The organism is Mobiluncus sp. (assembly GCF_985070215.1).
On sequence record NZ_CFKZQR010000010.1, the window covers coordinates 1 to 57,671 of the forward strand.

Below are 57,671 nucleotides of genomic sequence, written 5' to 3' on the forward strand. Positions count from 1 at the left end.
CCCGCCGCCAGGACCGAACAGCCCCCCAGGGGGGCGTAAAAATAGTCACGAATAAAGGGCCCCAGGACGGTCAACCCGCCCCAGCCGTAAACCACGGAAGGGATACCGAGGAACAGTTCCACCGCGGGACGGAACAAGCGCTCACCCGCGCGCGGAGCGATTTCCGTGATGAACACGGCGGCTCCCACCGCGAAAGGCGTGGCGATGGCCAGACCCAGGAAACAGGTCATCAGCGAGCCCAGAATAAAGATAAGTGCGCCGACACTACCGCGCAGAGTCAAATCCGGGCTGTCCTGCGGATTCCAGTCCGGGGAAAACAGGAATTCCCCCACGGTGTGCTGGAAAGCGGTAAAGGTGAAAGAACCCTTGTACAGCAGGAACAGGCCAATAACGACCGTTAACACGATGAGGGAAACACCCGCAATCGCCACAATGGTCCCGCCGATTTTGTTTGCCAAACGGAAACGTTTATCCGCCCCGTTCGAGTCGAACCGCGGCCGAGCCGGAGATGAACCCGCCGCGGAATTACGCGCCTGCGGGAGCGCTGAATCTGTGGAGTTGAGACGAGTGGACACGTTAGGTTCAGTCATCTGCATTTCCGTCGATTCAGGCTCCCGCACCGAAGAAGCTGTGGTAGCCATTAGTTCAGTTGCGCCTGAGCCTCTTTAGGCCGCGGGGTCAGGGTGAGAAGCGGTGGCTTCCGCGGACATCTTGGAGGACACACCGTAGCCCATCTTTTCCAGGTCGCCAGCGAACTTGTCGCCCATCATGTAGTCAAGGAACGCCTTGGTTACTTCATCAGGCTCACCCTTGGTGTACATGTGCTCGAAGCCCCACACCTTGTATTTGCCGTTGTAGGTATTTTCCAAGGTCGGTTCCACGCCGTCGATAGCGACGGGCTGAACTTCGTCCTTGCCAGCCAGGTAGGACAGCGCCACGTAGCCGATAGCGCCCTTGTTCTGGGTCACGGTCTGGAGCAGAGTACCGGAGTCGTCGGTCTCGAGGGACTGGTTGGAGGCTTCCTCGGCACCACCCAGCGCCCAGGTCTTAAACAGGGCGCGAGTACCGGAGGAGGACGGGCGGGTGACCAACACAATCTTTTCGTCCGGGCCACCAACTTCCTTCCAGTTCGTGGTCTTGCCGGTAAAGATGTCGGTCAACTGGGCGGTGGTGAGGTCCGTGACCCCCAAATCCTTGTTGACCACCGGAGCCATCGTGATGGTGCAGACCTTGTGGTCGACCAAGTCGGCGGCTTGGGTCGCATCGAGCTTCTCGGAAGCGAAGACGTCAGAGTTACCGATGTTTACGGAACCAGCCGCAACCTGCTTGAGACCCTCACCGGAACCGCCGCCGTTCATCGTGACGGTCACATCGGGGTTTTCCTGCATGAAAGCATCGGCCGCGGCTTTTGCCAGGGGCAGCAGCGCGGAGGAGCCGGAACCGGTGACGGTACCGCTCAGGGTCGAGGTCGGTTCACTGGACTCGGTATCGCTACCGGAGGCGGCCTGATCGCCACCGCCCCCACAGCCGGTCAACATAGACATGGAAAGCAAGCCAGCGCCAAAAATCGCGCCAATACGAGAGATTTTCATGGTGTTCCTTTCATACATCGAACTTTTACTCCCAAGTCAGATAGTAAGAAAGGATTGTTAAGGCTAGCGCGGGGCCAATGTTAAGATTGTGTAAAACAATTTTACTTTACGGTAATTGCCCTATTGCTTTACGATTACATGGATTTTTGGTTAATCTTGGCGAGTGACTTTGGAGATAATCCGGGTCGGAGCCACCACCATGACCCGGTCGTCAGGGGACAGTATGGTCTGGGCGTGAGCGGTTTCCCAAGTGCCGGTGGGCGATTCAATCGCCACGATAGAGAATCCATCGCGGCGGCGCACATCAAGCTCACCGAGGGTTTTCCCGCAGTAGCGCGGCCCCAAACTGGTGATGACCAGGGCAAACCCGTGCCCCAGGTCGATGTAGTTCTCGAAAGACTGCGCGACCTGGTGGGCAGCGCGCAAACCCATCTCGGATTCCGGATAGAACACGCGAGTGATGCCCATCTGGTTGAGAATCTCGCCCTGTTCCACGCTGGAGGCTTTCGCCCACACTTGGGGACAGTGCAGGGTCAGCAGGGCGGAGGCGCTCAGGATTGAGGCGGCGAGGTCGGTGCCAATCGTGACCACCCCGCAGGCGTACTCCTCGACCGCCAGCTGGGTCAGCGCTTCCTTGTCGGTGGCGTCAGCCCGCACCACGTGCCGCAGGAGCGCCGACGCACGTTGTACGACTTCTGGGTTACAGTCGATACCCAGTACTTCCACCCCGCTGGCCTCCAACTCGGTCGCCATGCTCAGGCCGAAGCGTCCCAAGCCGATGACGACGGCGCTTTGCGGGTTGCCGGCCGGATGGGCCGGGGAGTTTGGGGTGGAGTTGTGATTAAACATATTCATTTGCGTTGTCCTAACCGATAAGGGGATGGTCACGAGGAAGTTCGTAGGCTACCGGTCGTTTCCGGGTCGCGAGAGCCGCCGCCAAAGTCAGCGGTCCGACACGTCCCAGAATCATAAAGATTATGACCATGAACTGAGCCGCAACAGGCAACATGGGAGTGATTCCGGTACTCAGACCCACGGTGCCCAGGGCGGAACAGATTTCAAACAGGCACTGGTTGAGGTTGAAAGGTGTAAAGAGCATCAGCAGGAAAGTTCCCACCGCGACCAGGCCGGAAAACAGCGAAAACACCGCCAAGGCTTGACGTTGAGCCGAACGGGCCAAGCGCCAACCCAGGATATTGATGGCGTGAGCCCCCCGAATTTCACCCCAGAGGGTCGCCATCACCACGGTCACCGTAGTGATTTTCATACCTCCCGCGGTACCGGCCGGACCCCCACCAATCAGCATCAGCCCATCGGTGATGAGCCAGGTCTCCGGGTACTGTTGGGAAATGTCAAGGGAGTTGAAACCCGCGGTGCGTGGGGAAACGGAGGAGAACAGCCCGTTGAGGAAACGCTGCGGAACCGGCATCGCCCCTAAAGTATCGGGATTGCGCCATTCCAGAGCCGTGATGGCGACCCAGCCGAACACAATCGCCACCGCGGTTCCCAGCAGCATAATACGAGTGGTCATGCCCCATTTCCACCAGTGCAGGCCGTTGTGGTAGAGCGCCAGCCAGACAGGAAAGCCCAAGCCTCCTATCACGATGAGCGCGGCCAAGCTCAACAGCAGGAAGGGGTCGGCGCTGAAACTCATCAAGGAATCTACGTAAGGGGCGAAACCGGCGTTGTTGAAAGCGGAACCCGTGAGGAAAACCCCGTGCGCCACCGCCTGCAGCGGTGAGGTGGCGTGCCCGGAAAACCACAGATAGAGGCTGTTGAATAAAGAAAAAATCAGTTGCAGCAGGAACGAGGCGACCACGATCTGCCCCACGGAATGACGGACTTCACGCGGTGTCAAGCCGAACCACACTTTGGCGATGGCACGATCCTCGAAAGTGGCGCGTTTCCGCAGAGCCGAGGCGAGCAGGGTGACCATGGTCATGGTGCCGATACCCCCCAACTCAATGAGGGCAAAGATGACAGCTTGACCGAAAGCGGACCAGTAGCTCCCCGTGTCGACCACGATTAGCCCCGTCACGCTGGTGGCGGAAGCAGCGGTGAACAGCGCAATCGACAGGGGAGCACCGTCCGCTAATGCTGGCCCACAGACGGGGACGCCGGCGGGGATAGTTAGGGGGGTGACGATGTCGAAAGTCATGGCAACCGCAGTGCCGCTCCGGGACGCCGGAAGCATCAGCAATACCGTTCCCACCAGGATAGTTATCAGGAATGCCGCCGAGATTCTGCGGCCGGGATTAAACTCGGAGATGCGAGCCACCGGATAAGTATAGACCCAGCGGTGCGCAACGCAACTTATTTGAGAACCGCCCCGGATTACCAGTAAGGTAAAAAGGTGATTTCCCCCGATGATTTTCAGCCCCTGATTGAGAAACTGCGCGCGTCTTTCGCGACGATTTCGGCGGTGATAGATCCCGAACTGCTGGCGCAAAAGATTGCTGATTTGACGAAACAAGCCGCCGCCCCGGACTTGTGGGACGACCAAGAAAACGCCCAGAAAGTCACGCAATCACTCTCGGTGGCGCAATCCGATTTGCAGCGTCTACGAGCGATGCAGGCGCGGATTGATGATTTGGAGGCCCTGGTCGAGCTGGGGGCGGAAGAAAGCGGGGAGGACCGCGACGCGATTCTCACCGATGCGGAGCAAACCTATGAAACCTTGAAACGGGACCTGGATGCGATGGAGGTGAAAACCCTGCTGAACGGGGAATATGACGAACGTTTCGCGGTCGTCACGATTCGTTCCGGAGCGGGCGGGGTAGACGCCGCCGACTTCGCCCAGATGCTGCTGCGGATGTATCTGCGGTATTGCGAGCGACACAACTATGCCACCAAGGTGCTGGATACGTCCTATGCGGAAGAAGCGGGGATTAAGTCCGTGACGTTCCAGGTCGATGCCCCTTATGCGTACGGGATGTTGTCAGTAGAAGCCGGGACGCACCGGCTGGCGCGAGTCAGTCCGTTTAATGCGGCGGGCAAACGCCAGACTTCTTTTGCGGCAGTGGAGGTCATTCCCTTGATTGAGACGACCGACCACATCGAAGTGCCCGAGAGCGACATCAAGATTGACGTGTTCCGTTCCTCCGGGCCGGGCGGCCAGTCCGTGAACACGACCGATTCGGCGGTGCGCCTGACCCACTTGCCCACCGGTATCGTCATCTCGATGCAGGACGAAAAATCGCAGATTCAAAACCGGGCCGCCGCGATGCGCGTGCTGCAGTCACGCCTGTTGATGCTGCGCCACCAGCAAGAACACGATAAGAAAAAGGAGCTGGCGGGGGACGTCAAAGCCTCCTGGGGCGACCAGATGCGCTCCTATTTCCTCTATGGCCAGCAATTGGTCAAAGACCTCAGAACCGGCTACGAATCGGGCAACCCGGACAGCGTTTTTGACGGCGACCTGGACGGTTTTATTGACGCGGCGATTCGCTGGCGCAAACATCAAGAAAAGCACGACCAGTAGGGGAAACAGGCGGGAAAGACTCACCCCGCGAACGCCCTTTGGCGCGGTAATAATCGCGGATTTCCCCTGCGATTGCACTTCTGCGGGTGTCACTCCGTTTTTATCGTTTTGTTATAAATAGACTTAGAAGCGTACCTGAAACTGAACTGGGGAGCGGAAAAGGTTGATTACCTTCGACAACGTCACCAAAATTTACAAGCGGGGAGCGCGCCCGGCACTGGACCACGTGAGTCTCACGATTGACCGGGGAGAGTTCGTGTTCCTGGTCGGGACTTCCGGATCGGGAAAGTCCACGTTTCTCTCGCTGGTTCTGGGCGAAGAAAGCGCCACGGAGGGAAAGATTCTGGTCCTGGGCAAGGACCTGGGGCGACTGTCCCGGTGGAAAGTGCCGGGGTTGCGCCGCCAAGTCGGCGTGGTGTTCCAAGACTTTCGCCTGTTAGAAAACAAGAACGTCTATGACAACGTGGCGATTGCCCTGCAAGTTATCGGCAAGCCACGCCGGGTCATTCGCCGGGTCGTCCCCGAAGTACTCCAGATGGTTGGTTTAGGCGGCAAAGACAAGCGTTTTCCCCACGAGCTCAGCGGTGGCGAGCAGCAGCGCGTGGCGATTGCTCGCGCCATGGTGAACCGCCCGCCCATTCTGCTCGCGGACGAGCCGACCGGAAACCTGGACCCCTCTACGTCCTTGGGCATTATGCGTCTGCTGGACCGGATTAACCGGGCGGGCACCACCGTGGTGATGGCTACCCACGATGAAGAAATCGTGAACCAGATGCGCAAACGCGTCATCGAACTGGACGAAGGCCGGGTCGTGCGCGACCAGGCTCGCGGCATCTACGGAGCCTCAGCCCCGAAAGGATCCGCCGACGGTACCGACCGCACTTCTGAAGGCGCAAGGGCGTTAGCGAAACCGAAAGGTGCGGGGGCGGCGCGGAAAGGAGGCCGTAAATAATGCGACTAACTTTCGTATTATCCCAGGTAGGCCAGGGTTTGCGGCGCAATTTGGCGATGACGGTCGCGGTCATTATCGTGACCTGTGTCTCGCTGTTGTTTGTTGGCTCGGCGGTGCTGGCGGAAATGCAGATTAATAACCTGCGCGATACCTGGTACGGAAAAATTGAGATTTCCGTGTCGATGTGTACCAAAGACGATGTGTCTCCCAACTGCAACGGTCAAGAAGCCACCGAGGCCCAGATCGCGGCGATTGACGAACAGTTGAAATCCGAGCGGCTCAGCAAGTACATCGACAATGTGTATTTTGAGACGAAGGAAGAAGCCTTCGAGAGTTTCAAAAAGCTGGCTGGAACCGAACAGTATTATCAATATGTCCAAGCGGATATGATGCCCGCATCGTTTAGAATCAAGCTAAAGAACCCGGAACAGTACCGGGTGGTCGTTGAGGAACTGCAGGGACGTGACGGGGTCGCCCAAGTTATTGACCAAAAGCAGATTCTGGAGAAACTCTTGACCGGGTTGCATCAGGCAACCTACCTGGCCATCGGGCTGGCCGTGGCCATGATTATTGCCGCGGTCCTGTTGATTACCACCACTATCCGGCTGTCTGCGATGAGTCGGGAACGTGAAACATCCATTATGCGCCTGGTCGGAGCCTCGAACCTGTTTGTGCAGCTGCCGTTCATGGTGGAGGGTGCTATCGCGGCGACAATCGGTGCCCTAGGTTCGGTGGTGATTCTGTGGGCTAGCGTAAAGTTCCTGGTCGGGTCCTGGTTGTCGGGACTTTCCGGGGTTGTCGAGCTCATTTCGACTAACGATGTGTTGCTCATCGCGCCGTTCCTGGTGCTGGCGGCTATTTTGCTGGCAATCGTGGCTTCGGCGGCCTCCCTGAACCGCTACACCAGAGTTTAGGGTTCTGTTGGCTATGTTTCGGACCGGGAAAGTCGCGGCATTTCGCTAAACTTTTAAGCACGGCGCGTTGTTGGGGAAAGCTGGAAAAGGAGGTGAGCACGTGCGAAGCAAATTGACCGCCCTGGTGGGGGCGCTGGCGGCACTCGGGATTGCCTCGATGTCCACAGTTTCGCTCAGTTATGCTAACGCGGCGCTCACCCCCGCGAACGCTAGCGCGGCGAGCGCGAGCGCGACCGGCCTGGTGCGGGCTGATAAGAATTCGGACGAACGCAAGAAACTCGAGGCGCAACAGGCCGCCTCGAAAAAGAAACAAGCGGAACTCGCAGCCCAGTTAGAAGGGGTTAACGCGAATCTGGTCCAGCTGGCTGTAGCTCTGGAACAAACGAAAGCGGCCATTCCCGTGGCACAAACTGAAGTCGCCAATGCACAGGCGAAACTGGCTGATGCGCAGGCTAAACACCAACAGATTCAAAGCCGGTTAGAGATTGCGAATCGCCAAAAACAGGAACTGCGCGAACAGATTGCCCAGGGCGAGCAAACCATTGAAAAAACGCAAGTCGCTATCGGTCAGATGGCGCGTATGGCTTACCGCGGGGCGATGCTGGAAACTTCGCCGCTTTCCCTGCTGCTGGATTCCCAGTCCCTAGATGAACTCACGCTGCGGGCGCAGGTGGCAGCCACGGCGACCAAGTCGCAAAATCGTGCCATCGTGGAAGCTCAAGAGGCCAACGCGGCTAACAACAACGCCCGGGCTCGCCAGGAAGCCGTGACCGTCCGCATTGGGGAACTGGAGACCCAGGCTCAGCAGGCGGTGCAAGCCGCTGATGAAGCCCGCGTCGAACAGCAACGAAAACTGGGCGAATTTCAAGAGTTGCAACAAAAACAGGTCGCCCAGCAGGGGCAGCTGAACAATCAGCGGGCGGCGTTTGAGAAACAGATCGCGGACGAAAAGGCCACGCAGGCGGCCGCGGCGGCGCGAATTGCCGCGCTCAATCAACAGCCGGACGCTATGCCGGCTCGCTCCATTTCGGGGGGAATTTTTGGCGCGCCCCTCTCGTCGCTGTCGGTGACTTCGCCTTACGGATACCGGGTTCACCCCATCACGAAAACGCGACGGCTCCATGCCGGCACGGACTTCGGGATAGGTTGCGGAACTCCGATTTATGCCTCGCAGTCCGGAACCGTGACCTTCGCCGGCTGGGAGGGGACCGGCGGCAAATCGACTTATATCAACCACGGCACCATCAACGGTTCCAAGTGGCAGACGACCTACCGCCACCAGTCCCAGTTCAAAGTTTCGGTCGGCGCTTCCGTGCAAAAGGGCCAGGTCATCGGCTTGGTCGGTTCGACCGGCGGTTCTACCGGGTGCCACCTGCACTTTGAAGTGTGGCAAAACGGGAAAACTATCAACCCGCTGGGGGTGTTGTAGGCGGTCGCCTCACGCGGGCGGCGTCACCAGACCGGGTTCGCGAGGGGACGGCCTTGTGCAGTGTCAGTGACGAGTCCGTGACCAATCGGTGACTAATCGGTGACGAAACCGTAATGGGCTGGCGGCCACCCGGCCTTGTGACGTCCGAGGGCGCCGCGGGGAAAAGTTGGCAGGCCGCGCTTTTGCGCTAAAATTGCACTCTATGGGTAAAAAAGCTGCTAAGGGGGCGGGTCAGCCAGGGAAGTTGACCCCCTCACAGCGTGCCAAAGCGGAGTCGGATGCCAAGAAAGTCATCGCCCGGAACAAGAAAGCCGCGCACGATTATTTCTTGGAGGACCGCTACGAGGCGGGATTGTCGCTGACCGGCACCGAAGTCAAGGCTTTGCGGATGGGACGGGCTTCGCTCGCGGAAGCCTGGGTTGAAGTTGACCGCGGGGAAGCGTGGCTGCAAGGGGCGAATATCCCGGAATATTTTTACGGGTCCTGGACGAATCACGCTCCGAAACGGAAGCGCAAACTGCTGTTGCATAAGCGCGAAATCGCGAAACTCGAGGGGGCTGTCACTGCGAAAGGCTACACGATTGTGCCGGTAGAGCTATATTTTGTGGGCGGACGCGCGAAAGTGGAGATTGCAGTGGCGAAAGGCAAGCAAGAGTGGGATAAGCGTCAAACTATCCGCCAGCGCGAGGACGACCGCGAGGCGCAGCGGGCTTTGCGGGAGGCGAACCGGCGCTCCCGGTAATCGCTGTGGGAGGCCGGGGCTGGCGCAGCCTGGTGCGGACGACCTGGCCGGAGCACCGCGAGCACAGTGCCATACCGGATAAGGTTCGGCGGGCTGGCGAGGTTCGGTAAAAGCTGGCGTGCCGCCGCTTTTACCGCGGGCGGCGGGGTTAGTCTGTCGGAGCTGACTTGAGGTACTGATGCTCGGCGCGGATGGCTTTGACCAGTTCAGCGTGGGCATTGGCGCCATATTTCGCTGAGAATTCCTGCCATTCCTGGACCGCTTGCGGATCTAAGTGCATCATGGCCTGGAGGTTGCCCGCGCTGTCGCTGGCGGTGATGGCCTCGCCGTCCTCCGAGCCAGCCCATTCGCGAAACACCCGGTAGCCCTCGGCGCGGAACGCCTCTGTGTAGGCCGCGGCCGCCGCGTTGCGATCGGCACGATACGAGGCGACTTCTTCATCAGGAATCCAATAGGCATCGACCAAGGTCATGCCGTTGCGGTGGGTTTTCGTGTCTCCCGGCGCCAACTCGAAGTCGTCGGGAGGCCAGGAGTCGTCCTCCGGTTCGGTGCGGGCGATTTCGGCTTGAAACAGTTCCAGCGCGTCAGAGGAAAACAGGACGAAATACACGTTGTCTATTGGGGATTCTGCGTTTTGGGAGGGGCTTTGAGCTGCGGAATCGCCGGTCGGGTCGGTGTCACGAGAGGGGTGGGTACCGGCGGCCCACTCGCGTACGGCTGCCACGCCGATGCGCGCGACTTCGGCCATGTCCCAGCCGTAGACTCCGCCGGATATGGCGGGAAACGCCACGTCGCGGGCGCCCACTCGAGCGGCTTCACTCAAGGAGTTCGCAAAAGCGTTGTGCAGCAGCTGCGGGTCGGTTTGTCCGGCGTGACGGTTGGGCCCGACGGTGTGAATGACCCACCGCGCCTCCAGGTTGAACCCCCTGGTGGCGACCGCTTCGCCCACCGGCAGGCCGTCGGGAAAACGAGTCTCGCGCAGCTTGCGACAGGCCGCAAGCAGCTCCGGACCGGCAGCTCGGTGAATCGCTCCATCGACACCGCCGCCCCCCAATAGTGAGGAGTTCGCGGCGTTGACAATCGCGTCCACATTCATCTCGGTGAGGTCTCCGCCAATCGCGTGTATCTGCATTTTTGTTCCCTTTCGGCTAGGTTTTCAGTCTAGCGTGAAGCGAGATAAACGTCGCGGGGAGATGCGGATTTTCGCGTCAACAGTGCCCTGTGCGGGGGAACCTGCGACTAAGCATTCAGACAGGGCAGAGTGGACATGAATCCCGTGATGGGAATCCTCTCAAATTGAGAGCCATACATGGTGTCATATATGGTGTCGAGTTTAATATGGGGTTTAAGTCGCGTATATGCGCAGTTCAAGTGCCCTGTGTGGGGCTTGAACCCACGACCAACGGATTATGAGTCCGCTGCTCTGACCGACTGAGCTAACAGGGCGTAAACATCCTAACAAGTTACCGAGCTCAGGTGGTATTTCTGGACGCCGCGAATTTGCATTTTCGGTGTTGCCGCCGGGAAGCGTGGAAATGCCCGCGAGGGAAGGTAGCCCACTGAGATACAGTGGAGTTCATGAGCCTGAGGAAAAGCAAAATCCCCGCGGAGCTGAAACCACTGCTGCCCCGCGGCGGACGCAACTGTGCACCGCTGTACTTTGCGGACCAAGACTTGTGGCTGTTCGCCGACCCCAGCGGCTTAATCAGGCGAGACAGCGAGGTAACCCGCTGGGAGTGGCATGAGGTGCAGCAAATTGGGTGGGACCGCGATACCGATACTCTGAGTGTGACCTGGCCCGACCCGGGCAAAGCGCCGCTGCTGCTGAAGAACCCGGATTCGGCCATGCTTAAGGCCTTCGGGGACTACGCGCGGATTTACCTGCAAAAGTCCCAAATCTATACCCAGTTTTCGACGCTGCCCTCCGGGACGACAGTGCGGATTGCGGTGCGGGCCAAGGCTGATGGGAGCCGCTTTTCCGAAGTCGTGGCCTTCGGGGCGCTGGCGCCGGGCGACCTCTCCGCACTGTCCAGTTTGGAATCCCAGGTGCGCGACATGGCGGGTTTACCGGCTTGATACCGGCAACCTCGCAGCGAGTGGACATTCGCGAAAAGGTTCTGTTAGAATCTTATCCGCAATCCCGCGTAGCTCAACGGCAGAGCGTCCGACTGTTAATCGGCAGGTTGCTGGTTCGAATCCAGCCGCGGGAGCTTTTTTGTATCCGGTATTTCGGGGTTTTCCGAGCCGTTTTTCGCTGATCCGCCGTTGGGATTTTGGGCTTTTTTCAGGTCGGTACGCGCTCCGCGCCCCGGGCGATTAGCCAGCCAATGGTCGATAGTGTCGGTGGACCAGCCGTTGGCTGTAACCTTTTCGCCCGTGCCTATCTCAACATCGGGCGCGGGCATATAGCCGCGCTGAGAATACGCCTTTAGCGTATTTTCGGAAAGACCGGTGTAAGCAGCGACGCCGCGCAGTGAAAGAAACATGGTAGCCCCTTGCATTTTGGGGAAACCCCGCCCCCTCACAGGGGCGGGGCGATTTCCTAACTATCCTTCGGCTTCTGCACCTTCTCACGGATGAGAATCAGTGCTAGAATTGCCTCAGGAAGGGAAATCAGAATCTCGATGACGGTAATCATCTTGATATCCTTTCCCCAAAGCCCCGGGGCCATCCGGGGCTTTACTGTTGTTAGAGCAGATGCCCTAACACCTCTAACTATACGCATAGATAGGCGTAGCGCCAAGCGTGGGCGTTAGAAATCGGGGATTAAATCGGGGTAGGTGGTTATATAGACCAGCAACCCCGATTTAAACGCAAATTTGCGTCGGGGGACGCGGTTGGGTCGCTCAAAAAAGCCTATCTACGCTTTAAAATGAGGCTGTGAAAGGAACCCCGGCGCCGCCGCACGGACCAGCTCAGATCCCGCCCAAAGCCAGCAAGACCAAGAAGCTGCTGGTGGGAGCGGGGATACTGTGCGCCGTGGTGGCATGCGGCAACGCGCTGGGGAGCAAAGCCAGCGATTCTGAGCCTACTGTCTCTGCTAGCCCAACCGTTTCCACCAAGGCGCCGCGCGTCACCGTGGAACCCACCCCCACGCCTTCTGACACTTCCCCCACGCAGACCCCAGAAAACACTGTGGAACCCAGTCCCACCGCCTCCACGCCGGAAGCGACCGGGGACGCCGCGACTGTGCTGGCGACCTTGCCGGTGAAAGGGCGGGCGCCGAAAACCGGGTATCGGCGTGCGGAGTTCGGCCAGAGGTGGCGCGATATCGACCGGAACGGCTGCGACACCCGCAACGACATCTTGAACCGCGATTTGACCAATAAAACCTGGCGCGCGAACACACGCGGATGCGTGGTGTTGAGCGGGATCCTGGCGGAGCCGTATTCCGGTGAAACCAGGTATTTTGATAAGTCACAAGCCTCGGCCATCCAGATTGACCACGTGGTCGCCCTGTCCGACGCGTGGCAGAAAGGCGCCCAAGCCTTGACCGCTGCGCAGCGCGAAACCCTGGCGAACGATCCGTTGAACCTGTTGGCAGTGGACGGCCGGCTCAACCAGCAAAAGTCAGACGGTGACGCGGCGACGTGGCTGCCGCCGCATAAGGACTTCCGGTGCGCCTATGTTTCGCGCCAGATTGCGGTCAAAGCGAAGTATCGGCTGTGGGTGACTGAAGCTGAACGTGACGCGATGGTACGTATCTTGAGTAATTGCCCAGGTCAGGCACTGCCTGCCGACAGTGGGGTGGTCGTACCCTCGGGGACTGTGCCGGCTTCTGTGCCGACAGAACCGCCGCCCCCGCCGCAGGACGCGGCCCCTCCCGCGGTAGACCCTGCACCACATCCCAATCAGCCGGCGAATCCCGGAGCTAGCTATGCCAACTGCCGGGAAGTCTGGGCAATCCTGGGCCGGCCCATCACCCCGCAGGATCCGGGATTCCGGGATAAATTTGACGGGGATCACGACGGGATAGGTTGCGAGTCCCGCCCCCGCTAGGGTCCGCAGTCTCGCCGGATTCCCCCTGGATTTCAGCCGAAAATCCCGACTGCGGGTAGACTGGGGGAATGGAAAAAATGCGTGTCGACGTGTGGTTGTGGGCGGTGCGACAGGTGAAGTCACGCTCTCTGGCCACCGCGGCGGCGCGCGCCGGGCACGTGAAAATCAACGGGGTCAGTGCGAAGGCCTCCAGCGCGGTACGAGTGGGGGATGAAGTACGGCTGCGGGTCGCGGGTTTCGACCGCGTCCTCAAGGTAAAAGCCTTGATTCCCAAGCGCGTGGGGGCGCCTGAAGCCGTGAAATGTTACGAGGACGTCACCCCACAACGCTTGACGAATCCCGCTAATGCGGCCGTCATTTATCGACCGCGCGGCACCGGACGTCCCACCAAAAAGGAACGCCGTCAGCTTGACGCCTTGCGCGGGCGGACGTGCTTTTGAAGTCAGTCACAGCGCCCGGCGACGCCCGGACCCGCCTGATGAGGGTTGCAAGCTCACGCAGGTTTCCCCGCAGGGTTTAGCGCACCAGGGTCTTGGCCGCATCAATCGCCTGGTCAGGAACGACCGCGGTCCCGCCAACTGCCAAGATACGCAGACCGGCACCGTGGGAGGCATAGAGGTCACGCAGCGCCAAAGTCGTGGCTTGGGGCAAACTGTTCCCGTTAACCATCAGGACCACCCCGTTCTTGAGCGACCCGGCGACGGCAGCATCGGCCAGGGCCGTGCCATTGACCAGGTAGATGTGTTGAATCGGGGACTTGTTGTAGCCCAAGGTTTTCTTGGAACGGGCTTGGGCCAGCAGGCGAGCCGTCTCGAAGCGATCCGCTCCGCCAATCCGCTTGATATTGGTCGGGTCGCTCTGAGCGGGCGTGGCTGCGGGAACCCCCGCCGAGTTCAACCAGGCTTGAATTTTCGGAATCGCGGCGCGGTATTGGGGCAGGCGCTCTTGCCAGAACGTCTGGTAGCGCTCAAACACCAGCGGAGCCAAGCCCAGCGGCCACTTTTGATAGTCATAAGTCCCGTTGATGACCGAACCGGCCATGGTCCACGACCCGGGAGTGATACCACGATGCAGGTAAGTGTCGATTTCCAACTTGAAAGATTCCCGCAGGTCGGACAGGAACGTATCATCTAGCCAAGAGTAATTGACCCCGAAATATTTGCCGTACTGTGTGACGACTTCCTCAAAAGTCGCCAGGTTGTGCGGTAGGGAGATGTCGGCTCCGTAGTAGCCGGAGCGCACCACGGAGGACAAGAACTGGTCGGCGCTGTCTTTGTTGGCTTTATAGAGTTTGGCAACTGAATCGTAGTTGGAATAATTGGCTCCAAACAAGAAATTCGACCAATTATCCTCAATGGTTTCGCGGGTATATTTCTCAGCTTCTGCACCAAACTTAATCCACTGCGAGGAGGCCGAAATCTTTTGAGCAATCTCTCCGTTTGGTTTGGACAGTTCCGTGTAATTTTGCAGGGTCTTTTGCCAGCGGGCGATGTTTTCCGCGGTCTTGGGGGTGTCGGCCGAGGGGACTTCCACCGGTCCGGAGTTGCCGTCAGAAGTTTTAGTGGTCGGCGGGGTCGGGGTGCCTCCCGAAACGAATTTGCTCAGCTGCTGGGTGGTGGCCACGGGTATGGCGCCTGTTCCTCCCAGCACGGTAATCTGAGTAATTCCGCCTTGTTGCAGACGCTTCAGAGTCGCGGCGGGAATGGTTCCGTCAGGTTGCACCAGCAGAATGGGAGTGTCCAAAGCTCCGGCCGCCAACGCGTCAACCATAGAGCCGCCGTTAGCGATCAATACCGAAATGTTGCGCGGATGGTGATTGAGCTCAACCCAACGGTCATAGAGTAGAGCCGCGGTTTCATAGCGATCCGCGCCTTGAATCTGGGCCGCTTCGACATGGTAATCGGGCGGGTAAGCGGCGTTGAGCCCTGCCGGGGTGCCACCCCACAGACCGGGGCCGCCGAGATAAGCCAGCCGATGAGTATCCATCTGGCGCAGAAAGTTGACTCGGCCAAACGTATCACCACCCCAAGGGTCGCCATAGACGATACGTCCCGGCAAAGCTCCGGCGGTGATAGCATCTGGAATTCCGTTCGGCGCCGCCAAGTACACCGTGTTGGCTTCACCATAGGCGGATGCCGCCAGAGAAGTGGCCACTCGGTCGGGACCGGCCAGACGGTCCTCGGGATTCGCCCCGTTGGCTGCCGGAACACCCATTCCGGCGAGGAGCGCCGCCCCGGCCAGACCACAAAGGAACTTTCGCTGGGAACTAACAGTCATTTTTGCACCGCACTTTCCGTAAAATAACCTGCTTATGAGGGAATTTTACCTCGACCGGCATCCCGAGAAGGCCGTTTTTGTGGCCAAAACTCGCGGCTTTAGTCCGTTTTAGTCCCAGTCGCCCAGGAAATGGCTGCGTTTGGGGAACTGGGCGCGGTAGTCGTCAGCGCGCCGACCCAGGAAGTATCCCGGCACGCATAGCACCAGGAACGCCGCGCCGAACACGAAACCGGGGGCGACGTGCATTCCCGCCACGACGAAGGCCGCCACCGACAGCACCGCACCCAGACCAGCCCCGATGGCCCACAACACTTTTGCGCCAATCGAAAACGCCAGGTGAACCAGGCCCACGGTGGCAGCCAGCACACAAGACCCGGCAATCATCAGCATGACGGTCGCTCCGGTGGTCAGCGAGTTCGGTTGTTCATAGGCGGAACCGGCATAGGTTAGGAAGTACGCCGCCAGCGCGCACCCGAAAGACCCCACTACGAACGGCCACACGTCAGCGGTGGAGCGCCACAGGGATTGTTTCGATGCCGGGGCTTTTCCGGATTTGTCGCGAGGATTGTTGCCCGCACGAGGTTCTCCCTCCGGTTTTGCGTTTGTGGGGGACTGATCGGGGTCGCCGGGTTTTTCCTGTTTGCCAAGGTTGTGCTGGGACATGACTCCTAGTCTAGTAAGATTGGGTAACTATGACTGATTTGAAACCTGTTGCGTGTCCGCTGCCAGCGCTGCCTGCAGGTGCTCCCGGGGCGGATGTGGCCCTGGAGGACGGGGTCATCCGTCGCACGATTTTGCCCGGAGGAACGCGGGTTATCACCGAGCATATGCTGGGCACCCGTGCCGCTACCGTGGCACTGTGGGTCGCACGCGGCTCTCGTGACGAAGTCGAAGGGGCGTGGGGCTCCACGCACTTCTTGGAACACCTTTTATTTAAAGGAACCCCGCGGCGCACCGCTCACCAGATAGCGATGGAATTTGACGCGGTGGGAGGTGATTCCAACGCCGCTACCGGCCGGGAATGCACCCACTACTATGCCGAAGTTTTGGGCGAGGACGTTCCCATGGCCATTGATGTTTTGATGGATATGCTGTGCGCGCCCTTGCTCAATGCCGCCGATTTTGAGATGGAACGCGGCATCATCCTCGACGAGCTGACGATGGCGCTGGATAACCCCAGCGAACAGGCTTTTGACGAATTTACCCGCCGGGTTTTTCCGGCGCATCCGCTGGGGCGTCCCATTGGCGGCACGATTGAATCGGTAAAAGCCGACACCCTGGAGGCAATAGTGGCTCACTACCAGGCCGGATATGCCCCGGATCGCCTGGTGGTGGCGGCCGCGGGAGACGTCAGCCATGACCAGGTGTGTGAACTGGTGGCGGAGTCTTTGCGCCGTCCCGATTCACCGTGGCCGCAATGGCAATCCGCACCCGACCCGGCCCAGCCCGCTTTAGACTTCAACACTGTGGCAGCCGTCCCGCTGGGCAGCCCCGCCGACCGTTGCGGGAACAGTCTCAACGCGGCTGGTCAGGGCGCATGGAAACCGGAATCCGGGGTGTTCCGAATCGCAGGAAAATTTGAACAAAGCCGCATCATTATTGGCGGACCAGGACCGGGGGTAGCGGACGCGAATATGCCCGTCATGAATGTGCTGAACACCGTGCTGGGCGGAGGAATGAGCTCGCGTCTGTTCCAAAATATCCGGGAAAAACGCGGTCTGGCCTACACCACTTACGCGTTCAACTCGTCGCATCGGGACGCGGGCAGTTTCGGGGTGACCGCGACCTGCAATCCGGCGAATGTGGATGAGGTAGCGGCGCTGCTGCGTGCCGAGCTGGAGGAAATCGCCACCAACCCAATCCCCGCGGACGAGCTAGCCCGAGCCAAAGGGCAACTGCGCGGAGCCACCTTGCTGAGTTTGGAGGATAACACTGTGCGTGCCAATCGCCTGGCTCATGCCGAAATCTTGCGCGGGGCCTATATCCCGCTGGCCACGAAGCTGGACCAGATGCAGGCCGTCACCGCTGCACAAGTGCGGGATTGGGCGGCTGAACTGGCGAAACGTGCCACCATCGAGGTGCGATTGGGGCCGGGGGAATAAAACTGTCCCCGGCGGTTCCGCCAAACCCCGCGTCCACATGGCGGACGGAGCTTCCATCATGTGAACAAAGCGCTTAAGATGACTGCATGAGTACTTTTGGGCGTTTTTCAGTAGCAATGGTGACTCCTTTCCACGCGGATGGTTCAGTGGATTACGAATCCGCCGCTCGCTTGGCGAAGCACCTGGTGGACACCGGCTGCGACGCCATCTTGGTTTCCGGCACCACGGGGGAAGCCCCCGCCACGCACTTAGACGAAAAAGCCCAGCTGTTGCAAACTGTACGGCGTGCGGTAGGCCCAGACATCAAAGTCATCGCCGGGGTCAGTTCCAACGATACGGCTCACACGGTCGCGATGGTGCGGTCGGCCGCTCAGAACGGCGCCGACGGATTGCTGGTGACCGCACCCTACTACAATCGGCCCTCCCAAGACGGCATTGTCGCTCACTTCCAGGCGGTTCACGAAGAAAGTGACCTGCCCATTCTGGTCTATGACATTCCGGGTCGCACCGGGGTACGCATTGCCCCCGAAACGATGGACCGGCTGGCCCGGCTGGAGCGCGTGCGGGGCGTGAAAGACGCGACCGGCAACGTGAGCGCTGGTATCCAGGCTATGCGGCGCACCGGACTGGAATGGTACAGCGGCGACGACGGGTTAAATTTTTACTTTATGGCAGGCGGCGCTTCCGGGGTCATTTCGGTAGTGGGACACGTGGAAGGCAAACGGATTTCAGCCCTGCTGGATGCCGTTGCTGCCGGCGACCTGGCCCGTGCGCGGGAATTGGACGCACAGCTGGAACCCTCGAATCGCGCCATTATGCGCGCTGGTCAGGGGGCGACTTACGCAAAACAGGCCGTTTACGCCCTGGGGCTGATTGAGTCCCCGCGTCCGCGCCTGCCGCTGGTGGAACCGAGCGAGACCGAAATCGCCGATATCTGTCGGGCTCTGGTGAGCCAAGGACTGCTGCAAAAATAACCGGCGCGGCCTGACGCCACGCCACGAAAAGGGAGGAAGCGGAAATGCTGAAAGTCGCGGTAATCGGGGCCAAAGGTCGCATGGGCAGCCAAGTCTGCGCTGCGGTCAGCGCCGCGCCGGATATGGAACTGGTCGCCCAACTGGACCGTGACGATGACATCACCGCTGGTTTGCGCCGTGCCCATGCCACCCACGCGGTCGACTTCACTATTCCGGCCAGCGCGGAAGCCAACGTGATGGCGGCCCTGCAAGCCGAAACGCACGTGGTGGTGGGCACGACCGGCTGGAGCGAGGACGCCTACCAGCGGGTTCGCCAAGCCGCCCAGGCCGCCGGGCGTTCCGTGCTGATTGCCCCCAATTTTGCCATTTCCGCCGTGCTGGCCATGAAGTTTGCGGCCGCGGCAGCCCCGTACTTTGAATCCGTGGAAATCCTCGAAATGCACCATCCTGACAAACTCGATGCCCCTTCCGGCACCGCCATCGCCACCGCGAAAGGCATAGCCGCGGCGCGCGAGGCTGCCGGTGCCCCCGCCTTCCCGGATCACACCGAATCGGATCCGCAAGGGACGCGCGGCGGAAAAATCGCGGGCGTGCCGGTTCACGCCGTGCGTTTGCGCGGCCTGTACGCTCATGAGGAAATCCTTTTCGGTAACCCCGGCGAGCAGCTGGTGGTGCGCACTGATTGCTTTGACCGCGTGTCCTTTATGCCCGGAGTGCTGCTGGGGCTACGCAAAGTCGCCACTTTCCCCGGACTCACTATCGGCTTGGAGCCGCTGCTGGGGCTCTAGGCGCGGCGTTCCTCTTTCCCGTTCCTATTCCCGTTTCCTCCCACCCATCACAAGGGCCGAGCCGGATTTTTGTTCCTGCGGCGTGCGTTCCCGGGCGGGTGGGCACGCCTGGGGGAGGGGCAAACCGCTAAGATAGGGGGGTGAGTGAAGATATTTTTCAGCTGCCACAGCCCGGCCCGGCCCAACCCGATGTCTTGCGAGTGGTGCCCTTGGGCGGCCTGGGCGAAGTCGGCCGCAACATGACCGTTTTGGAAACCGAAGGCAAAATCCTGATTGTGGATTGCGGGGTGCTGTTTCCCGAAGAGATTCAGCCCGGGGTGGACCTGATTCTGCCGGATTTCACCTATATTCAAGACCGGATGGAAGACGTGGTGGGCGTGGTGCTGACCCACGGACACGAGGATCACATCGGAGCGGTGCCCTACCTGTTGAAACTGCGCGAGGATATTCCCGTCTACGGTTCGCACCTGACGATAGCGCTCGTAGAACCGAAACTTTTGGAACACCGCTTGTCAACCACGAACCTGCGGGTCAAAGCAGAGGGCGAGCGGCTCGACTTGGGACCGTTCCACCTGGAGTTTTGCGCTGTAAACCACTCGATTCCCGACGCCTTGGCGGTCATGGTGCGTACAAAAGCCGGCTCCGCGCTGATTACCGGGGACTTTAAGATGGACCAGCTGCCCCTGGACGGGCGCATTACCGACCTGCGTGCTTTCGCGCGCTGGGGGGAGGCCGGGGTCGACCTGTTCTGTGTAGACTCCACGAATGCCGAGGTCCCGGGATTTATTGCCTCCGAACGGGAAATCGGACCCGTCCTCGAGGACGTATTCCACCACGCTACCGGCCAGATTGTCGTGGCATCGTTTGCCTCCCATGTACACCGGGTGCAGCAGGTGTTGAACGCCGCCGCGAAGTCTAACCGCAAGGTCGCCCTGGTGGGGCGGTCTATGGAACGCAATATGACCATCGCCGCGGAGGCCGGTTACATGACCGTGCCGGACGGGGTGCTGATTGACCTCAAGGACGTCAATTCCCTGCCCCCCGAACGCCGTGTGTACATGGCTACCGGCTCGCAGGGCGAACCGATGGCCGCCCTGTCGCGGATTGCCAACCGCACTCATCGGACGATTTCTATCGGCCAGGGCGACACGGTGGTGCTGGCGTCCTCCTTGATTCCCGGCAACGAAAACTCGGTGGGGCGCGTCATCAACCAGCTCATTCGTCTGGGCGCGCAGGTCGTGCACAAGGGTAATTCGAAGGTTCACGTGTCCGGTCACGCCGCCACGGGCGAGCTGCTCTATGCCTACAACATCGTGAAGCCAAAGAACGTGATGCCCATTCACGGCGAGATTCGCCACTTGGTCGCCAACGGGAAACACGCCGTGAAAACCGGGGTCGATCCGCGCCACGTCATGCTTGCCGAGGACGGGGTGTGCGTGGAAGTCAAGAACGGTGAGGCCCAGATTGTGGGTCAGGTGCCGTGTGACTTCATCTATGTGGACGGCACCTCTATCGGGGAGATTGGGGAGTCCGAACTTTATGACCGCCGCGTGCTGGCCCAAGAGGGGTTTGTGGCGGTTTACGTGGTGATGGAGATGAGTACGGGGACTATCCTCGCTGGTCCGACCGTCATAGCCCGCGGGGTGGCGGAAAACGATGACGTGTTTCGGGATATTGAGCCGGCCATTGCTGACGCGTTGAGCGCGGCTGCGGCCGACGGACAAGCCAGCGTGCGGGACATGGAGCGGGTCGCCCGCCGCACCTTGGGCCGTTGGGTGTCCAAGCGGTTGAAGCGCGCCCCCATGATTGTGCCCCTAGTGCTGGAAGCTGACTAGCTCAGGGAGAATCGCCGTGGCTCGTTTCATTTCCACTCAATCAATCAACCTGGAACTACCCTTGCGGGTTGACCACCTACCCGATCAGGGTGCCGAAGTCCGTGCCTCCATCATGGAAGGGGCGGTCGTGGCCGGAGGTTTCTTTGTGGTCGCCACCGTGGCGCGACAAGGCATCGCCGCCTGCGTGACGGCCCCCCTGGGGACCGGCCCGAACTCGATTCAGGCCCGGCACTCCTTGGGCAGAGAAGGGATTTTCGTGCTTTCCCACGAAATTGTGGGAGATATCGGGTTGCGGATAGCGGCCATAGATTCCGAAGGGGTGCGTAGCGTCATTACGTCCCCCGGCGTAGAAATTGAGCCCGACCCGCGCGACCTGGAGGGGATAATTCTGCGGGACAATGATTATGTTTTTGCCAGCCTCAACGACCTGGCATATCCACAGCTAGCTGAGATTCTCACGAACTGGATTGAACAGCTGCCGAGCAATCTGTTCCTGGCAGTGGCGGGGGGCCCGCTGGTCGGGGAAGTCGACCTTGACGTGATGGTAAAAATCCTGGCCAGGGCAGATTTGCTGACATTGAACAAGCATCAGACTGAGACGGTGCGGATGCGCTTGGGACGCGGTCCCATTGCTGAGGTGTTGCGCCGTTACGTAAAACCAGAGACGATTTTGGTGCTGCGTGATGGACCAAACGGGGCTGCGATTCAGGAATTCGCGGGGCAGATGCCGCGAGGAGTGCCCGCCTACCCCACTGACTTGGTGGACACAACTGGAGCTGGAGAAGCCCATACCGGGGTCCTGCTGGCCTCGCTGATGATGGGGCTGCCGCTGGACCAGGCTTGTGAGCGGGCGAACGCGGCCGCCTCGCTGGCGATGGGGCGACGGGGTTACTACCTAATTCCCACAGCTTCCCAAATCGATAACTTCCTGGCTACGAACTCTCGGCTATAATCCCACCTTTTTCGGCGTGGGAGTGCCAAAAAAGGTCCCCGAGCGGATAGCCTAAAAACGCTATGAGTGCGACCAAAACACAAGCTAAAACCAACCCGTCGAAACGCGGGGCTGCTGGCGGCAATCGAAAAACAGCTCGACCGGGCAATCGACCCGAGCCGACTCGCTCCACTTTGGACCCCCAGGTCAAACGCGACATTTTGGGGCTGTGCCTCATCGCTCTGGGGATTTTGGTAGCTCTGCGGGAATGGTTCGGCCTTTCCGGTACGGCCGGGAACGTGATTCATGTGACTTTCGCGGGAATTTTTGGTGTGTTTGCAGTCATTTTGCCCATTGGTCTAGGGTTTCTCGCCGTGCGTTTGTTCCTGCGGGGTCGTTTCCTTCCCGACCCGGACAATGACGGTGTCACCGAGGCAGAAGCTGCGGAAGTCGCCGCGCTTCGCGGCGCGCAAGAAACCCGGATTCTGGTGGGACTTTTGGTTATCTTGGGAGCGCTGGCGGGAATGGTGCATGTGGCGAAGGGTTTACCCTGGCCCTCCACCGGTTTTCCCGAGATTATGGCGGCCGGAGGTCTGCTGGGCTGGTTCTTCGGTCATCCTATCGGCGTGCTGTTTTCGCCGTGGGGAGCATTCCCGCTGCTGGTCATCATGATGCTGATTGGAGTCCTCATCACCGGGGGAATTCCGGCAGCGACCCTGGTGACGCTGATTCGGCAGCGTTTTGCCCGACTGGCTCCAGGTCACGACCTCAGCGATGCAGAGTCGGAGGTCGTGGACCTCAGCGGTGCTACTGAAGTCATGGCCCCTTCGCGGATGCCGTGGAAACGCCGTCGCCCCCAATCCGATGCGGACGAAACCAAGGTCATGGAGTCGGACTCGACCTTGACCGCTCAGTCCACAGACCCTGTCGCGACACAGACTCTCCCGGAGCCGCCCGCGACCGGAGCCACCGAACTGCTGCCTTCTCGGAAACGCGGGGGACGGCATAAGGCCGAAACCAAACCGGCCGAGGCGACACCGCAGCCCGAACCGTCTGCCAAAACTCAGGACACTCTGCCGGAGCGGGTCCACACCGGCTTGGGACACGACATCGACTACCACCTGCCCTCCCTTGACCTGTTGAAAGTCGGGCCTGAACACGTGAAACGTTCCCCGGCCAACGACCGCGTTATCGAGTCCCTGACCAATGTCTTTCAGCAATTTGGGGTCGCGGCTGAGGTTACCGGTTTTTCACGCGGGCCGACGGTGACCCAGTACGAAGTCACACTCGGTCCGGGAGAAAAAGTCTCGAAGGTAGAAGGGTTGTCCAAGGACATCGCCTACGCGGTGGCGTCCCCGGAAGTACGGATTTTGTCTCCCATTCCAGGTAAATCCGCGATTGGGATTGAAATCCCCAACGCGGATCGCGAAAACGTTTACCTCGGTGACGTGCTGCGTTCCGAAGCGGCCTCGCGCCTCACACATCCGCTGGTCACCGGGGTCGGCAAGGACGTGGAAGGCGACTACGTCCTTACAAACATTGCCAAGACCCCGCACCTGCTGGTCGCCGGGGCGACCGGGTCGGGTAAATCTTCGTTCATTAACTCGATGATTACCTCCATCATGATGCGAGCCACCCCGGAACAGGTCCGGCTCATTTTGGTCGATCCGAAACGGGTGGAACTCACCGCCTACGCCGGGATTCCCCACCTGGTCACGCCCATTATTACCTCGGCAAAGAAAGCCGCGGCGGCGCTGGAATGGTGCGTCAACGAGATGGATATGCGCTACGACACCCTGTCGAACTACGGATACCGTCACGTTGACGATTTCAATCAGGCGCTGCGCGCCGGCAAGGTACAAAAGCTACCCGAGTCGCGTTTTGAGCCCGAATGGATGCCTTACCTGCTGGTCGTGGTGGACGAGCTGGCCGATTTGATGATGATTGCGCCGCGAGACGTGGAAGCCTCCATTCAACGCATCACCCAGCTGGGTCGCGCGGCGGGAATCCACCTGGTGTTGGCGACGCAGCGTCCCTCCGTGGACGTGGTCACGGGCATTATCAAAGCTAACGTGCCTTCCCGGCTGGCTTTCGCGACTTCCTCGAACCAGGATTCCCGCGTGATTTTGGACCAGTCCGGAGCAGAAAAACTCATCGGTCAGGGCGATGCCCTCTACCTGCCCAGCGGCGAATCCAAGCCCCAGCGGGTGCAGGGAGCCTGGGTCTCGGAGGAAGAAATCACCCGGGTCGTCGCCCACGTCAAGGCACAGATGGAACCCGTGTATCGCGAAGGTGTCACCAGCGAACAGAACAGCGAAGAAGCCAAGGTTCCCGAAGAAATCGGCGATGACCTAGACGATGTGCTGGCCGCCGCCGAACTGGTGGTTTCCACCCAGTTCGGTTCCACTTCGATGATTCAACGCAAACTGCGCAAAGGATTCGCCAAAGCCGGTCGGTTGATGGACATCCTCGAAACTTACGGGGTCGTGGGACCCTCGGAAGGCTCCAAACCACGCGAAGTCCTGGTTACGAACGAGGAACTGCCCGGTGTCCTGGCCATGCTGCGCGGAGAAACCGAGGCTGTGCCGGACCTCCCGCCGGACGGGGAGGAACCGGAATACGATACCGGGGAACCTTTTGACGACTCTGCAGACGGGGAGCCTCCGGCACAGGCCCCGGAAGCCGATGACGCTGACACCCGCCCGCTCGACCCCACGCCGACATTTTCCGATGGGCCCGACCCGGCGACCCCGGCAGCCCAGGTGGGCCGCCAAGAATTATACGATTCGGACGACACCGAGCCTTTGCCGTTCTGACTAGGATGGATTCATGACCGCAAACCCGCAGGGAGCGCCGCAGCCGCCCGCGCCCCCGAACTTTAACATCGCCAATGTGCTGACGGTTATCCGCCTGATTTTGGTGCCGGTATTTATTTGGTTGATGCTGATGCCGGGGGTGAAGGCACAAGTGTGGGCCTTCGTGGTGTTCGCCGTGGCCTCCGCGACCGACAAGTTGGACGGGACCCTGGCGAGAAAACTGAACCTGATTACTGATTTCGGCAAACTCGCCGATCCCATCGCCGATAAAGCCCTGGTACTCAGCGCATTTGTGCTGCTGAGTCTGCACTGGCCGGTGTTTTGGGCGGTCACTGTCCCAGTTTTGGTGCGGGAATTGGGGATTACCCTGATGCGCCTAGTGTTGGCACGCCGGGGGCGGGTCATGCCCGCCAGCCGCGGCGGCAAACTAAAGACCGTGACCCAGATGGCGTTGATTTTGCTGCTGTTGATTCCGTGGGAAGCCCTGGTGCCCGCGGCGTGGCCGGTGGTGCGCATCGTGGCGATAATCCTGTCCGTCGTGGTCGTAGTCATTACGGTTTTCACCGGGATTGACTATGTGCGCCAGGCCTTGCACCCAGCTGAGGAACATTAGCCGCGTTCCCGAGGTGTTGTGCTGGGAGCGGCAATCAGTCCTGGGGATGAGATTCCCGGGAATAAAATCCTGACAAAGGCGGTTAAACTGAGTGTGATGAACCAAAAAGATACCTTTGCCAACATGAAGTTGCCTTACGCGCTACGTCCGGGGATTAGCCCGGAGCGTTCGGTCAGGCCGGCGAATCGTGCGGGGGTGCGAAGCCTACCTAAAAAGCGGTATTCTGATTCCATGATGCAGATTTCTCCAGTTGCTAAAGCCTCCACGCCAGTTTTGCGGCGCGAGCTCGGGGAGGTTTTGCGTCAACTGCGCCAAACTCGCGGCCTGACTTTGCGTGATGTTTCGGCGAAGGCGCGCGTGTCGTTGGGTTACCTGTCCGAGGTGGAACGCGGTCAGAAGGAAGCCTCCAGCGAGTTGCTGGCCTCCATCTGTTATGCGTTGGACGCGCCGGTTTCTTTCGTACTCCATGAAGTCGCGGATCGGATAGCTGTGGTCGAGGGCGTGGTGGTCCCCGAGCTGGTGCCCGATGAGCTGCTGGACAGCATCGACTGCGCCCCGATTTCCTGATGCCTCAATTCCAGGGCGGTCCGGTGCAGCGCGGCATGACGCGCTCTCAGTTTAAGCAAGCGCTCTCCGAGGTGTTTCCGCACGGTTTGGGCGAAACTCTGGCCAGCGACCAAGTACTGACAGAATGGGGCATGACCGCGCTCCAGGCGTTAGAACGCGGCGCGGATCCTCTCGCGGTGTGGCAAGCCCTGTTGCGCGCCACCGATCGAGACACAGAAGAAAACCTGTTCTGGCATCGCCGGGATTTACGCGCGTCGCGTCACTAGCCCCTGCCCGCGGCCCAAATGCTACTGCCTGGCGAGCAAATCCCGAGGTCGGGTTGGTTTTAATCTTTGGGCTGGTTTCGCGGTAAAGTTGAGGAATGCTTACAAAAATGTCCTCTTTCTTTGTCCGCACCCTGCGTGAAGACCCGGTAGAAGCCGAAGTGGAGTCCCACAAGTTACTGGTGCGGGCGGGCTATATTCGCCGTGCCGCGCCAGGGATTTACACCTGGCTACCGTTGGGGTTGAAAACTTTGCGGCGCGTGGAAAAGATCGTGCGTGAAGAGATGGACCGTATTGGGGGACAAGAACTGCAGTTCCCGATGCTGCTGTCCAGCGAACCTTACGTGGCGACGAACCGTTGGGAAGAGTTCGGCCCTTCGCTGTTCAAGCTCAAAGATCGCAAAGACGGGGATTACCTGCTGGCCCCCACTCACGAAGAAATGTTTACCCTGGCGGTAAAAGACCTGTACACCTCGTACAAAGACCTGCCGGTCATTCTGTACCAGATGAAGGAAAAGTACCGCGATGAGGCTCGTCCGCGCGCGGGAATCATTCGGGGTCGCGAGTTCGTGATGAAAGACTCCTATTCCTTTGACCTCACGGATCAGGGGCTGGAGCATTCTTACGCCCTGCACCGCGGAGCTTACCGGCGGGTCTTTACCCGTATCGGGCTGGATTACGTCATTTGTCACGCTTTGAGCGGCCCGATGGGTGGTTCCGCCTCCGAAGAATTCCTGTTCCCCTGCGCTGTTGGCGAGGACACGTTCGTGAAGTCCCCCGGAGGCTACGCCGCCAACGCGGAGGCCGTCACCACCATCGCTCCTGAGCCCCTCCCTTATGACGACGCACCCGCCGCAGAAGTACGGCCGACCCCGGACTCCACCACGATTGAAACGTTGGTGGACCAGGCGAACAAACTCTATCCGCGCTCGGACCGGCCTTGGGAAGCTAGCGACACGCTGAAAAACGTGGTGGTGGTCGCCGACTATCCTGACGGGCACAAAGAAGTCCTGGTTATTGGGGTCCCCGGCAACCGCGAGGTTGACATGAAACGCTTGGAGGCGAGCCTGTCTCCCGCTGACGTGCGTATGGCGGAGGCCAAAGACCTGGAGGCCTACCCAGATTTGGTGCCGGGCTACATCGGCCCGCAGGTCATCGGCCCGAACTCACCGAAACGCACAACGGACGAGGACGGCAATCCTGTCGGTTCCCCGCGCTACCTCATAGACCCGCGGATTGTCCCGGGCACGCGCTGGGTGACAGGAGCCAACCAAGCCGGAATGCACGTTTTCAACCTGGTGTGCGGGCGCGATTTTACGGCCGATGGCACTATTGAGGCCGCGGAAGTCTTGGAGGGCGACCCGGCTCCTGATGGTTCGGGGCCATTGACATTGGAGCGCGGCATCGAAATCGGTCACATTTTCGCGCTGGGACGCAAGTACGCCCAGGCTCTGGGGCTGAGTGTGCTGGACGAAAACGGTAAGGCACAAGTCGTGACGATGGGCTCTTACGGTATTGGTGTGTCGCGCCTGGTGGCGGCCATTGCTGAAGAAAACCACGACGAGAGGGGACTGATGTGGCCGCTCAATATCGCTCCGTTCCAGGTTCACGTGCTGGCCACCGGCAAAGACCCAGAGATTTTTGCCACTGCCGAAAAGCTCGCATGTCAGCTCGATGCAGCCGGTATTCAAGTTCTGTACGATGACCGCCCGAAGGCCTCCGCCGGGGTGAAGTTCAAGGACGCGGAACTGTTGGGAATGCCCTTTGCGCTGGTCGTGGGCAAGGGATTAGCTGAGGGCAAGGTCGAGATTCGTCAGCGCCGCGAGGGCACAACTGTGGAAACCTCCCCGGAGAACTGCGTGGAGGAACTGCTGCAGGCCATCGCGGATGAGGGAGCAAAAACGGCTTTCTCCCTCAGCTCCACTGAGCTGATTGGCGAGCCTGATCAGTGGGAAAAGGATCAAAACTAGGCGCCCGGGCGGTGGCAAAGAGAGGTCAACATGGCATTTCGTGAGATACGCGTGGTGGGGGATCCCGTGCTGCGCACCCCTTGTGACTGGATCACAGACCCGCGCGACCCCGGCGTGAAACAGCTGGTCGAGGACCTGTTAGAGAACGTGGACGAGGACGGTCGCGCCGGGTTGGCGGCGAACCAAATCGGGGTCAGCCTGCGGGCATTTTCCTGGAACATTGACGGGGAAGTCGGCTACGTTTTGAACCCCAAACTGGTTGCCACGAGCGAAGATGAATTCCAGGATGGCGACGAGGGCTGCCTGAGTGTGCCGGGGCTGTTTTACCCGACGAAACGCGCTTGGTATGCCCGCGTGGAAGGCATCGACCTGGACGGAAAACCGCTGGTGGTTGAGGGTGAAGAACTGATGGGGCGCTGCCTGCAGCACGAATGTGACCATCTGGAGGGACAGCTGTACCTGGACAGATTGGAACGCAAATACCGCAAGGAAGCGCTGCAGCAAATTCGGAAAATGGGTTGGTAGACCCCGGATAGGCGTGCAACTGCCACCGGTTTAGCGCATAATAGAAACATAAGTTACCTCGTTGTGATTCGGTGTTCGGAGGGGAAGCCGCAATACCGGCCCGTTGAGCTGTGGCTCAACTCGAGCACAACAGGAGGTAACCATGAACCAATACACGCGAGGTGTCCTGTTTATTCACACGGCGCCCAGGGCGTTGTGTCCCCATATTGAGTGGGCGGCGGGGACGGTTTTGAACACCGAAGTCAGTTTGGATTGGACCGTCCAAGAGGCCGACCCGACGTTTTTTCGCGCCGAATTTTCTTGGGTAGGCATGGTCGGAACCGGTGCCAAGTTGGCTTCAGCTCTGCGCGGGTGGGAACACTTGCGCTATGAAGTGACCGAGGACGCGGCTCCCGGCACGGACGGCGGACGCTGGTCCCACACTCCGGAATTGGGAATTTTCTATGCCCAAACCGATAGCGTGGGCAACGTGGTGGTGCCGGAAGGCAGAATCTTGGCGGCGTTGGAACACGCGGATAATCCCTTGCAAATGCGCCGTGAGCTGGACTTAGCTTTGGGGCGCGCGTGGGACGAGGAACTGGAACCGTACCGTTGGGCGGGTGTCGGTGCTCCCGTGAAGTACCTGCACAAGGTCGTGTGAGCCCTTTCTCAGAGTTGCTAACGTTGCCAGTGCGGGGAAAATTCGGTGTAAATTCCCCACGGAGGCTCGGTTTCATATATCCTGAAACTATGACGAACAATGCTTCCGCCCACGCGGAACAATCTCAAAAGGATCGCGCAAACAAATCTCAGCCTGGTCTTGGTTTCAAAAAAGGATCGATTGTCCAAGAATTTTATTATGACGATGACGTCGATGAGACACTGCGTCGCGCCATTGAGGACTTCCTCGGAAACGAACTGGTCGACGAAGATTACGGGGATGTCTCTGACGGGGCGCTGATTTGGTGGCGCGCCGAAGACGGCGAAGTCGATGATTTGGCGGATTTATTAGTTGACGCCTCTGGAAACCTCGACGATGGCGGGCTGATTTGGGTCATGACTCCCGTGTCCGGTAAGCCAAACTCGGTGGATACTCAGTTCGTCGAGGAGGCCGCGAAAACCGCTGGTCTGCGGGTTATGTCATCCTCTCACGTGAGCCCCGATTGGCTGGGAATCAGCCTCATGGCGCGCGGCACGAACCGCTGAAATCCGCCTCTATTAAATCCTCGCCCGTCCCGGCCCTAAGTTTCAGAAAAAGGGGCTAATGTCGTAAGATTTAGGGGCTTATGAAAACCAAGCGGACCGGACTGGCCGGCAGACCGCAAGAACAAACGATTTTGGAGACAAAGTGAAGAGCACTGTTGAAAACCTCAACCCCACAAAGGTCAAGTTGGCAATCGAGGTTCCCTACGAGGAATTCAAGCCCGAGATGGACAAGGTTTTCAAGGAATACGCCAAACAGGTCAACATTCCCGGTTTCCGCCGCGGACACGTCCCGGCTCGCGTGCTGGAATCCTACATCGGCCGCGGCGCGGTCATCGAGGACGCGGTCAATCACGCGCTGCCGGAATACTACGGCCAAGCTGTGCAGGAACATAAGATTGCTCCGATGGGCCAGCCTAACGTGGACGTGACCGATACCCCCAACATTGAGGGCGAAGCCGGCGGCGATTTGAAGTTTACGGTGGAAGTGGAAGTGCGTCCCGAGGTCAAGCTGCCCGATTTCTCAAAGCTCAGCTTGGAAGTCGACGCGATTAAAGACGACCCGAAAGCCCTGGACACCGAGCTGGACAACCTGCGTCGTCGCTTCGCGACTCTGAAAACCGTGGAGCGCGCCGTCAAGCAGGACGACTTCGTCACCCTGGACCTTAAGACCGAGATTGACGGCAAAGAGGTCGATTCCCTGAACCAGACCTCCTATCACGTTGGTGCCGGTGGTTTAGTCGAGGGCCTGGATGAGGCTTTGAAGGGTTTGAAAGCCGGAGCAACTAAGACATTTGAGACCCAGCTGAAGTCTGGGCCGCACGGGGGAGAGACCGCTCAGGTTACCGTCACCGTGGATTCCGTGAAGGAACAGGTCTTGCCGGACGCTGACGATGAGTTCGCCATGATGGTTTCCGAACACGACACCATCGATGAGCTGAAGCAGGAACTTGCGGAAAACGTGGATCGTCAGGCTCGCGCTGGACAGGCTATGTCGGCTCGCGACAAGCTGGTCGAAAAGCTGCGCGATGAGCTGGAATTCCCACTACCGCAAGGGGTGTTGGATGAGGCTGTCGCAGCGCAGATTGGCGAGGACGCCAGCGACGATGATAAACAGAAAGCCCAGGAAGCTGTCGAGCAGGATCTCAAGGTACAGATTATCCTGGACGCTTTGGCCGAAGAACGCCAGATGAACGTGTCTCAGCAGGAACTGTTGGAGTTCGTGCTCCAGACCGCGCAGGCTTACGGCATGGACCCCTCCTTGCTGCTGCAAAGCGCGGAACAGAACAACCGCATTCCGGCATTTATCCAAGAAATCGCTCGCAACAAGTCCATCGCCTCGGCCCTTGGGGAGGTCGAGGTCAAGGACACGAACGGCAAGGTTGTGGACCTGAAGGAATTCATCGGCGAGGAGTCGGCAGAAGACGAGGACTCTGAGGAAAAGCCGGCCAAGAAGGCCCCGGCTAAGAAGGCTCCCGCTAAGAAGGCGGCGGCGGAGAAGGCTCCGGCCAAGAAAGCCCCGGCTAAGAAAGCTCCGGCAAAGAAAAACGCCGCGGACGAGTAACTCTTGAGCGCAAGGCGGGTTTCGGTACCGACCGGAACCCGCCTTTTGCTATCAACTGACACCCCCCGCACTGGCGAGATGAGGGAAAACCAGCCGGGAGAGACTTGTGCAGAAACACGAAAGAAACCGACCGACACCGCTAGGGGGCGCGTGCAGTCAAAATCGGGATTAGCCCATAGCGAAACCGGGGGAATGAAGCGCGAAGGACGCGCGGTTTTCCGTTAGGGTTAAGTGAACCAAGCGAGGAGGAAACGTGACCGTAGTTAATCGCGACGAAGAAACGCCCGATGTACCCACGGGTGGGTTTATTTACAAGCGCTTGCTGAAAGAGCGCATCATTTGGCTGGGCGATGAAGTCAGCCAGGAAAATGCCAATGCGATTTGCGCCCAGATGCTGCTGTTGGCGGCTGAGGACCCGGATTCTGACATCTACCTCTATATCAATTCTCCCGGCGGCTCCGTCACCGCGGGCATGGCTATCTATGACACGATGCAGTATGTGAAACCCGACGTGGTGACCGTGGCGATGGGGATGGCGGCCTCGATGGGGCAGTTCCTGTTGACGGCCGGGACGAAAGGCAAGCGTTTCGCCACTCCGCACGCCCGCATCCTCATGCACCAGCCTCTCGGCGGCGTCCAGGGAACAGCCTCCGAAGTACGGATTAATGCGGATTTGATTCTGGCGATGAAGCGGGAACTCGCTCAGATTACCGCCGAGCGCACCGGTCACACGCTGGAAGAGATCACCAGGGACGCGGACCGTGACCACTGGTTCACCGCTCAGGAAGCCTTGGAATACGGCTTTATTGACGCGGTGGTAGAGAACGCGGCCGCGGTACAGAGCTCGAAGAAGGGGGAGTAATGAGGCATTATCAAGGTGATTTAGGGATGTCCGGGGCAGGGTTTGCTGCGGTTTCGCCCGTCAGTGCGTCTGTCCCCGCGGGGGCGGCTCCGGCGTTGCCCAGCGCACGCTATATCTTGCCGACTTTCGAGGAACGCACGGCTTACGGCTACAAGCGCCAGGATCCTTATGCGAAACTGTTTGAAGATCGGATTGTGTTCCTGGGTAACCAGGTGGACGATGCCTCCGCCGATGACGTGATGGCGCAGCTGCTGGTGTTGGAAAGCCAGGATCCCGATTCGCTCATTACCATGTACATCAACTCTCCGGGCGGGTCTTTTACCGCGATGACGGCGATTTATGACACGATGCAATACATTAAGCCCGAGATTCAGACGGTTTGTTTGGGTCAGGCGGCGTCCGCGGCGGCAGTGTTGCTGGCGGGGGGTGCTCCGGGCAAGCGTCTGGCGCTACCCAACGCGCGGGTACTGATTCACCAGCCGGCCATTCAAGGCGCTCAGGGTCAAGCCACCGATTTGGCGATTATTGCTGAGGAAATCGACCGGATGCGGGCTTGGCTGGAGGAAACGCTGTCGAAGCATTCCAACCGTAGCGTGGAGCAAATGCACGAGGACATCGACCGGGATAAGATTCTCACGGCTCCCCAGGCGCTGGAATATGGTCTGATTGACCAGGTGCTGGAGCCGCGTAAAGGCAGCTCGAGTTAATTGTGACTTGCCAGAAACGTGGCTTCACGCTTTGATAGCGTGGAGCCACGTGATTTTTTGCTGTGTTTAGCCTTGGTTGGGCTTGGTTAGCTTTTGTTTGTACTGATATGCCCTGAGGTGTCCACTGTTCAGAAGCGCGGGGCGGGCGTTGCTAATCGGTCGCTCGACTCGCCACTAGGTCGGGTTCGCCGCCGCTCCACGGGTCTATCAGTTTGATGATTTCCTAGAGAAGACACTGACCATTGCCCCCAGGCTGATGCAGATTATGGCCACGTTGCTGATAGGAGGCAGAACTTGCATGAAATTCAAGATCGCCAAGGCAATGATTATTGCCCCGGCTAGCAGAACCGTCCAAATCTGGGCGGTACCGTTGGCTTTGTTGCGAAAAATGACCATCGACAGGCCGGACAGCACACCCAGACCAATGAATAAGTAAGCTATTACGTCAGGCATCGCGCCCCCTTCTATTTGTGACTTTCTGATATCCCGGGAATGTTAAGCCCGAAGACTGTTTGATACTAATACGGCAGCCAGCACAAATATACCCACAAATGTGGGTATTTAACTACCGACAATGGTAAGTGCGGGGCTACCCGTCCGGCACCAGAAGCCTCGCGCGGAGCCGATGCAAAATCCTTGCCCGAAACACTTTACAGAACACCATAAACCCGCCGAGCTGCACCCCAGAGTCGACGGATTGGCCCTCAAAGGCGTGTTAACGAGAATAAAAACCTCTAAAACCGTAGAATCGTAATCAGCCTGAACTCGTCTATGAGAGGAACTCATGTCACGCACTGCCGAATCGGTCGACCTGCTGAAGTGTTCTTTCTGTGGAAAGTCCCAGCGTCAGGTTCGTAAGCTCATCGCCGGTCCCGGCGTGTATATCTGTGATGAGTGCATCGAGCTGTGCAATGACATCATCGCGGAGGAACTTGACGGCAGCCCTGCAGGCGGGCTGGACGTCCTGCCGACCCCGCATGAAATCTTCGATTTCCTGCAGGAATACGTGATTGGTCAGGAAAAAGCGAAACGTGCCCTGTCCGTGGCGGTCTATAACCACTACAAGCGGGTGCGCGCCCAACGCCACGGCGAAGACACCGGCATGGAGCTGACGAAGTCGAATATCCTGCTGCTCGGCCCCACCGGAACCGGAAAGACGCACCTGGCGCGGTCTTTGGCGCGATTGTTGAAAGTTCCGTTCTGTATCGTGGACGCCACCGCCCTGACCGAAGCTGGCTACGTGGGCGAGGACGTGGAAAACATCTTGTTGCGCCTGATTCAAGCCGCCGATGGGGACGTGAAAAAGGCCGAACGCGGCATTATCTATATTGACGAAATAGACAAGATTTCCCGCAAGGGTGAAAACGCCTCCATCACTCGCGATGTGTCCGGCGAGGGCGTGCAGCAGGCTCTGCTAAAGATTATCGAGGGCACCACCGCCTCCGTGCCGCCCCAGGGCGGGCGCAAACATCCGCATCAGGAATTTATCGAGATTGATACCTCCTCGATCCTGTTCATTGCCGCCGGGGCATTTGCCGGTCTAGACGAAATTGTGAAAGCTCGGTTGGGGCAGCGCTCCACCGGGTTTGGCTCGGATCTCAAGTCCGTAAAGGAACACGGCGACCTGTTCGCCAAAGTGACCCCCGATGACCTGCACAAGTTCGGTTTGATTCCGGAGTTCATCGGCCGTCTGCCGGTCATTACCAATGTGTCGGCCCTGGACGTTGACGATTTGTCCCGGGTTTTGGCCGAGCCAAAGAACGCCATCTTAAAGCAGTACCAGCACCTGTTTGAGCTCGACGGGGTGAAACTGACTTTCACCGATGCGGCGATTCACGCGGTGGCCGACCTGGCTGAGAAGCGCGGTACCGGGGCGCGTTCGCTGTCGACCCTGATGGAAAACACCCTCTCTCAAATCATGTTTGACCTGCCCTCACGTGAAGATGTGGCGGAAGTCATCATCGAAGCTGAGTGCGTTTTTGAGGGCGCCGAGCCCACCTACGTGCTGCAGGACATTCATGGCGGCTCGGTCGCAAAGACCGCCTAACGTTTACGTCACAAGATTCCCCGGCGGGTTCACGCCGAAGTTGCGATTTTCCTGGGGGCGGCTCCGTTTTACGTTTCGAGAAACTCTCCGCTGCGGCGCGATGACCCGGTAAAGTGAGAGGGGAACCTAGTGAAGGGGCAATAATGGACACTGCTCATGCCGAAGAAGCTATCGCCGCAAACCCGCCGCAAACCCCTGCTGAACTCAAGGAATACCGAGCCACTATCGACAACATCGACGCCGCGCTGGTGCATCTGCTGGCGGAGCGGTTTCGTTGCACCCAAAAAGTCGGTCAGCTAAAGGCACGCCTAGATTTGCCCCCGGCTGACCCGGAGCGTGAGGCGCAGCAGGTGGCGCGCCTCCAGGCTTTGGCCGTCTCATCAGGGCTCGACCCCGAGTTCGCCAAGAAGTTCCTGCGCTTCATCGTGGACGAAGTCATCCGTCACCACGAGGCGGTGCGCGAAACGCCCTCTGAATAACACACTCGTGCCCTTTTGTGCTGGTGGGACACGTTTTTCTCTATTTAGGTAAGGCAAGCCTTGCCAATTGTTGTGCGCTATGTCATGATTGTCTGCGTCGTTAAATATTCAAGGAGAAATTCGCATGAAAGATAAAATCATCGGTTCGCTGCCTACCATCGTGTTGGGACTGCTCATTGCCATCGCGCCCCGGACTTTTGCGCCGGTTTGCGAGTTCGCCGCCAAACGCAGCTCCGGCATGGAACATATGTCCGGGATGAAAGATTCCGGCGGCATGGACCACATGGACCACATGGACCACATGGGGCAGGCTGGCAAAGCGATGGGTGAGGCGCATCAACACATGGCGTGCTACTGGACCGCTCAAGCCAGTCTGGGGATTGGAATTCTCCTCGTAATTATCGGGCTGCTGGCGTTGTTCGTGAACTCTCAAATTCGCACCGGTTTGAACCTCGGCGCAGCCCTCATCTACGTGCTGGAAATTTCGATTGTCACCGTGCTCATCGGAATGTGCAAAGGCGAGGAAATGTCTTGCAACGTGTATGCCATGCCCACGCTAACGGCACTGAGTTGTGTAGGAATCCTGGCAGCTGGCGCGGCGATATTCCTGGATCAAAAGAATCGCTCGGAACTTCAGAAAGTCTCGGCATAAACAGCAATGCAAAGCAGCCAGATAACCTGGGGCAAACTCCCTTTTCGTAATCTCAAATATTACCGTTACCGCAGTTTAGGACTGTTTTTGGTGTCAGTCCTGCTCAGCGCGATAACGTTCGGTGCAGGAATGGTTTCGCTGAACCTCAGTCAAGGCTTGTCATCGGTCAAGGAACGTCTGGGGGCGGACATAATGATTGTGCCTTCCCAGTTTGAGCAGTCCGCAAAGGATATTTACCTCTGTGGAGGAAAGCCGAGCGGGTTCCTGTTGCCGGATGATGTTTCGGATTTGGTTGCCAGCGTTCCTGGAGTGGAACGGGTCACCACGCAAACCTATATTGCTTCCCTGATGGCGAGCTGTTGCGAGGTGCGGCTGCAAATTATCGGCATTGATCCGGACACCGACTTTGTCATTAAACCCTGGATTCAAGCCACTTATTCCCGTGGTCTGCAGGACGGGGAGTTGGTCGCGGGTTCCAAAGTCCAGATTAATGCCCAGGGCAAGATTCGCCTGTTTAACTATGAATTTCCGGTAAGCGCGCGGCTGGCGCCGACGGGCACGAACCTGGATTCGTCTGTGTTTGCCAATCTGGCGACCACGAAAATCTTGGCGCGCCAAGCGGAAAAGGTGGGGCATCCGGTCTTGCCCGCAGATCAGATTGGACACCGGGTTTCCGCGGTGATGGTAAAGGTCAAGCCCGGTTACGCCCCGGAGGACGTGGCGCAGTATATTTCCAAATCCCCCCAGCTAAAGGGCTTGGGCTTTGTGTCCGCTAACGGGATTAGTTCCCGACTCAAAGAAGGCGTGGGGCATATCGTGGGTGCTTTGCGGGTCTTTCTGATTATCTTTTGGGCAGTATCGCTGGCGGTGTTGGTGACGGTCAACTGGGTTAGCGTCATGTCTCGGAGCAAAGAGCTGGGCTCGCTACGGATAATGGGCGCCACCAGGACGATGCTCACGGGCATGCTGCTGAAAGAGAATCTGCTGGTCAGCCTGGCGGGCGGCATGCTGGGGCTGGGGCTCAGTGCGGCGCTGCTGCGGCCCTTTGGCAATGCCATTCAAAGGGCTTTGAAGCAGCCCTATCTGCAAAGTGATGTATGGAGCCAGTGTTCCCTGGGTGGCCTCATCTTGGTTACGGTGTGTCTCAGTGCTGTGCTGGCCAGCATAGTCTCGGCGATGCGCCTGCTACAAAAGGAAACTTATCAGGTCGTGCGGGAGGGACAATAGATGCTGCTGGAACTATGCGAGGTGACCAAGAAGTTTTCACGGCGGGGCCGCGAGTTCAAGGCGGTAGACAGCGTCAGCCTGGAGATAGATGCCAACCAGTTCGTGGTCATTTCAGGCAAATCTGGCAACGGGAAGACGACCCTGCTGAACCTGATGATGGGTCTGCTGCGGCCCAGTTCAGGAACGGTTCGGGTGGCAGGAGAGGATTTGTCTGGTCTCTCGGATCGGGAACTGTCTCAGCTGCGCCGGTTTCGTCTGGGCATGATTACGCAGCAGCAAACCCTGGTCAGTTCCCTCAACGTGTTGGATAACGTGGTGCTGCCCGCGACTTTGCCGGCACAAGGGCGTTCTTCGGTGCAATCGTCCCCGGAGGCGGTAGAGTCTTTGCCCGTCAATCGCGCGTTGGATTTGCTGGAAAAGCTCGACATTACGGACCTAGCCCACGCCTGGCCCGCGGAACTATCCGGGGGAGAGATGCGTCGGGTCGCCATCGCCCGCACGCTTATGACCCAACCAGAGATTTTGTTGGCGGATGAACCGACCGGAGATTTGGACGATTACTCCACCGCGGCGGTGCTGGGGCTATTCCGCGAGCTCGCACGAGGGGGCAGCGCGGTCGTGATGGTCACGCATGACGCGGCCGCTTATGAATACTGCAACCGCAGATTCGACATGCTGAACGGCCGTTTGGAAGAGCCGCAGTAAGTCGAGATTCCCTTAATTGGCGGTGAAGTGAATTCAGACCTGAAAAGCCCGATGAAGCTATATTAATTAGGAAAGGCTTGCCTTAATAGCTATTTTTCTGTAGCCTTGACGTGTTTTGATTTGGAAAGAAGTTGATGGAATCGTGAACGCAACCAGGAATCTGACTTCCCTCGGGGCGCGAGGACTGCGGTTTATTTTAGGTTTTTCTGCGGTGGTGTTGGCGCTGGCCTTCGGGGGAGTAGTCTGGCCTAGCGCGGCCGCAACCCAAAACTCCGACCTTGGTGAATGGTCTGATGTTGTGTCGGTAATGCAGGAAAAGCTGAACGAGGTTCCCGAAGCTGGCGATCCGAGTGCAGTCCAGACTCTGATTCGTCAAGCCTATTATGAGAACTACCAGACGAGCGGTCTGGAGGATCAGGTCAAACACGCTTTGGGGCGTGACGTTGACGATAAGTTCGTCACCGAACTATTGAATTTACGCAATCTCAGCCGTGACGGTGCGAGCCCGGAGGCGCTTCGTGAAGCCAGTGACAAAGTCATAGACTTGCTTAAAGAAACGGTAACTCAGCTGGTCAAAGCCCCTAAGGTGGCTGATCAATGGAGCAGGGTTGCTGACACGATTGCGCAAAACATCACCGAGGCGCAAAGCGCTTACGTCAAGGGACAGGCCGACCGGGCATTCACCCTGGCTACCGAAGCGTATCTGGGGCATTACGAAGCCGACGGGTTTGAAAATAACACCATTGTGCACAAAGGCTTCAGCCGGGTAACCGAGATTGAGGGTATGTTCAGCGACTTGCGCCAGGGCTACAAAGACGGTCGTGACCAGGCTCAACAGGAGAAACTCGGAAAGGACCTGATTGCGAAGCTCGTAGAGGACGCGCAATTCCTGGACTCGAAAACGCAGGACTCGGGACCGTTAGGGATTTCCGGTTTCTTTGCTGCGTTGCTGATTCTGTTGCGTGAAGGCGCGGAGGCCCTGCTGGTGGTAGCGGCTCTGGTGACTTACGCTTTGAAAGCGGGACGGCGCGACCAGCTGCGGGGAATCCTGGTGGGCGTGGTTATCGCCGTGGCCATCTCAATCGGTCTGGCTATTCTGTTTGGTCAGCTCAGCGCCAGTGTGCAGAGCGGAATGGGTCAGGAACTCCTGGAGGGGATTACCGGTCTGGCGGCCGCCCTGATGCTGATTTATGTATCCAACTGGATCCTTAGCAAATCCAGTGGCAAGCGTTGGGAAGAATACATTAAGGCCACCGCGGGCGAAAAAACCGCCTCAGGAGGCGTTTTTGCTCTGGCATTTGTGTCATTCCTCACCGTGGCCAGGGAGGGTGCCGAAACAATCCTGTTCTTTTATCCGATTGTCGCCGGGGCGAAAATCCGCAGCGATTATTGGTTTATCGTTGCGGGTGGCGTGACGGCGGCGGTCATCCTGGCGATTCTATTTGTGCTGGTCTGGCAGTTCGGGGTGCGCCTGCCGCTCAAGCCGTTCTTTAAGTGGACTTCGATATTGCTGGCGTTGCTGGCGGTCGCCATCGTGGGCGGGGCGATTAAAGAGCTGCAAGAGGCCGCTTTGGTCGGGGCGCATGTGGTGCCTTCCGTTCCTACCGTGGTGTTCCTAGGATTCTATCCCACCGCGGAAACCCTCGGTGCCCAGATTATTACCGCCGCAGTTTTGGTCGGCCTAGCTCTGCTGCAACGCCGCCGGGCCAAAGCAGACCAGCCGGAGGCGGGTGACTCCGAGACTCGTCCGGACACCTCTATCTCGGAAAGTAATGATAAAGCTCCCGAAGAACACTCTTCGAGGGAAGACACACAAGACGCTGTCGAAGCGTACAGCGGAAAGGAATAATAATGAATAAAAAGCTACTGGCTCTGGCAGCCGTCCTGGCGTTGGGCACGAGCCTCAGCGGTTGTGGCGAAAACCCGGACAACCAGGCAAAGCCGCAGGACACCAAGCCGGCGACCGAGCAGGAACAGCCGGAAACCCCCAGCGATCCCAACGTTGTGGGTATCAATGAACTTCCGGTCGGGGATTCCGGCGAACAAACCAACGGACCGCTGAACGTAAACGTCGTATACTTCCAGGCTGTCGATATGGAACATGGCTCGATGAAGATGCCTCCAGCCTCCGAATCTGATATGCACTTTGAGATTGACGTTTCCACCAATGAAAAGGCCGAAGAATTCGGGTACCCGGCCGATTCATACCTGCCCTACCTGGACGACTTGAAGGCCGTGGTCAAGGATCAAAAGACCGGTGAGGAAACCGATTTGGGCACTATGATGCCGATGATTGCCGTTGATGGTCCGCACTACGGCAACAACATCAAGCTCAAGCCCGGTCTGTACGATGTGACCATCACCATCCCCTCTCCGGAAGACAAGTTCATGCTGCATACGGGTAAGGATTCCTCCGCGGTCAAGGGACGCTTCTGGAAAGAACCGCTGAAGTTCGAGTTCAAGAACTGGCAGTGGGACGGGCAGATTCTCTAAGAAGATTTCATTGCTCAAGTTATTTGTTGTCGCCCTCCGCTATGGGCTGCCGCTGTTCGTGCCGCTGGCAATCTTGCTGGCAGCACGGCCACATGCCCCGATGGAACGCCGAGTTGTCGCTCGGATTACCACCGTGGTGTTGGTGGTGGCAGCCCTAGCGGCGGCGACGCTGGCATGGTTTCGACTGAATACGAACCTGATAGATGTTCCCACCATGAACTTCTATCTGGTTCCAGTCATGCTGATTTGTTCCCTAGGTTTCCTGGGGGTGTCCTGGTGGTTTGGCGCCGCCGACCTCTATGACATTAAACAGAGTGCTAAACATCGGGCACTGCTGGTTGTCTCGCTGCTGACTGCCGTCAGCATCATCATCAATTTCGGCTTTGAATATGCATTTTCGACCGATGAAATTGTGCTGATGGGGTCCTCCCCGCTAGAAACGGAATCGCTGGCACGTTTTGCCGGATTTGCGTTTGGGACGTTGCTGGTGGTCATCGCCGGATGGGCCTACGTGCGCGCCACCAGGCTGGTTCCCGCGATGGTGCGTTTAGCAATTACTACCGCGGTATTTTTGGTAGTCATCGGTCCGCGCTCTATCCTGCTGTATCAGCAGCTCGCCGCACGTGGTTTCCTGCCGCGGTCGCGAACCATTTTTGAACTCGTGTTGTGGATTCAAAATGCCAACACGGTCATGCTGTTGGCCCTGGTGGTGCTGACCGCTATTCCTGGAATCATCGCCATTTGGTTCGGCTCCAAACCCGTCAACGTTTCCGGCCCGGAAGCGCGTTTAGTGAAAGCGGATCGGATTACCCGCCGTCACTTTTTGGAGCTGGCTTTGGGTGGCACGGTTGTATTCGTTACTGCCTTGACTGTTGGCAAGCGCGTGGCGGAGGCCGTTCCGGAGTTATCCCCGATAGAGCCTTCCACCGTGAAAGGCAATGTGGTTTCTGTGAGCCGGGAGTTGGTGTCTGATGGACACCTGCATCGGTTCGCCTACGTGACCGAGGACGGGACGCAAGTCCGTTTCATCGTCATTCAAAAGAACGCGGTGGCTTACGGTTGCGGTCTCGACGCGTGTGAGATTTGTGGTGAATCCGGTTATTACGAGGACGGCGGGAAAGTCATTTGCCGGCGTTGCGGGGTCATGATGAACATTCAAACTATTGGTTTCCCCGGTGGCTGTAATCCCATTCCGATTAAGTATGAAGTGGGCCCGAAAGAATTGCGGTTTTTTGCTGACGAGCTGAGTGGGCACGCCAAAATCTTTAAAACCAAAATAATCTAAGGCTCTAAGGTATAAGTTTCCATGTTCTTTTTCAGGATGATTTTCAAGGCGTTGCGCCGGCAGGTCGGCAAGCGCCTCATGATTGCGGTAACGATTTTCTTAGGGGCGGGGCTCACGACTTCCATGCTCGCGGTCATGCTGGACGTGGGGGACAAAATCAAGCAGGAACTTGGCTCTTACGGTGCCAATATCCAAGTGCTACCGCAAGGAAAATCCGTAGTTTCCCAACTCTATGACTTCGAGGATACGGATAGCTCGGCGAATTCCCAGTCCGGGGCGTTGCAGGAATCCGAGCTGGCGAAACTGAAAACCATTTTTTGGGCCTACAACATCGAAAACTTCGCTCCGTTCCTGGAAACCAAGGCCGATTTCTCAGGCCAAGACATTGATGTAGTCGGGACATGGTTCCGCAAAAAGCTGTCTATTCCCACGGGAGAAAAAGTCGATACCGGCATGGCAGATATGCGCGACTGGTGGGAAATTCAAGGCAGTTGGCCAAAGGCTCCCGACGAAGTCATGGTCGGAACGAAACTGGCCCAGCAGAACGCTTGGCACCTGGGGGATTCTCTCACCTTGAAACCCCCGCATGGGGAAACCGGTTCCGCGCCCAGCCAATCTTTGACCATCAGCGGCATTCTTACCTCCGGTTCCAATGAAGATCGGCAACTGTTTGCGGACTTGAGCGTAGCTCAGAGCCTCTCGAATCGTCCGGGCCAAGTCGATCGGGTCGAGGTGCGGGCTATCACCACGCCGGAAAATGATTTGTCCCGCCGTGCTGCCCGCGATCCCAGCTCACTGTCGCTGGAGGACTGGGAGACCTGGTACTGCACCGCTTACACGTCCTCAATCGCCTATCAGATTGAGGAAGTCATGAGCAACGCCGTAGCGACCCCCGTTCACCAAATCGCCGACAGCGAGGGCACGATTCTGGAAAAAACCCAGCTCATTATGACTTTGGTGGCGATTTTAGCCATGGCGGGGTCCGCTCTGGGCATCGCTAACTTGGTGACCGCTTCGGTGATGGAACGTTCCGCCGAGATTGGATTGATGAAAGCCTTGGGGGCGCGCAATCTGTTTGTGGTACTGATGATTCTGACGGAAACCTTCATCGTGAGCCTGGTCGGGGCCGCGTTCGGGTGCCTGGGCGGCATCGGTCTGGCCCAACTGGTCGGCCACCTGGTATTTGGGGTCAGTATCAATATCCGTCCGGTGGTGTTCCCCCTGATGGCGGTCATCGTAGGGCTGACGGTTTTGCTGGGCTGTTTACCTTCAATCCGGGCGTTGGTGACTTTGCAGCCGGCACGAGTCCTGCACAGAAAGTAGGCGGCAATGAACTCACACAAACGAATGTTCGTGCGCATCATCTGGAAAGCCTTTGCGCACCGCTTCTCTCGAGTTTTGATTGCTTCCCTAGCAATCGCGATGGGTGCTTCTACCCTCTCCGGGTTGGGGCTGGTGGCGGTGACGGTTCCCGATTATATCGCCAAGGAACTGCGCTCTTTTGGAGCAAACCTGGTGGTGCTGCCCCAGGGTTCCAACGTAATTACTCCGGAAACGGTGTCCGCCATCGACCGGCAGTGCGGCGAGAGCCTGTTGGGGCGGGCCGGCTACAGCTACGGTAACCTGCTCTATGGGCAACAGCCCGTTCCCCTCATGGTGACGAAATTTGCCGACGTCCGGTCAGTTCGACCCTACTGGTCAATCGAGGGGAAAGTGCCGCAGGGTAGCGAACAGATCCTGTTAGGCGTGAACCTCGCAGAAAAATTCCGTCTGCACGTCGGTGACCTGATTGGCCTGAAGGTGGCGCAGCTACGGGAAAACAACGATGAGCAGAACTCAGGAGACGTTAACCATTCCGGCAAACAGTTGGAAATATCTGGGCTGCTGCGCACCGGCGGTCCCGAGGACGACCTGGCGGTGTTGAGCCCAGACAGTTATACCGCTATGGGTGGGGTTGCCGACCACTATAGTTTGGTGGAATATTCCCTGAAAGGTGATACTGCCCAACTTAGCGCCTTAGCGAAAACTATCGAAAAAAAGGTCAACGGGATTGATGCTGAAGTCGTGCGTCGGACTACGCAAAATGAGACGCGCATCGCCCATACTCTAAGCAACCTAATTTGGGTGGTTAGTATTATTATTTCCGCCCTGATGCTCATTGCGGTATCCGCGACACTGAGTTCGATTGTTTCGGAACGCGCCCGCGAGATCGGATTGAAAAAAGCCTTGGGGGCTTTGAGTAAGGACGTATTCACGGAGCTAATCGGAGAGTCGATACTATTAGGGCTGTTCGGAGGCTTCTTAGGGGTGCTGCTGGGAATTGGACTGGCGGATTACATATTGCAAAAAGTTTTCCTGGCACGAGTAGAAATCAACTGGATAATTATAGTCCTCACAATTGTGTTTTCGGTAGCGGTAGCGGTTATCGGTTCTCTGTGGCCGGCTAAACGTATTGCCCGGATTAATCCTATAAACGTTCTTGGTGGAGAGTGAGAATGCTATGGCAGATAATAATGATGAACAATTGATTTATCGAGTCGAGAATGTGTCTCGAAAATACGGCGAGTTGGCGGCGCTGGATAATGTCAGCCTGGACGTGGCCCGAGGCGAGTGGCTCTCGGTAGTGGGACCTTCCGGTTCGGGCAAGTCGACCTTGATGAACATTTTGGGCTGCCTGGATTCTCCCACCGAAGGACTGGTTTACCTGGAGGGGGAGCGTCTGGACAAGATGGGCGAGCTGGAATTGGCCGCAGTGCGCCGCCGCAAGATTGGTCTAATCTTTCAACAGTTCCACCTGGTCAAGCACCTTTCCGCGGTGGAAAACGTGATGATGGCCCAGTACTACCACTCCCTACCCGATGAAGCCGAGGCAATGGAGGCACTAGACCGGGTGGGCATGTCCGCTCGCGCCACCCACCTCCCTCATGAACTATCCGGAGGAGAGCAGCAGCGCGTGTGCGTGGCTCGTGCCCTCATCAACCACCCTTCTGTCATTTTGGCGGACGAACCGACCGGAAACCTCGACGAGGCAAACGAAAACATCGTTATCGACTTCTTTTCGCAGCTGCACCGGGAGGGCACCACCCTGCTGGTCGTAACCCATGATGCCAACGTAGCTCGGCAAGGTCAGCGTCAAATCATTTTGGAACACGGAAAAATCGTCAGCGAGGTAAAAAATCAGCCGCAAAATTCCACAACAGGCACGCCGGAAACGTCGGAAACAGGAGGGAAAGATGCGTAAAACGACCGCGGGGGCATTGCTCGCTATCGGTATGGTCGCTCTGAGTGGCTGTGCGACTTACCCAGCGGCCTCAACGTTGCCCGATGGGCAATATGCGGGCAGCTCACAGCCCGAAACGGACGGCACTATCGGCAAAGTCCGCTTTACGATTAAGAACGGTCAGGTGGTTGAAGCAGAGTTCCGTCTCTATGACAAAGACGGGACGGAACACGACGAAAATTACGGCAAGACCGCCAGCGGCACGGTAGACACGGAGTTCTATCAGCGCGCTCAAGACGCTATCAGCGCCGAACAGAGCTATGTACAACAGTTCCAAAAGACCGGAGACCAAAATCAGGTCGATCGGGTGGCCGGGGCGTCCTTGTCACATCGGTTGTTCCTCGACGCGGTACAGGCAGCTATGGACACCGCACAAAAGTAGGCGTTGTGCATCTCTCGCAGACTATGCACGGAGAAACCACGATGGCCTTTGCCGCGATGGGAACGCTGGTGACGGTCTCGTGGCGCAGCGCTCCCCAGGTCGCGGAGGTCCTCCGGGTGAGCCTGCCGCAAAGGGTGGCGCAGTTGGAGGACGACTTGTCGCGGTTTCGGGCGGATTCACCCGTGAGCCGCTTGAACACCGAGTGGATCAATGTCGGACCGCATTGTGCTGCGGTGTTTCGGGCTGCTCGGGATTGGTCGCAGCGCACCGGGGGGTTCTTTAAACTATTCCCGTGCTTGGGATTGGGTGCCGAAACGCTCCAACTGCGGGGCGAACAGGCTCGTCTCACCGATAGAGCGGGGGCTGGGGGCCTGGATTTGGGAGGTATCGCTAAAGGCTACGCGGCCGCGCACCTGGCTTCCCTCATTGCACAATCGGGCGGCAGCGACATCTTGGTGTCCTTCGGGGGTTCGTCAATTGTGGCACCGGACCGCCGAGCCACCATCAGAGTGCAATCGCCCTGGACAGGCCGGGAATTCCTAGGAAACCTGCAAATAGAAAATGAGTCCCTCTCCTTTTCCGCACTACCGCAAACGGATATTGTCCCCAGTCTGGTGCGCAGCCACATTCGCGGTCTGGACGGGCAACTCGCGTTTACCGATATTTGCGCGGCACTTGTGGTGGGACCTGACGCGATGGATTGCGAGGCCCTCTCAACGGCGCTGATTGCGGGAGGCACCCCCCTGCTGCATGAACTGACTCAAAAGGACGTTTTGGGTGCGGCATATCGCGCCCTCGCCATGACTTCCAACGGGAGGGTGTTTTCCGACCCCGCGCTACAGTTGAGTATTACGTTAGATTTGCCCGAACCGTTGCCGCTGCGCCGCGCGCCGGGGGACTGACAACGCTACGGGATGGTCGCGACCCACCGGCTTGTGCCCGGTCGGTAGCCAAACCAAAGTTCGGCACAGAGCCTACAATTTACCTAAACGCTCCCGAGAGAGAGCGCGAAACCCAGGAGGCGGACTGAACGTAAATGTGTAACTGTGCAGGAAACCTCGCGGTCGTGCCGGACGCGGTGGTGATTTTGGCAGGAGGGACCGCGAAACGTTTGGGCGGGATGTCCAAACCCGATTATCGCTTGGGAGGCACCAGGCTCATTGACTGGGTTTTTGCCGAAATCGAGCGCACTAGGTTCTCCGGTCGGGAGGTCGTGGTCGCGCCCGAACGCCTGTCGGTTCCTCCCGGGGTAGTGCTGACGTTGGAAGATCCCCCTCTGGGCGGACCGCTGGCGGGCCTCAATGCCGGGGTGTCTCAGTTGGGGGACCTGCCGGATTCTGCGGTCGTGGCGGTCATGCCTTGTGATGCACCGCTGACCCCAAGATTGTGGGGGAACCTGTGTACGCAATTAGAGGGCTGCGCCGGGGCGGCGCCGCTGACGGACGATGGCGAAACGCGACTCCAGTACCTGCACGGTTGCTACCGGCTGGACGCCTTGCGGGGACTGCCCCAAGTTCGCAACCGGTCAATCCGCAGCGGTTTTTCCCGCCTGGAGGTGGCTGCAGTGGCGGACCCGCAGCATTATTGCATGGACGTCGACACGCCCGAAGACGCACGTAAACTGGCGGCGCGCCTAGAAATCCCCCCCGCCGTTGAGCAGGGCGCCCGCTAGAAAGTCAGCAGCGTTGAGATGTTGCACAGCTCCGGTGTTGAGCGGGAGACGGTCCATGGTTAAGAGTGTGCAGCTGGAACCGGGGGGTAGGGCTTCGAACGGTCGCAGTTCCCGAGCCAGGGTTGTGGAATCCAAGACGGTCAAAGCAACTTGGATGTAGCGGTTTTCGCCTTCGTGCGTGGCGAAGAAATCGATTTCCCCTTTCGGGGTGTCCGCGCTGGAGACCTGGTAACCGCGTCGGAGCAATTCTAGGAACACCATGTTTTCCAAGTCATGACCAGTGTTTGACTGTTTGTGCCCCAACAGAACATCGCGTAACCCCGGATCTATGAAATAGTATTTTCCGCCGGTGCGGAGCCATTGTCCTCCGCGCGTTTGGTAGCGGCGACACGGGTAAAACATATGAGCATCGACCATCAGACCTAAAAAACGGTCCACGCTTTGCGGTGAAACTTTGATACCTTGCGATTCCAGGCGGGTCGCAATCCGTCCTGGTGAAATCGGCGAGCCGGCGTTGTCAAACACGAAACGTGCCACTTTCATGAAAGTATCGGTATCACGCAGCTGTCCCCGAGTCACGATGTCGCGCGCGAAAATAGAGTCGAACACGCTGTTCATGGCTTGGTTGCGGACTTTGGGGTTAGTCATCAGGGCGGGTGCCGGCAGGGTAGCGCGCATCCACTGCGCATAGGCCTGCTCAGGCGGGGTGGAGTCTGGAACTTGGGTGAAATTGCGGTATTCCCCTAGAGAGAGCGGTAAAACGTCCACGGCGATATAGCGACCTGCCAAATAGGTGAGGCCCTCTCCTGCAAACAGAGAAGCATTCGAGCCCGTCACCGTAATTCTGAGATTGTACTTTTCCCTCAGAGAGTTCAACACTCGCGCCCAATCATCGAGTTCTTGGGCTTCGTCAATATGCAAAAAGCGGATACCCTGTTCCTCGACCGCGCGCTGCACGGAACTGTGGAACGTCCTCGCGTCGCGCAACCGGTCTTGTGAAAGATCCTCGAAATTCACGCTCATTATCTGAGTCGGCTTGATTCCTTGCTTGACCAGATAATCTTCGTAAAGAGCCAGCAGAGAGGACTTTCCGCTACGGCGCACTCCCGTCAGGATACGCACTAAATTCTGTGCAGAATCCTCTGCGTCTATGGCCTGCAACTGATGCAGGTAGGAATCTCGAGGAATCAGTTTATTCATATTTATGAAGTATAGTTCATTTTTTATCCAATTTTGATGGATTTATGAACTATAGTTCATTTTTCTAGATGGTTTTGGTGATGAGTTTCCGGCGCTGGTGGGCGTAAAGTCGTCTCGCCTCGTGGCAACGTCGAGGCGAGCGCAAGGGGACTGTTCCCGGGCTAGAGCGGGAAACTATTTTGCCGGTTTTGCCGGTTTTACCGGGGGCTCGCCCAGCTCGGCGGCGCTGACCTGCGGGGATTCGACCTCGCCAGCAACGAACTCCAGCTTGCCCTCCACGTGGTTGGCTGCCACCAAGTCGGCGCGAGCCGCCTCGGCACACGCTACATCGGGCTCGGGGAAAGTCACGGTGGCGTGCAAGAACGGGGTGCGCTGAGACACTTTGGCATCCGACTTGACCTTGCGTAGGGCCGACAGCGCTCCTCCTGCCGCCTGTAGCACCTGGGGATTACCACTCACGCTATCCAAGCCATCCGTGCTGGGCCAAGCCGCCCGATGCACCGAACCGGTTCGATACCAGGACCACACTTCCTCAGTGGTGAAAGGCAGGAACGGCGCGAGCAGGCGCACCACGTTATCAATCGCTAGTGCCAGGGTCGTGCGTGCGGAGGCGACCGCGGCGCTATCGGCCGCCGGATCCTTGCCGTAAGCGCGATCCTTGACCAGCTCCAAGTAATCATCACACAGCGTCCAGAAGAAACTCTCGGTCACTTCCAGGGCACGAGCATGGTTCATTTCCTCGAAAGCCTTGGTTGCGGAGGCGATGACTTCCGCTAGGGTGGCAATCAAAGACCGGTCTACCTCGATCGTTACCAGCGCCGGATCCAGGACCAGGTCGGCGTCCCCGCCCATGGAGAGTGCGAACTTCGACGCGTTCAACAGTTTGATGGCCAAACGCCGCCCGACCTTCATCTCACCCTCGTCAAAGGCCGCGTCCGTCCCCAGCCGGGCCGAGGCCGCCCAGTAGCGCACTGCGTCGGAAGAGTGCTTTTCCAGCAGCCCCATCGGGGTCACTACGTTGCCTTTGGACTTGGACATCTTTTTGTGATCAGGATCCAAAATCCAGCCCGAAATCGCGGCTTGGCGCCACGGCAGAGTGTCAAACTCCAGGTGGGAGCGCACCACGGTCGAGAACAGCCAGGTGCGAATAATGTCTTGACCTTGGGGACGCAAGTCCATCGGGAAAGTCGCCGCAAACAGCTTTTCGTCCCGCCCAAAACCCGAATAAATTTCGGGAGTCAGGCTAGAGGTCGCCCAGGTGTCCATAATGTCGACTTCCGCCACGAAACCGCCTGGCACGCCACGCTGAGATTCATCGAATCCGGCGGGCGTATCCGTGGTCGGATCGATAGGCAGCACGTCCTCACTGGGCAAAATCGGGTGGTCAAAGTCCGTTTCACCAGAGTCCTTGACCGGATACCACAGGGGCAGCGGCACCCCAAAGAAACGCTGGCGGGAAATGAGCCAGTCGGTATTCAAACCGTTGACCCAGTTCTCGTAGCGAACCCGCATGAAATCGGGCACAAAGTCCAGTTCACGTCCGCGAGCCAACAGTTCCTCGCGCAGATCCGTGCCTCCCGCGGTGCGGGCATAAGGCTGGCCGCCGTTGCGGATGTACCACTGGCGTGAAGTCACGATCTCCAGCGGCTTGTCACCTTTTTCGTAAAAGTTCGTCATACGCTGGGTCGGTTTCGGATCCCCCAGCATCTCCCCGGATTCCCGCAATGCCTCGACGATAGCTTTCCGGGCAGAGAACGTCGTTTTCCCGGCGGTTTCCTGGTACAGCGCCCGACCGCGCTCGGAAGTAATCCAATCCGGCACGTCAGGAATAATCCGACCGTCCTTGCGCAGAATAACTCGGGTCGGCAGCTGCAAATCTCGCCACCAATCCACGTCCACCAGGTCGCCGAAAGTACAGCACATGGCGATACCCGAACCCTTGTCCATCTCGGCCTCGGGATGAGCCAACACGGGAACCCGCACGTCAAACCCTGGTGACGTGACATAGGTACCGAACATATCGGCGTAACGTTCATCGTCGGGGTGGGCAATCAGCGCGCAGCACGCCCCCAGCAGTTCCGGACGGGTCGTCTCGATAACGATGTCGCCCTTGCCGTCCTCGCGGTGGAACGCAAAAGAATGGTAGGAGCCGGGATAGTCGCGCGCTTCCAGCTCGGCTTGTGCCACCGCGGTCTGGAACGTGACGTCCCACAGACCCGGCGCTTCGGCCGCGTACACCTCGCCGCGAGCAAAGTTACGCAGGAAAAACGTCTGCGCCACCTTTTGCGCAGACTTACCAATAGTCTGCATCGTGTAGGACCAGTCGATAGACAGCCCCAGCGTCCGCCAGAGTTCCTCAAACTGTTTTTCGTCCTCAGCGGTCAAGCGTTCGCACAGTTCCACGAAATTTTTGCGGCTAATCGGCACCTGGTCGGCGTTTTTGATGGACTTGCCTTCTCCGCCCTCATACGGCGGAGTGAAATCAGGCACGTAGGGCAGGGACGGGTCGCAGCGCACCCCGAAATAGTTTTGCACCCGGCGCTCGGTCGGCAGACCGTTGTCGTCCCAGCCCATCGGGTAAAACACGTTCTTGCCGCGCATCCGCTGGTAACGCGCCACCAAATCCGTGTGTGTGTAGGAAAACACGTGACCGACGTGCAGCGAGCCAGACACGGTGGGCGGCGGGGTATCGATAGAGTAAACGGCTTCCCGGGTAGTGTCCGGGTCAAAAGCGTAGGTCTGCGTCTGCGCCCACACCTCGCGCCATTTGTCCTCAATCCCGTCCAGGGTCGTCTTTGCTGGTACGCTCGGAGCTTTCAGTCTCTCGGTCATCGTTTTCCTTTTATCGTCGTGATTTACCTGCAATAGTCTACCCGCTCGCGTTCCCGCTACCCTAACGCGTTCGGTGGGGTGGGGTTATTTCTGGGTCGCTTTGGCGTCCCCGGCCATAGCGCCTTCAACCATGTGTACTACGGCCCGTGAAAATCCCGCGTCCTCGCCCGCCAGCAAACCGGCGATGGTGGAGCCGCCAGGGGAACACACTCTATCGACCAGCTGGCCGGGGTGAGCGCCCTTTTCCAAACCGTCTTGCAGCATGAGGGCGGAGCCCAGCAGCATCTGGGTCGCGGACTCAATGGCCGCAGCCTTTGTCAGCCCCGCCGCCACACCGGCTTTCGCCAAGGCTTCCACGTAGGTATAAGTCCAGGCGGGGGCGCAACCAGCAATGGCGGTAAACGCGGGGAACAAGGATTCCTCCAGCTCGACCGTGCGGCCCACCGCGTTGAACAGGCCCAGGGCGTACTGCTTTTGTTCCGGGGTTACCGCCGCGTTCGCGCACAAGGCCGACATGGCGGCGTTGACCTGTGCGTTCAGGTTTGGCATGACCCGCACAATGGGGGTGTCCGGGGACAACCAGCTCTCCAGATGGTCCAGCCCGACCCCTCCGGCGATGGAAATGACCAGCTTGCCTCCCAGTTCCGGGGCGATTTCGGTGAGGACCGTGCCGATATGTTTCGGTTTCACCGCAATGACCACCGCGTCAACTGACCCGACCAGTTCCCGGTTAGAAGCCACCTGCTGGGCTCCGAACTCTTTGGTCAGCGGGTGTTCACCCGGGGTTACGCCGAAATCAGAAAAACTCAGGTCACAGGCCTTGACGAAGTCATGTTTGAGAGCCCCCGCCGCAATCGCCGAGCCCATGGCACCCATTCCAATAAAACCGAGTTTCATCTTGCCTCTTTTCCTGATTTGCGCGGTTTTCCTCGGCGTTCAGAGCAAACCGCCGGAGTCGTTTTCCTATAGGCTAAGTCTATAGCGTGGCTCTGTAGCCAAAAATTCTGGAAAGGTGACCGAAAGATGAGCATCACACCCGGACCCGTAAAGCCGTCCTCACACCCTCTTGACCCCCAAAGTTTTGGAATTACAGTTCCCGAAACGCGACCGGCCCGCCAGCCGGGACGAGTGCTGGTGACCGGGGCTTCTACCGGAATCGGGTGGGAAACCGTGAAACAGCTGTGTTCCTGCGGGTGGGAGGTGTTGGCGACCGCCCGGCGCGCCGAAAGGCTGGCCGCACTGGCTTATGAGACGGGCTGCGCGGCTTTTGCCGCTGACCTGACCATTCCTGAGCACGTCCAGGCGCTGTTCGAGTGGGCCACCGCCGAGGGACAGGTCGTTGATGCGGTGGTCAACAATGCCGGGGGCGCGCGCGGCACCGACACCGTAATGGAGGCAAAGCTGGAGCGGTGGAAAACCATGTACAGCATCAACGTTTTGTCTTCCCTGCAGGTCACCCAGGCTTTCCTGCCGCAAATGTTGGCTCACGGGGGTGGGGATTTGGTGTTCGTCACCTCGACTGCCGGTCACGAGACGTACCCGGGCGGGGCGGGTTATACCGCCGCCAAACACGCCGAGGCGATGCTGCCCGAGACGCTGCGCCTGGAGTTGGTGGGTCAGCCGATTCGGATTATCGAGATTATGCCCGGATTGGTGCAAACCCCGGAATTTTCCCTGTCGCGCCTGGAGGACAAGGCTGCGGCGGAGGGCGTTTATGCCGGGGTGGACTATCCGCTGGTGGGGGCCGATATCGCCCAAGCTATTGTGTGGACCTTGAACTTGCCGGCGCACGTGAATATCGACCAGCTGAAAATCAAGCCTGTGGAACAAGCCACCAGCACCATCAAAGTCCGCCTGGACAATTCAGCCAGGTGAACCATGGCCCGGATTGTTGTCATAGGAGCCGGTTGGCGTGCCGACAGCGAGCTCAGCAAGTGTGTGTCGGCGCGTGGTGGTGTGGAGCCGGTGAAAAAACGTTGCGGGGCAACGTTTTCGGCGGAACTCCTGAAAAGAAAAGGATACTAAGATGGCACGTATTGTTGTCATAGGCGCGGGAATGGCCGGCCACTCCACAGCCCTCGGCTTAAAACACCGCCTGAAAGACGACCACGATGTCATCGTCATCAGCCCCGGCTCGGCTTGGACGAATCCAGATGTCATGGCCCAGATTGCCTCCGGCCTGCAACCGGTGCATCGGCAAGCTGTCCCGCTCGGTCCGCTTTACCGGCGCAAAGGCATTATTTTTCACCAAGGCATGGCTACTGCGGTTTACCCCAAAGGCTACCGTGACGACCCTCGTCCCCAGGTCCAACTGACTTTTACCGGCTCACACCTGGAGGGTCAAGTTGCGCGGGTGCCCTACGATTACCTGGTCATTGCCACCGGACACGATATCGATCGAGTAGCGGGCATTCCCGCGGAAGCGACCACGGTGCCGACCTGTGTCTTGGACCGCCTGGACAGTGCCATCGCGGGGGAAGCGGAACTGCGCAGACTGCTGTTTGAACTGCAGGATTCCCCGGTGGGAGGCAAACCGAAAGTCATCGCTATCGGTCGTTCCGCTCGCGGCATGGGCGGCTTTTACGGGGCGCTGGAATATGCCCTGTGCGTGGACGAGGTGCTGCGGGCCGCTTTTCTGCGCTCGCGGGTGGAACTGCACTTTTTCGATGCGGGACGGCCGTGGATGTACGGCCACACCGACGACCCGAAGATGGAAGAGGACATGCAGACCGCCCTGGTGCATCTCATCGATACGCACCGCCTGATTCTGCACAAAGATATGCGTCTGGCTTCGATCAATGGGCGAAGAGTCAGGTTCGTTCCGGTACACGGCGAGGGCCAGCCCGGAGAGATGGAATGTGATTTGGTGGCGGTGGAGGCGGCGCGGGTCCTCACGCCCTTGGCAGTGCATGACGCGAACGGAGCTGATCTGCGCGAGGATCTCTATGACGGCTGGGGGCGGCTACGGGTGGACGCAAAGACCCAGCAAAACGCTTCCGGTCAGGTAGTGACGGTGCTGCCGCGAACTTTCCGCAATCCCACGTATCGCAATATTTTCGGGATTGGTTCGGCTATCGCTATGGACACGCGCGAACTCACCACGGATAGCGATTCCGTCCCGGCACCCGTCCCGATGCAGACTCGCGACATGGCTCACTTGATGAGCCGCCAGGTCACGGATTTGATTATTGAGGAACTGACCGGCCAGAGAAACAAAGTGTTGCCCGAAACCTTGGAAGAAATCGAATCAGTGTTGAGTTTGTGTTGGGATTATGGGCTGATTTCTCCGCGGGGTTTCTATGCGGAGCTGACCTACCCAAAGAAGAGCAAAGATGCTGCCCGGCAGGTTCTGCGGGTGCGCCACGGTTTGGGATCCTATTGGTCGGTGCGGATGGAACGTTTCTTGGAGCGTTACCGAGCCAAAGGCCGCGCCCTGTGGTGGTTGCTGCCCAGCTAAAAGCCTATTCGGAATCTTCGTCCGGTTCCGGCATCGCGTTGGGGAGCTGCTCGGCCAGATGCTCAAAGAAATCCTCGCTGGATTCCAAGGCACAACGTACCTGTTCGTCCAGCTGTGCGTCCGTCAAGCCGGTACGCCAGCTGATGGGCAGTTCCGTATGCACGTAGACTTCGCGATCCTCGGTCACTCGCGCGTAGGCTTTCGGCCAGTAATAATCCGTGTTCCAACGGTTACAAATCGAGTTAATCAGGATGAAATCGTCTAGTTCCGGTTCTCCGCGCCAAGTGCCGCGCACGCAGAGGATAGTGTCCTTTTCCCCGGTTACTTGAAAGTAATAGATGCCGTTTTGCCAAGCCCCGCCCACGTCACCTTCGTGGTTGACCTGGTAACTCCAGTTGTGTCCTTCCAAGACTTTCTTAACCCGGTCACGGGTCAGGTTGGGCAGCCTATTGACGGAAAAAGGCACGTTGTCGAACGGTGATTCAAAGGGGTTATCGAACAAACCCCCACTGTCCTCACTCATGACCCGTTTCCTCCCGCTTGGCTGTGAATCCCATTTTAGCCGATTGCGCCATGCCCTGCCGCGGAATTTCTCTGGGGGTGAAAAGCATGGCTTCCCTCCGGAAGTGGGGGGTTATTGCCGGCTGAGCCGCCCACAGTAGGATGGGATGGTGCAGGAAAAACCCCCGGAACTGGCTTTGACGTGGCGCGGAAAACACGAAGTGACACTGGCCACGCCCCGGCCCTACGTCCGAGCTGAGCACTATCGTGAAATGCTTGGGGGCGAAGTCGCGACATCGCAGTGCGAAAACCGCCTCTATGTCGGGGAAAACTTGCAGGTCATGAGCGGATTATTGCCCCAATATGAGGGCAGCGTCGACTGTATCTATATTGATCCGCCGTTTAACTCCGGGGCGGATTATGTGCAACAGATTCGGACGCACCGCCGGGCTGGCCCGAAACGCACCATCGCTGTAAAACAATACGGCGACCGCTGGCAAACCGCGGACTACCTGCAAAATCTGTACGAGAGACTGACGGTGCTACGGCGATTTTTGTCGCCAACAGGAACGATTTTTGTCCACTGTGATTGGCATTCCTCCGCCGCGTTGCGCCTGGTCCTGGACGAGGTGTTCGGGGCAAATAGCCTGGTCAACGAGATTGTGTGGGCTTACGCTTCGGGCGGGGGATCGCGGCGGGCTTTCGGCCACAAACACGACACCATCCTGTTTTATGCCCGCGACCGGCGCCGCTACTTTTTCGACCCCGACGCGGTGCGGGTGGCTTATAACGCAACCATAGCCCCGAAACGTCGCGAACTGTTCAACCCGCAGGGTATGGTCGCCCCCGATGTTTGGCAGATTTCCCGGCCGCCAAATCATTCTGAAACCTGGGTGGGGTATCCGACCCAAAAGCCAGTGGAAGTCATGCAACGTGCCATCGCCGCGGCGTGCCCGCCGGGGGGACTGGTGATGGACTGCTTCGCCGGATCTGGCTCCACTCTGGTGGCGGCAGCCCAACTGGGGCGACGTTTCCTGGGGATAGAGCGCAATAGTTTGGGGATGCATCTGGCCCGGCGGCGCCTGGTGCAAGCCGGAGTCGGCTTTGAAGTGTGGCGTGATTCCGCTTCCTGGAGTGCCAACCGAATCCTGCCGGGCTTGGAGTCATTGGGCCGAGAAGTCGAAACCCGCCTCGCGAAGCTGGATGCCGCGGTGGCAACAGATACCACTGAGGACGATGTGACCGGCCAATCCGACAAACTGAATTGGATGGAGCTGGTGGATTGGGTGGCCCTAGACCCGGATTTTGCCGGTTTTACCGCCGGAGTTTTCACGCCTCAGTCCGTGGTGGCACCGTCACGAGACACCGTCGTTGATTTTGCCGACTTCGGGGACAGCCCTCGCGGTGTGGGGCTGGTGGCAGATGTGACCGGGCAAGATTACTTCGTTAGGCTGGAAGCATGAGCAAACAGAACAAAACTGGTCAGGGTGCCACACCGGAGGAAAACCGCGGTCTGGAACCGGAAACTCCGCAGGTAGCGCCTTGGGACGGGTGGTTTGGCAAGAGTTCAAACCGTAACCAGCGGGGACGCAACTTGGCTCTGGCGGCGTTCGCCGTGGTGGCCGTGACCGGTTTGGGCACTCAGTTTGTTGGGGATGACGGCTGGTTCTTCGGGCTCATCGGCAGCGACCAGACCCATTCCGCCAGCCAATCCGGGAACGCCGGGGACCAGACTCGTGACACCGCCGCCGGAAAAAATGCGGGAGCCCCAGCCAGGGACGTGTTGGACACTTTGGAAGTACGCGACAAAGACCCTTTCCGCGATTTTGATCGCGAGCAGCTGTTCGGCAAGGGGTGGCTGGACCTCGATGGCGACGATTGCAATACCCGCAACGAAGTGTTGGCTCGCGACCTAGAGGACGTCGAATACCGGGCGGCTACGAACAACACTCCTGCTCACTGCGTGGTACAAAGCGGAGTTTTGCACGATAAATACACCGGGGAAACCATTGATTTCAGGCGGTCGCAGGAAACCTCTGACGCGGTCCAGATTGATCACGTGGTGGCGTTGGGTAACGTGTGGCGTACTGGAGGTCAGCAGCTCAGCCAGCAGGAACGCGAAGCCATCGCCAACGATCCGCTGAACTTGGAAGCGGTAAAAGGCCAGGCCAATCAGGATAAACAATCGCAAGATGCGTCCGAATGGTTGCCGCCCGCACGCGATTATCGCTGCGCTTACGTGGCGCGTCAGATTGCGGTGAAAGCGAAATACGGGCTGTGGGTGACCCCGGCAGAGAAACAGGCCATGATGGGGGTGCTGAAAGAGTGTCCGGAAGAGCCAATTCCATAGGTATCAAATTGGAATCGGGGATTA

At 58.6% G+C, this 57,671-nt stretch carries 54 protein-coding genes and 2 tRNA genes; 43 read left to right on the forward strand and 13 right to left on the reverse strand.

The genetic code is table 11. From position 1 onward, the window contains the following. The 4 genes from AC5LBQ_RS03375 to AC5LBQ_RS03390 form a co-directional block, all read right to left on the reverse strand. Window positions 1-590 (reverse strand): PstC family ABC transporter permease (locus tag AC5LBQ_RS03375; protein WP_493264634.1); only part of this gene is annotated, 590 nt, incomplete at its 3' end. 75 nt (window positions 591-665) lie between these two features. After that, window positions 666-1,592, reverse strand: a complete 927-nt coding sequence (locus AC5LBQ_RS03380; protein ID WP_295028050.1) for a phosphate ABC transporter substrate-binding protein — start codon at window positions 1,590-1,592, stop codon at window positions 666-668. A 150-nt stretch (window positions 1,593-1,742) separates the two neighbouring features. Beyond that, the gene (locus AC5LBQ_RS03385) at window positions 1,743-2,447 is read right to left on the reverse strand and encodes a potassium channel family protein (protein ID WP_493264635.1); all 705 of its coding nucleotides are present in this window, start codon (window positions 2,445-2,447) and stop codon (window positions 1,743-1,745) included. Between the two features lie 10 nt (window positions 2,448-2,457). Further along, entirely contained in the window at window positions 2,458-3,870 is a 1,413-nt protein-coding gene (locus AC5LBQ_RS03390; RefSeq protein WP_295028054.1) for a TrkH family potassium uptake protein, read from the reverse strand. Between the two features lie 75 nt (window positions 3,871-3,945). On the opposite strand from AC5LBQ_RS03390, the gene prfB reads away from it, so the two are divergent. The 5 genes from prfB (at window position 3,946) to smpB (ending at window position 9,110) form a co-directional block, all read left to right on the forward strand. Next, window positions 3,946-5,073 carry a peptide chain release factor 2 gene (prfB, locus tag AC5LBQ_RS03395; RefSeq protein ID WP_295028056.1) on the forward strand — a complete coding sequence of 376 codons (1,128 nt, stop codon included), beginning with the start codon at window positions 3,946-3,948 and terminating at the stop codon, window positions 5,071-5,073. 163 nt (window positions 5,074-5,236) lie between these two features. Beyond that, window positions 5,237-6,025 (forward strand): cell division ATP-binding protein FtsE, encoded by a 789-nt coding sequence (gene ftsE, locus AC5LBQ_RS03400; protein WP_307742292.1) that lies wholly within the window; start codon window positions 5,237-5,239, stop codon window positions 6,023-6,025. Next, window positions 6,025-6,939 (forward strand): permease-like cell division protein FtsX, encoded by a 915-nt coding sequence (gene ftsX, locus AC5LBQ_RS03405; RefSeq protein WP_297346352.1) that lies wholly within the window; start codon window positions 6,025-6,027, stop codon window positions 6,937-6,939. Before ftsE ends, ftsX begins: the two co-directional genes overlap by 1 nt. Window positions 6,940-7,039: 100 nt before the next feature. Next, complete coding sequence (locus tag AC5LBQ_RS03410; protein WP_493264636.1) at window positions 7,040-8,368, forward strand: peptidoglycan DD-metalloendopeptidase family protein; 1,329 nt, start codon at window positions 7,040-7,042, stop codon at window positions 8,366-8,368. Window positions 8,369-8,570: 202 nt separating this feature from the next. Continuing rightward, entirely contained in the window at window positions 8,571-9,110 is a 540-nt protein-coding gene (smpB, locus tag AC5LBQ_RS03415) for an SsrA-binding protein SmpB (RefSeq protein WP_307742294.1), read from the forward strand. Window positions 9,111-9,258: 148 nt separating this feature from the next. Here the strand turns inward: smpB and AC5LBQ_RS03420 are convergent, their stop codons facing one another. Together AC5LBQ_RS03420 and AC5LBQ_RS03425 are read right to left on the reverse strand one after the other, a co-directional pair. Next, a complete protein-coding gene (locus tag AC5LBQ_RS03420) occupies window positions 9,259-10,242 on the reverse strand; it encodes an O-acetyl-ADP-ribose deacetylase (RefSeq protein WP_295028065.1) in 984 nt (327 codons plus the stop codon). A gap of 240 nt (window positions 10,243-10,482) precedes the next feature. Next, window positions 10,483-10,556: transfer RNA gene (locus AC5LBQ_RS03425), tRNA-Ile, on the reverse strand. A gap of 132 nt (window positions 10,557-10,688) precedes the next feature. Between AC5LBQ_RS03425 and AC5LBQ_RS03430 the strand changes: the two genes are divergently transcribed. From AC5LBQ_RS03430 to AC5LBQ_RS03445, 4 genes are all read left to right on the forward strand, one after another. Continuing rightward, the gene (locus tag AC5LBQ_RS03430) at window positions 10,689-11,186 is read left to right on the forward strand and encodes a hypothetical protein (RefSeq protein ID WP_493264637.1); all 498 of its coding nucleotides are present in this window, start codon (window positions 10,689-10,691) and stop codon (window positions 11,184-11,186) included. A 62-nt stretch (window positions 11,187-11,248) separates the two neighbouring features. Further along, a tRNA-Asn gene (locus AC5LBQ_RS03435) sits at window positions 11,249-11,320 on the forward strand. Window positions 11,321-11,990: 670 nt separating this feature from the next. Further along, entirely contained in the window at window positions 11,991-13,109 is a 1,119-nt protein-coding gene (locus AC5LBQ_RS03440; RefSeq protein WP_493264638.1) for a GmrSD restriction endonuclease domain-containing protein, read from the forward strand. Between the two features lie 68 nt (window positions 13,110-13,177). Then, window positions 13,178-13,549 (forward strand): RNA-binding S4 domain-containing protein, encoded by a 372-nt coding sequence (locus tag AC5LBQ_RS03445; RefSeq protein ID WP_493264639.1) that lies wholly within the window; start codon window positions 13,178-13,180, stop codon window positions 13,547-13,549. A gap of 76 nt (window positions 13,550-13,625) precedes the next feature. Here the strand turns inward: AC5LBQ_RS03445 and AC5LBQ_RS03450 are convergent, their stop codons facing one another. Together AC5LBQ_RS03450 and AC5LBQ_RS03455 are read right to left on the reverse strand one after the other, a co-directional pair. Beyond that, window positions 13,626-15,386: a cell wall-binding repeat-containing protein gene (locus tag AC5LBQ_RS03450; RefSeq protein WP_493264640.1), complete on the reverse strand. Its 1,761-nt coding sequence runs from the start codon at window positions 15,384-15,386 to the stop codon at window positions 13,626-13,628. Between the two features lie 108 nt (window positions 15,387-15,494). After that, window positions 15,495-16,049 carry a hypothetical protein gene (locus AC5LBQ_RS03455; protein ID WP_493264641.1) on the reverse strand — a complete coding sequence of 185 codons (555 nt, stop codon included), beginning with the start codon at window positions 16,047-16,049 and terminating at the stop codon, window positions 15,495-15,497. A gap of 29 nt (window positions 16,050-16,078) precedes the next feature. Here AC5LBQ_RS03455 and AC5LBQ_RS03460 point away from each other — a divergent pair, with 29 nt between their 5' ends. The 16 genes from AC5LBQ_RS03460 to AC5LBQ_RS03535 all read left to right on the forward strand — a co-directional run bounded on the left by AC5LBQ_RS03460 (window position 16,079) and on the right by AC5LBQ_RS03535 (window position 33,085). Further along, complete coding sequence (locus tag AC5LBQ_RS03460; RefSeq protein ID WP_493264642.1) at window positions 16,079-17,488, forward strand: M16 family metallopeptidase; 1,410 nt, start codon at window positions 16,079-16,081, stop codon at window positions 17,486-17,488. An 86-nt stretch (window positions 17,489-17,574) separates the two neighbouring features. Then, window positions 17,575-18,462 carry a 4-hydroxy-tetrahydrodipicolinate synthase gene (dapA, locus tag AC5LBQ_RS03465; RefSeq protein ID WP_493264643.1) on the forward strand — a complete coding sequence of 296 codons (888 nt, stop codon included), beginning with the start codon at window positions 17,575-17,577 and terminating at the stop codon, window positions 18,460-18,462. 44 nt (window positions 18,463-18,506) lie between these two features. Beyond that, entirely contained in the window at window positions 18,507-19,250 is a 744-nt protein-coding gene (gene dapB / locus AC5LBQ_RS03470) for a 4-hydroxy-tetrahydrodipicolinate reductase (protein ID WP_295028096.1), read from the forward strand. Between the two features lie 140 nt (window positions 19,251-19,390). After that, window positions 19,391-21,085, forward strand: coding sequence for a ribonuclease J (locus AC5LBQ_RS03475; protein WP_493264644.1), 1,695 nt, complete (start codon window positions 19,391-19,393; stop codon window positions 21,083-21,085). Window positions 21,086-21,101: 16 nt separating this feature from the next. Continuing rightward, entirely contained in the window at window positions 21,102-22,037 is a 936-nt protein-coding gene (locus tag AC5LBQ_RS03480; protein WP_493264645.1) for a PfkB family carbohydrate kinase, read from the forward strand. Window positions 22,038-22,099: 62 nt separating this feature from the next. Next, on the forward strand, window positions 22,100-24,832 hold the full coding sequence (locus AC5LBQ_RS03485) for an FtsK/SpoIIIE family DNA translocase (RefSeq protein ID WP_493264646.1): 2,733 nt from the start codon (window positions 22,100-22,102) through the stop codon (window positions 24,830-24,832). 13 nt (window positions 24,833-24,845) lie between these two features. Beyond that, a complete protein-coding gene (gene pgsA / locus AC5LBQ_RS03490; RefSeq protein WP_307742155.1) occupies window positions 24,846-25,445 on the forward strand; it encodes a CDP-diacylglycerol--glycerol-3-phosphate 3-phosphatidyltransferase in 600 nt (199 codons plus the stop codon). Window positions 25,446-25,676: 231 nt separating this feature from the next. Continuing rightward, window positions 25,677-26,012: a helix-turn-helix domain-containing protein gene (locus AC5LBQ_RS03495; protein WP_282922641.1), complete on the forward strand. Its 336-nt coding sequence runs from the start codon at window positions 25,677-25,679 to the stop codon at window positions 26,010-26,012. Continuing rightward, window positions 26,012-26,278, forward strand: a complete 267-nt coding sequence (locus tag AC5LBQ_RS03500) for a DUF3046 domain-containing protein (RefSeq protein WP_307742154.1) — start codon at window positions 26,012-26,014, stop codon at window positions 26,276-26,278. The genes AC5LBQ_RS03495 and AC5LBQ_RS03500 overlap by 1 nt, the downstream gene beginning before the upstream one ends. 95 nt (window positions 26,279-26,373) lie before the next feature. After that, window positions 26,374-28,245, forward strand: a complete 1,872-nt coding sequence (locus AC5LBQ_RS03505) for a proline--tRNA ligase (RefSeq protein WP_307742153.1) — start codon at window positions 26,374-26,376, stop codon at window positions 28,243-28,245. A 30-nt stretch (window positions 28,246-28,275) separates the two neighbouring features. Further along, the gene (def, locus tag AC5LBQ_RS03510) at window positions 28,276-28,770 is read left to right on the forward strand and encodes a peptide deformylase (protein ID WP_282921341.1); all 495 of its coding nucleotides are present in this window, start codon (window positions 28,276-28,278) and stop codon (window positions 28,768-28,770) included. Between the two features lie 142 nt (window positions 28,771-28,912). Beyond that, window positions 28,913-29,410, forward strand: a complete 498-nt coding sequence (locus AC5LBQ_RS03515; RefSeq protein WP_282921342.1) for a DUF3145 domain-containing protein — start codon at window positions 28,913-28,915, stop codon at window positions 29,408-29,410. Between the two features lie 89 nt (window positions 29,411-29,499). Continuing rightward, window positions 29,500-29,955 (forward strand): DUF3052 domain-containing protein, encoded by a 456-nt coding sequence (locus tag AC5LBQ_RS03520; protein ID WP_295028016.1) that lies wholly within the window; start codon window positions 29,500-29,502, stop codon window positions 29,953-29,955. A gap of 142 nt (window positions 29,956-30,097) precedes the next feature. After that, window positions 30,098-31,516 (forward strand): trigger factor, encoded by a 1,419-nt coding sequence (gene tig, locus AC5LBQ_RS03525; RefSeq protein WP_493264647.1) that lies wholly within the window; start codon window positions 30,098-30,100, stop codon window positions 31,514-31,516. 253 nt (window positions 31,517-31,769) lie between these two features. Then, a complete protein-coding gene (locus AC5LBQ_RS03530; RefSeq protein ID WP_295028013.1) occupies window positions 31,770-32,378 on the forward strand; it encodes an ATP-dependent Clp protease proteolytic subunit in 609 nt (202 codons plus the stop codon). Window positions 32,379-32,404: 26 nt separating this feature from the next. Further along, window positions 32,405-33,085, forward strand: coding sequence for an ATP-dependent Clp protease proteolytic subunit (locus AC5LBQ_RS03535; RefSeq protein ID WP_374042911.1), 681 nt, complete (start codon window positions 32,405-32,407; stop codon window positions 33,083-33,085). 207 nt (window positions 33,086-33,292) lie between these two features. On the opposite strand, the gene AC5LBQ_RS03540 is transcribed toward AC5LBQ_RS03535, so the two are convergent. After that, window positions 33,293-33,538 (reverse strand): hypothetical protein, encoded by a 246-nt coding sequence (locus tag AC5LBQ_RS03540; RefSeq protein ID WP_493264648.1) that lies wholly within the window; start codon window positions 33,536-33,538, stop codon window positions 33,293-33,295. A gap of 331 nt (window positions 33,539-33,869) precedes the next feature. Between AC5LBQ_RS03540 and clpX the strand changes: the two genes are divergently transcribed. The 14 genes from clpX (at window position 33,870) to mobA (ending at window position 47,307) form a co-directional block, all read left to right on the forward strand. Then, the gene (gene clpX / locus AC5LBQ_RS03545; RefSeq protein ID WP_493264649.1) at window positions 33,870-35,132 is read left to right on the forward strand and encodes an ATP-dependent Clp protease ATP-binding subunit ClpX; all 1,263 of its coding nucleotides are present in this window, start codon (window positions 33,870-33,872) and stop codon (window positions 35,130-35,132) included. 143 nt (window positions 35,133-35,275) lie between these two features. Next, window positions 35,276-35,611, forward strand: coding sequence for a chorismate mutase (locus AC5LBQ_RS03550; protein WP_493264650.1), 336 nt, complete (start codon window positions 35,276-35,278; stop codon window positions 35,609-35,611). A gap of 124 nt (window positions 35,612-35,735) precedes the next feature. After that, window positions 35,736-36,263: a DUF4418 family protein gene (locus AC5LBQ_RS03555; RefSeq protein ID WP_493264651.1), complete on the forward strand. Its 528-nt coding sequence runs from the start codon at window positions 35,736-35,738 to the stop codon at window positions 36,261-36,263. Window positions 36,264-36,353: 90 nt separating this feature from the next. Beyond that, window positions 36,354-37,490, forward strand: a complete 1,137-nt coding sequence (locus tag AC5LBQ_RS03560; RefSeq protein WP_493264652.1) for an FtsX-like permease family protein — start codon at window positions 36,354-36,356, stop codon at window positions 37,488-37,490. Next, entirely contained in the window at window positions 37,491-38,195 is a 705-nt protein-coding gene (locus AC5LBQ_RS03565; RefSeq protein ID WP_307742138.1) for an ABC transporter ATP-binding protein, read from the forward strand. Between the two features lie 142 nt (window positions 38,196-38,337). Beyond that, on the forward strand, window positions 38,338-40,044 hold the full coding sequence (locus tag AC5LBQ_RS03570) for an FTR1 family iron permease (protein WP_493264653.1): 1,707 nt from the start codon (window positions 38,338-38,340) through the stop codon (window positions 40,042-40,044). A gap of 2 nt (window positions 40,045-40,046) precedes the next feature. After that, window positions 40,047-40,688: an iron transporter gene (locus tag AC5LBQ_RS03575; protein ID WP_307742136.1), complete on the forward strand. Its 642-nt coding sequence runs from the start codon at window positions 40,047-40,049 to the stop codon at window positions 40,686-40,688. Between the two features lie 10 nt (window positions 40,689-40,698). After that, entirely contained in the window at window positions 40,699-41,973 is a 1,275-nt protein-coding gene (locus tag AC5LBQ_RS03580) for a DUF2318 domain-containing protein (RefSeq protein WP_295027987.1), read from the forward strand. A gap of 21 nt (window positions 41,974-41,994) precedes the next feature. Further along, complete coding sequence (locus tag AC5LBQ_RS03585) at window positions 41,995-43,296, forward strand: ABC transporter permease (RefSeq protein ID WP_493264654.1); 1,302 nt, start codon at window positions 41,995-41,997, stop codon at window positions 43,294-43,296. A gap of 6 nt (window positions 43,297-43,302) precedes the next feature. Beyond that, window positions 43,303-44,466 carry an ABC transporter permease gene (locus AC5LBQ_RS03590; protein ID WP_493264655.1) on the forward strand — a complete coding sequence of 388 codons (1,164 nt, stop codon included), beginning with the start codon at window positions 43,303-43,305 and terminating at the stop codon, window positions 44,464-44,466. Between the two features lie 7 nt (window positions 44,467-44,473). Continuing rightward, entirely contained in the window at window positions 44,474-45,214 is a 741-nt protein-coding gene (locus AC5LBQ_RS03595) for an ABC transporter ATP-binding protein (protein ID WP_321077604.1), read from the forward strand. Further along, window positions 45,207-45,635: an FMN-binding protein gene (locus AC5LBQ_RS03600; RefSeq protein ID WP_493264656.1), complete on the forward strand. Its 429-nt coding sequence runs from the start codon at window positions 45,207-45,209 to the stop codon at window positions 45,633-45,635. Before AC5LBQ_RS03595 ends, AC5LBQ_RS03600 begins: the two co-directional genes overlap by 8 nt. 5 nt (window positions 45,636-45,640) lie before the next feature. Further along, complete coding sequence (locus AC5LBQ_RS03605; RefSeq protein WP_493264657.1) at window positions 45,641-46,537, forward strand: FAD:protein FMN transferase; 897 nt, start codon at window positions 45,641-45,643, stop codon at window positions 46,535-46,537. Window positions 46,538-46,671: 134 nt separating this feature from the next. Further along, window positions 46,672-47,307 carry a molybdenum cofactor guanylyltransferase gene (gene mobA / locus AC5LBQ_RS03610; protein WP_493264658.1) on the forward strand — a complete coding sequence of 212 codons (636 nt, stop codon included), beginning with the start codon at window positions 46,672-46,674 and terminating at the stop codon, window positions 47,305-47,307. Here the strand turns inward: mobA and AC5LBQ_RS03615 are convergent. From AC5LBQ_RS03615 to proC, 3 genes are all read right to left on the reverse strand, one after another. Then, complete coding sequence (locus AC5LBQ_RS03615; RefSeq protein WP_493264659.1) at window positions 47,269-48,507, reverse strand: ATP-binding protein; 1,239 nt, start codon at window positions 48,505-48,507, stop codon at window positions 47,269-47,271. The two genes, mobA and AC5LBQ_RS03615, sit on opposite strands and share 39 nt — an antisense overlap. A gap of 174 nt (window positions 48,508-48,681) precedes the next feature. Then, entirely contained in the window at window positions 48,682-51,339 is a 2,658-nt protein-coding gene (gene valS, locus AC5LBQ_RS03620) for a valine--tRNA ligase (protein ID WP_493264660.1), read from the reverse strand. 84 nt (window positions 51,340-51,423) lie between these two features. Beyond that, the gene (proC, locus tag AC5LBQ_RS03625; protein WP_493264661.1) at window positions 51,424-52,236 is read right to left on the reverse strand and encodes a pyrroline-5-carboxylate reductase; all 813 of its coding nucleotides are present in this window, start codon (window positions 52,234-52,236) and stop codon (window positions 51,424-51,426) included. Window positions 52,237-52,362: 126 nt separating this feature from the next. Here proC and AC5LBQ_RS03630 point away from each other — a divergent pair, with 126 nt between their 5' ends. Both AC5LBQ_RS03630 and AC5LBQ_RS03635 read left to right on the forward strand, forming a co-directional pair. Continuing rightward, entirely contained in the window at window positions 52,363-53,214 is an 852-nt protein-coding gene (locus AC5LBQ_RS03630) for an SDR family oxidoreductase (RefSeq protein ID WP_493264662.1), read from the forward strand. Between the two features lie 151 nt (window positions 53,215-53,365). Beyond that, window positions 53,366-54,796 carry an FAD-dependent oxidoreductase gene (locus tag AC5LBQ_RS03635; RefSeq protein ID WP_491681171.1) on the forward strand — a complete coding sequence of 477 codons (1,431 nt, stop codon included), beginning with the start codon at window positions 53,366-53,368 and terminating at the stop codon, window positions 54,794-54,796. Between the two features lie 4 nt (window positions 54,797-54,800). Here the strand turns inward: AC5LBQ_RS03635 and AC5LBQ_RS03640 are convergent, their stop codons facing one another. Continuing rightward, window positions 54,801-55,319 carry a type III secretion system chaperone family protein gene (locus tag AC5LBQ_RS03640; protein WP_493264663.1) on the reverse strand — a complete coding sequence of 173 codons (519 nt, stop codon included), beginning with the start codon at window positions 55,317-55,319 and terminating at the stop codon, window positions 54,801-54,803. Window positions 55,320-55,464: 145 nt separating this feature from the next. Here AC5LBQ_RS03640 and AC5LBQ_RS03645 point away from each other — a divergent pair, with 145 nt between their 5' ends. Both AC5LBQ_RS03645 and AC5LBQ_RS03650 read left to right on the forward strand, forming a co-directional pair. Then, window positions 55,465-56,760 (forward strand): DNA-methyltransferase, encoded by a 1,296-nt coding sequence (locus AC5LBQ_RS03645; protein WP_493264664.1) that lies wholly within the window; start codon window positions 55,465-55,467, stop codon window positions 56,758-56,760. Then, window positions 56,757-57,647, forward strand: coding sequence for an HNH endonuclease family protein (locus AC5LBQ_RS03650; protein ID WP_493264665.1), 891 nt, complete (start codon window positions 56,757-56,759; stop codon window positions 57,645-57,647). The genes AC5LBQ_RS03645 and AC5LBQ_RS03650 overlap by 4 nt, the downstream gene beginning before the upstream one ends. Window positions 57,648-57,671 lie beyond the last annotated feature (24 nt).

Coding starts and splice junctions, on each gene's coding strand:
- AC5LBQ_RS03430 (WP_493264637.1), top strand. CDS start 10,689: ATGAGCCTGAGGAAAAGCAAAATCCCCGCGGAGCTGAAACCACTGCTG.
- AC5LBQ_RS03590 (WP_493264655.1), top strand. CDS start 43,303: ATGAACTCACACAAACGAATGTTCGTGCGCATCATCTGGAAAGCCTTT.
- def (WP_282921341.1), top strand. CDS start 28,276: ATGGCATTTCGTGAGATACGCGTGGTGGGGGATCCCGTGCTGCGCACC.
- AC5LBQ_RS03595 (WP_321077604.1), top strand. CDS start 44,474: ATGGCAGATAATAATGATGAACAATTGATTTATCGAGTCGAGAATGTG.
- AC5LBQ_RS03495 (WP_282922641.1), top strand. CDS start 25,677: ATGATGCAGATTTCTCCAGTTGCTAAAGCCTCCACGCCAGTTTTGCGG.
- AC5LBQ_RS03645 (WP_493264664.1), top strand. CDS start 55,465: ATGGTGCAGGAAAAACCCCCGGAACTGGCTTTGACGTGGCGCGGAAAA.
- AC5LBQ_RS03615 (WP_493264659.1), bottom strand. CDS start 48,507: ATGAATAAACTGATTCCTCGAGATTCCTACCTGCATCAGTTGCAGGCC.
- AC5LBQ_RS03585 (WP_493264654.1), top strand. CDS start 41,995: ATGTTCTTTTTCAGGATGATTTTCAAGGCGTTGCGCCGGCAGGTCGGC.
- AC5LBQ_RS03630 (WP_493264662.1), top strand. CDS start 52,363: ATGAGCATCACACCCGGACCCGTAAAGCCGTCCTCACACCCTCTTGAC.
- valS (WP_493264660.1), bottom strand. CDS start 51,339: ATGACCGAGAGACTGAAAGCTCCGAGCGTACCAGCAAAGACGACCCTG.
- AC5LBQ_RS03450 (WP_493264640.1), bottom strand. CDS start 15,386: ATGACTGTTAGTTCCCAGCGAAAGTTCCTTTGTGGTCTGGCCGGGGCG.
- AC5LBQ_RS03420 (WP_295028065.1), bottom strand. CDS start 10,242: ATGCAGATACACGCGATTGGCGGAGACCTCACCGAGATGAATGTGGAC.
- AC5LBQ_RS03520 (WP_295028016.1), top strand. CDS start 29,500: ATGACGAACAATGCTTCCGCCCACGCGGAACAATCTCAAAAGGATCGC.
- AC5LBQ_RS03635 (WP_491681171.1), top strand. CDS start 53,366: ATGGCACGTATTGTTGTCATAGGCGCGGGAATGGCCGGCCACTCCACA.
- dapB (WP_295028096.1), top strand. CDS start 18,507: ATGCTGAAAGTCGCGGTAATCGGGGCCAAAGGTCGCATGGGCAGCCAA.
- AC5LBQ_RS03445 (WP_493264639.1), top strand. CDS start 13,178: ATGGAAAAAATGCGTGTCGACGTGTGGTTGTGGGCGGTGCGACAGGTG.
- AC5LBQ_RS03565 (WP_307742138.1), top strand. CDS start 37,491: ATGCTGCTGGAACTATGCGAGGTGACCAAGAAGTTTTCACGGCGGGGC.
- dapA (WP_493264643.1), top strand. CDS start 17,575: ATGAGTACTTTTGGGCGTTTTTCAGTAGCAATGGTGACTCCTTTCCAC.
- smpB (WP_307742294.1), top strand. CDS start 8,571: ATGGGTAAAAAAGCTGCTAAGGGGGCGGGTCAGCCAGGGAAGTTGACC.
- ftsX (WP_297346352.1), top strand. CDS start 6,025: ATGCGACTAACTTTCGTATTATCCCAGGTAGGCCAGGGTTTGCGGCGC.
- AC5LBQ_RS03500 (WP_307742154.1), top strand. CDS start 26,012: ATGCCTCAATTCCAGGGCGGTCCGGTGCAGCGCGGCATGACGCGCTCT.
- AC5LBQ_RS03505 (WP_307742153.1), top strand. CDS start 26,374: ATGCTTACAAAAATGTCCTCTTTCTTTGTCCGCACCCTGCGTGAAGAC.
- AC5LBQ_RS03640 (WP_493264663.1), bottom strand. CDS start 55,319: ATGAGTGAGGACAGTGGGGGTTTGTTCGATAACCCCTTTGAATCACCG.
- AC5LBQ_RS03485 (WP_493264646.1), top strand. CDS start 22,100: ATGAGTGCGACCAAAACACAAGCTAAAACCAACCCGTCGAAACGCGGG.
- AC5LBQ_RS03540 (WP_493264648.1), bottom strand. CDS start 33,538: ATGCCTGACGTAATAGCTTACTTATTCATTGGTCTGGGTGTGCTGTCC.
- AC5LBQ_RS03650 (WP_493264665.1), top strand. CDS start 56,757: ATGAGCAAACAGAACAAAACTGGTCAGGGTGCCACACCGGAGGAAAAC.
- AC5LBQ_RS03600 (WP_493264656.1), top strand. CDS start 45,207: ATGCGTAAAACGACCGCGGGGGCATTGCTCGCTATCGGTATGGTCGCT.
- AC5LBQ_RS03455 (WP_493264641.1), bottom strand. CDS start 16,049: ATGTCCCAGCACAACCTTGGCAAACAGGAAAAACCCGGCGACCCCGAT.
- AC5LBQ_RS03380 (WP_295028050.1), bottom strand. CDS start 1,592: ATGAAAATCTCTCGTATTGGCGCGATTTTTGGCGCTGGCTTGCTTTCC.
- mobA (WP_493264658.1), top strand. CDS start 46,672: ATGTGTAACTGTGCAGGAAACCTCGCGGTCGTGCCGGACGCGGTGGTG.
- AC5LBQ_RS03515 (WP_282921342.1), top strand. CDS start 28,913: ATGAACCAATACACGCGAGGTGTCCTGTTTATTCACACGGCGCCCAGG.
- AC5LBQ_RS03575 (WP_307742136.1), top strand. CDS start 40,047: ATGAATAAAAAGCTACTGGCTCTGGCAGCCGTCCTGGCGTTGGGCACG.
- AC5LBQ_RS03550 (WP_493264650.1), top strand. CDS start 35,276: ATGGACACTGCTCATGCCGAAGAAGCTATCGCCGCAAACCCGCCGCAA.
- pgsA (WP_307742155.1), top strand. CDS start 24,846: ATGACCGCAAACCCGCAGGGAGCGCCGCAGCCGCCCGCGCCCCCGAAC.
- AC5LBQ_RS03385 (WP_493264635.1), bottom strand. CDS start 2,447: ATGAATATGTTTAATCACAACTCCACCCCAAACTCCCCGGCCCATCCG.
- proC (WP_493264661.1), bottom strand. CDS start 52,236: ATGAAACTCGGTTTTATTGGAATGGGTGCCATGGGCTCGGCGATTGCG.
- AC5LBQ_RS03535 (WP_374042911.1), top strand. CDS start 32,405: ATGTCCGGGGCAGGGTTTGCTGCGGTTTCGCCCGTCAGTGCGTCTGTC.
- AC5LBQ_RS03460 (WP_493264642.1), top strand. CDS start 16,079: ATGACTGATTTGAAACCTGTTGCGTGTCCGCTGCCAGCGCTGCCTGCA.
- AC5LBQ_RS03555 (WP_493264651.1), top strand. CDS start 35,736: ATGAAAGATAAAATCATCGGTTCGCTGCCTACCATCGTGTTGGGACTG.
- clpX (WP_493264649.1), top strand. CDS start 33,870: ATGTCACGCACTGCCGAATCGGTCGACCTGCTGAAGTGTTCTTTCTGT.